The sequence below is a fragment of the Bacillus cereus group sp. BfR-BA-01408 genome, assembly GCF_022663305.1.
Taxonomy (GTDB): Bacteria; Bacillota; Bacilli; order Bacillales; family Bacillaceae_G; genus Bacillus_A; species Bacillus_A pacificus.
Map to the genome: position 1 here is coordinate 1 of NZ_JAKUFF010000028.1, position 50,766 is coordinate 50,766.

Genomic DNA, 50,766 nt, shown 5'->3' on the forward strand with positions numbered 1-50,766 from the left:
TATTTTCATACACTTCTTCAACTGTTCCAAACTGTGTTAACAATTTAATCGCCGTTTTTTCACCAACTCCTGGTACACCTGGAATATTATCTGATTGGTCTCCCATTAAGCCTTTCATATCGATAATTTGCTTTGGTGATAAGCTGTATTTCTCAAATAAAGCTTCTTTCGTATATTCATCTACTTCCGTAATCCCTTTTCTAGGAATGCATACAAGCGTGTTATCAGAAACAAGTTGAAGTAAATCTTTATCTCCTGAAATAACTTTTACACTAGCTCCTTGTTCACTCGCTTCTTTCGCTAGCGTTCCCATAATGTCATCCGCTTCATAATTTTCTAATTCATAACGCGGTACGTTGAATGCATCGAGCATCTCACGAATAAACGGGAATTGCTCTGATAACTCAGGTGGAGTCTTTTGACGTCCTCCTTTATACTCACTATATGTTTTATGACGGAATGTCGTTTTACCCGCATCAAATGCTACTAACATGTGCGTCGGTTTTTCTTCCTCTAATATTCTCATTAACATCATTGTAAAACCGTAAATTGCGTTCGTATGTATACCCTTGTCGTTATTTAAAAGCGGTAGTGCAAAGAAAGCACGATACGCGATATTATTACCATCTACTAATACGACCTTTTTTTCCAAATCAGAAACCTCCCCATACAAATTTGAAATGATTTTTTTCACAGAAAAAAACCGTTTCTTTCCTCTCTCTATATTAACATGACTAATAGAGAGAAGAAAAATAACGGTTATTTTCTTTCATATATAAAACAGACTTATATTGGCATAAAGGGAAGTGACGAGAACAGCTTAACTATTCTCGTCCAAAATTACTCCTTGGATGAAGGGGTTTTCATGTATTATATTAACAGAGCTTTATTAATATTTAATTAAGCCATTGTTAATATATTGTAAACATCCTTCATCCTATTTTTCAGTTGCTGATTTTGGTAAAACAACTGTAAATGTTGTCCCTTCCCCAACTTCACTATCCACTGTAATCGTACCGTGATGCGCCTCGACTAAATGCTTTACAATTGATAATCCAAGGCCTGTACCACCAGTATTTCTACTTCTCGCTTTATCCACTCGGTAAAAGCGTTCAAAAATACGTGGAATTTCATCTTTACTAATACCAATTCCAGTATCTGATACTTTTATATAAGCATTATATTTATCTTCTGCTAATTCTACAGAAACAACGCCTCCAGCCGGTGTATATACGATTGCGTTATTCATTAAATTGATAAAGATTTGCTGCAAACGACTTGGATCTCCAATGACAGAGACACGTTTTAGCGTATTTACTTGTAAAGAGATTTCTTTTTCTCCCGCTTTATTATCAAGCACCATATGAATATCTTCAAGAAGTCCCTTCATATCAACGGTCCCCATACTCAATTTAAATCCTTGTTGCTCAATCTTTGATAAATCTAATAAATCTTCAATTAATCCTTGCATACGTTCACTTTCTTTTAAAATAATATGCAAGAAATGCTCGCAGAATTTTTTATTATCCATAGCACCGTCTAAAAGTGTTTCTGAAAAACCTTTAATAGAAGTAATCGGCGTTTTTAGTTCATGAGAAACATTCGCTAAAAAGTCTTTTCTCATTTGTTCTAACTTTTTCAGCTCAGTAATGTCATGGAATACAAGGACAATCCCTTTCCATTCATGGTTCGTCCCGATAATCGGTGCTCCATATACTTCGAAATGCTTTCGCTCAATGCCAAGTGGCAATAACATTTGTTTGCGCACTTTCACTTCTGTCATAAAAATTTCTTCCACAAGCTCTATAATTTCCGGATGATGAAACGACTCATAATATAAACGATCTAAATATTCTTCATCTGTGACGTGGAAAGTTTCCTTATACGAACGGTTTACAAGGTTGATATAACCGCGGCTATCAATTAAAATCATTCCACTTCCCATATTTTCAATTAACGTATGCAGACGATCTTGTTGCATTTCTTGCTCAAGTGTCATCTCTTGTAAATTACGAGCTAAAATATTAATCGCTTTACTTAACATTCCCGTTTCATCCGAATGACTTTCATAAGCGCGCGCTTTATAATTCCCCTTCGCTAATTCGATGGCAACTTTCGTAACGGATTCAATCGGCCTAATATATTGCCCTGTAATTTTCATACCTAAAAATACGACGACGAGACACGCGATAACAAATCCGATAATTAATAATCCCCACGTTTTTTGATGAACGTCTTTCAAAGGCTCAATTGTGCTCTTCACCAAAATGTATCCTTGTTTCCCTGCTACATCTTGCACGAACACCGCATGGTAAAATTCGTTATTCTGATCTGTTTCTTTCGTAATGACTTTATTTCTTTGTTTCGTTGTTTCAGAAGTAAGTTCTTTCATTATCCCTTGGCTAAACGCAGACTGTTCGCCTCCGCTATATTGAACCTTCTTTTTTTCATCTACAAATGCAATAGAAGCCTGTATTTTTTCTTCTAACTTCTCAAATACATATGGATTTTTTAAAACATCATCAAAACCTTGTTCTTCTGCTAATACCGCAACATACTCTGTCTCTTTTACCATTCTCTCTTTCGCATGATCTATATAATAGTTTTCAAACACGGTCTCCAGCAATAAACCGAGTCCGACTAAAATAAAAACAATAAGAGAAACAAATGTAAAAAGAAGCCTGGAACGAAATTTATTCATCCCCTTTTGGCTCCTCTAATTTATATCCTAAACCACGTATCGTTTTAATGTACGTCGGTTTTTTCGTATTTTGTTCAATTTTATCGCGTAAATGGCTAATATGAACGTCAACAATTCGTGTATCACCAGCGAAATCATAATTCCATACAGCACTTAATAATTGATCACGCGTCAACACGCGACTCTTATTTTTCGCAAGATAAACAAGTAGTTCAAATTCTTTTGGTGTTAATTCAAGCTTTCTTCCTTGGAAATAAGCCTCATAAAACTCTGGTAAAATTTTAAGTTCAGCAATTGTAATGCTCTCTTCATCAGACGATTCTGTAACTTGCTCTTCTTGTTGTAATTTCGTGCGGCGTAAAATTGCCTTCACACGCGCAACAACTTCCCTTGGGCTAAATGGCTTCGTCATATAATCATCTGCCCCAAGTTCAAGACCTAGCACCTTATCAAATTCATCATCTTTTGCTGTTAACATTAAAATCGGCGTCATAACGCGCTGCAATCGTAATTCTTTACATACTTCCATACCATCCATTTTTGGAAGCATTAAATCTAATATAATTAAATCTGGACGTTCTGTTGTCGCTTTTTGAAGCGCCATTTCTCCATCCATCGCTGTTATCACTTCAAAACCAGCTTGTTGTAAATTAAATTCGATTAAAGTTAAGATAAACTCCTCATCATCAACTACTAAAATACGATTGTTCATTCTTTTCCTCCAAGTTATAGACTTGAAACCTTCTTCATCCTAGTATTTTCCCCGTTATTCTCATCATACTAGAAAACAAGGTCCCTCTCAATATAATTGTCTATACATGGAGCTCATTTGTACTAACACTTCGAAAATAAAACCAATTAAAACTTCATCCCCTCTCAGCGCTCCAAACTCGATAGATGAATCTACCTTTTTCAAAATGTTTTTCCGTACAAACCGTAAACTCCCTCTCCTGGGCTAAGAAAAAAGAAAGAGCATACGCTATTTTATAATCTAGCGTTTCATACCCATCAAATACTCTTCCATGCATTTCATTCGCAACCCCGTCCGCCCACACTTCAGCCTCTCTCATCGTTTCAAAGATAACCTCTTCTCTTCTCTTTTCCATCTCACCTTAAAAATCACTCCTTTCATTGACTTACATTAACAATTTATATATTGTAAATTTTAATATATAGATATAAACAATGTGGAGGTCTATTATGCGACTAGTACTACCTATTCTATCTTTACTAGTAACGTGCATTCTTACATTCAACGCCCCAAGCTGGGATACGATTAAAACAGGTTGTTCAGATTTCGCTCAAGGATTTACTGAAGGATTCTTCAATTAAAAATAGCGCTAGCTCCTTTATGAAAGGTATGCTAGCGCTATTCATATTTTCATGTTTTAAAAATTATCTAATGCTTTCTCCATAATAGAAACTGATTTGAAAGGGGGCGTTACTGTTAAGGAACCTTTTACAACCGTTTCTCCTTTTTCATCATGAGCAGATACAAGCATATCAATTGTATGTTCCTCCTCAGAAACAGCCACTACTTCAAAGTGGATTTGTAACGTTTCATAATGGTGAACATGCTTCACGAACGTAAGGTCCTTTCTCGTAATATGACTACCTGGACCTGGTAAATATTTCGTAACTGCCGTTGTAATCATTCCAGTTAGCATAATGCTTGGTACAATCGGCTTTTCATACGGAGTTTGGGATGCGTAATCATGCTGAATATATAATGGATTGGCATCATTTGTTAACCCTAAGTACAATAACAAATCTTTATCCTCAATTTTTTCAGTGATAGATAATTTCTCTCCTACTGTAATTTCATCCATTTTACGACCGATTTGAACTTTTTTCTTTAACATGTTACAACCCCCTCCGATTTTTTCACCTTATTATCCTACGAAAAGCGATACCTGATCCGAAATTTACTATGATGAGGGCAATGTATAGTATAAATCTACAGTTTCATTATAGGATATTACAAATGATAGCGTTTTCATGTTATTTCAAAAAAACATTTGTATAAATAGTAGAAAAAGATTCGGGGCCCCGAATCTTTTTCTACTTCTATTTCATTATTAAACAAGAACTTTCATAACGTTACGTACAGATTCTACAGAGCGATCTAACGCCTCTTTTTCATCTGCAAGAAGTTCTAATTCAATAATTTTTTCAATTCCGTTACCACCAAGAATTACTGGTACCCCTAAGTAAAGATCGCTATAACCATATTCACCTTCAAGGTACGCAATAGCCGGTAATACACGGCGTTGATCTTTTAAGATTGCTTCTGTCATTTCAACTAAAGAAGCAGCTGGTGCGTAATATGCACTACCGTTTCCTAATAAGCCTACAATCTCACCGCCACCTTTACGGGTACGTTCTACGATTGCTTCTAAACGCTCTTTCGGAATTAACGTTTCTAACGGAATGCCACCTGCATAAGAATAACGTACAAGAGGTACCATATCGTCACCGTGTCCACCAAGAACAAATCCTGTAATGTCTTTCACAGAAAGATTTAATTCTTGAGCGATGAATGTACGGAAACGAGCTGTATCTAATACGCCCGATTGACCGATAACACGCTCTTTCGGGAATCCCGCTTCTTTAAATACAGAATATGTCATTGCATCAACTGGATTTGTTAATACAACAATAATTGCATTTGGTGAATGTTTTGCAATGTCGCGCGTAATACTTTTCATAATTTTAGAGTTTGTTGCTACTAAGTCATCACGGCTCATACCAGGCTTACGCGCAATACCTGCTGTAATCACAACAACGTCAGAATCAGCAGTATCTGCGTAATCAGATGTTCCAATAATGTTAGCATCAAAACCTTGTACTGGGCTCGCTTCTAACATATCTAACGCTTTCCCTTTTGTTGGATTTTCCAGTTGTGGAATGTCCACTAATACAACATCTGCAAGTTCTTTTTGTGCTAATAAGAATGCTGTTGTTGCTCCTGTAAATCCTGCACCGATGACTGAAACTTTCTTGCGTTTGATTGTCATAATTTACCCCCCGCTTTAATTATGCGTTTTTGATTATCGCTACATCCATGTTTTTAATAAGTTCATTAGCGAACTCAGAACATTTCACTTCTGTTGCACCTTCCATTAAGCGTGCGAAATCATAAGTCACTACTTTTGAAGCAATTGTTTTCTCAACTGAAGCAGTTACTAATTTCGCAGCTTCGTTCCATCCTAAGTGCTCTAATAATAATACACCAGAAAGAAGAACTGAAGATGGGTTTACTTTATCTAAACCTGCATATTTTGGAGCTGTACCGTGCGTAGCTTCAAAGATAGCATGTCCAGTCACATAGTTAATGTTTGCACCAGGTGCAATACCAATTCCACCTACTTGTGCAGCAAGTGCATCAGAGATGTAGTCTCCGTTTAAGTTCATTGTTGCAACAACATCGAACTCACGTGGACGAGTTAAAATTTGTTGTAAGAAGATGTCTGCAATAGAATCTTTTACGATGATTTTTCCAGCCACTTCAGCGTCTGCCATCGCTTTATTCGCTGCATCTTTTCCATCTTTCTCAACGATACGATCATATTCAGCCCAAGTAAATACTTTGTCGCCGAATTCTTGTTCCGCTACTTCGTAACCCCAGTTTTTGAAAGCACCTTCTGTAAATTTCATAATGTTTCCTTTATGAACTAATGTAACAGAAGAGCGTTTTTCGTTAATTGCATATTGAATTGCAGCACGAACAAGACGTTTTGTCCCTTCTTCTGAGATTGGCTTAATACCAATACCAGATGTTTCTGGGAAGCGAATTTTATTCACACCCATTGCTTCTTTTAAGAAAGTAAGAACTTTTTCTGCTTCTGGAGATCCTTGCGCATATTCAATTCCAGCATAAATGTCTTCTGTATTTTCACGGAAAATAACCATATCAGTATCTTCCGGACGTTTTACAGGTGAAGGAACACCTTCAAAATAACGAACTGGACGTAGACATACATATAAATCTAATTCTTGACGAAGTGCTACGTTTAGAGAACGAATACCACCGCCAACTGGAGTTGTAAGTGGACCTTTAATTGCGATTAAATATTCACGAATTAAATTTAAAGTTTCTTCTGGTAACCACTCGCCTGTTTGGTTGAATGCTTTTTCCCCTGCAAGCACTTCTTTCCAAACGATTTTCTTCTCACCATCATAAGCTTTTTCAACTGCTGCTTCTAGTACACGAGATGCAGCTGCCCAAATATCAGGACCAATTCCATCTCCTTCAATAAATGGAATAATCGGATTGTTTGGTACATTCATAACACCATTAGTTACAGTAATTTTTTCACCTGTCGTCAATGTGATAACCCCCATGTTTGAAATTTCATATGTATGAAACTGAGGGAATAACCCCTCAGTTCAAACCGTTAGTCAAATTAAAATATTCTAATCATTACATCTTTCCGAAAAAATCAGACTTTTGAAAGCGTATTTTCACTATCAAAATAGTGTTATTCGCTTATCGTTGTGCAATCGGAACATAAACTTGATGTGTTGGTCCATTATAATCAGCACGCGGACGGATTAAACGGTTATTTTCATATTGTTCTAGAATATGAGCTAACCAGCCTGACATACGGCTAATTGCAAAAATAGGTGTAAATAAGTCATGGTCAATTCCTAAACAATGGTATACAGAAGCTGAATAGAAATCAACATTTGGTGGAAGACCTTTTTCTTTTGTTACAATGTCTTCAATTTTGATAGACATATTATACCATTTCTCTTCTCCTAAAAGCACGCATAATCTCTTAGACATTTCGCGTAAATGTTTTGCACGTGGATCACCATGCTCATATACACGGTGGCCAAAGCCCATAATTTTCACTTTATTTTGAAGAGCATTATGAATATATGATTCTACATTTTCTTCTTCGCCAATTTCAGTTAACATCTTCATTACATTTTCATTTGCCCCGCCGTGAAGAGGACCTTTTAACGCACCGATTGCTGCTGTAATACCAGAATATACATCTGAAAGTGTAGCTACACAAACGCGTGCAGTAAATGTAGAAGCGTTTAACTCATGATCTGCGTGAAGTACAAGCGCCTTATCAAAAGCTTCAATTTCAACTTCGTTTGGCTCGCGATCATTTAACATGTACAAGAAGTTTGCAGCTAATGATAAATCATTTCTAGGCTCAACAACATCTAAGCCTTTACGGATTCTTGCGTAAGCAGCAACTAAAGTCCCTACTTGAGCCTGTAATTTAACCGCTTTCAAATAATTGGACTTTTCATCCATAATTTCAGCGCTCTCATCGTATAATGATAGCATGGAAATTGCAGTTCGTAAAACAGACATCGGATGTGCGATTTTTAAATCTACTTGTTTCAAATATGCTAAAATCTCACCTGGAACTTTATAGTATTCCGATACAATCTCCTTAAATTCCGCTAGTTCTTGCTCGTTAGGAAGCTTGCGATGCCATAATAAGTACACTACTTCTTCAAATGTAGCATTCTCAGCTAAATCATCAATATTATACCCAACATAAGTTAATGTATCATCAATAATAGAGCTCACAGATGATGTTGTTGCTACTACCCCTTCTAAACCTCGAATAACAGTCATGACATTCTCTCCTTTTCCTGAAAATTCTCCCAACCTTGCTCCTTATATCTATTTGCTCCCCTTTTGAATTATGAACGCCCGTTCACTCTTTAGGCAAGCAAAATGCACGATCATGCAAATTTGTTGCGATGTTCCCCTCTTATTATCCATTGTTTACATGGAAAGCATGAGCGTGAATGTCTCCCCGAATCCTCACGCTCAAAACAACAAGTTAGTGAGGAAAATGAATTCCGAAGAGTTTTATGATAAAAACAACATAAAGCAATATCATTATAAAATTGTTTTATGTTGTTTTTATTTTATCTGGTGTAAAGTCTCTGCTGTTATGTAACTTTTCAAAGTTTCTAATCCTATTATAAACAATTATCTGACTTTTGTGAACAGAAAGAATTCAAAAATTTTATATTACTATAAAATTCTTTATTTAAACATCTGTATAATACTCATAACTGCATAGGCAATTCCAGCCCCAATTAATGGACCTACAGCGACCCCATTAAATAAAGCAACTGCTATAATTGTCCCGAAAACGAGTGCAGTTGTAATATGAGGATCTGTCGTTAATAATTGTACGCCACCTTTCGCTAACAGAGCAACTGCTACCCCTGAAGCTAAAGCAATCCATGCATAATACGATTTCGCTGCTTCCCCAAGTTGTTTAAAACCTATTTCCCCCGTTGCAATCGGTACGAGTACTGCTATTGTAATAACCGTAACACCGAGGTTAATCCCTTTCGTTTGTAGATAAGGGAAGACTTTATCTCCTAGAAACGTAAATTTCAATAGAAATAACACACCAATAGCTACAGTAAGCGATTGGTTTTTCGCAATAAGTCCTATAATAAGTAGTATGAATAAAAATAACGTTGACTGACTAATCATGTTTGCACTTCCTTTCTGAAAATAATGAACTCATTTCCAAACAAAAATACCTTTAAACCTATCGTTATACATGCTATATCGATGCCTATCCAACATGAATCACTTCATTTTTTATGCATTTTAAAATGAAAAACTGAGACTTTCACCATACAAATGTAAGCATGTATACATTTTAAAAAACGGGCGTCTCTCCTTTCTTTTCTAATTAGAAACAGGTAAAATAAAAAGAAGAGAAAATGAAGTTTTTACCATATAGTAGAAGCATCAACACCAAGCTTTCACAGTCACTCACGTACTGAAAAAGCAGGAAAAATCCATCATTCCACTATAACATAAAGTGAAACTTTAATCAGTGGGGCATTTTCCACTGATTATTAGCCTTCACCAATCGGGCTTTTACGGACAGTTTATCTCCATGTAACTCCTTTGATACAGCTGCACTTCGGGCAGGAGATTTACTGCCCGTTAAAGCGGGGTAAAGTGAAACTTTAATCAGTGGGGCACACTCGTTATAAGTTGAACGAATTAGGATAATCCAAATTGGAATGGGAGGTATACATCTTTGAATCGAAACTTACTATATATGATATTGCGACTCATATTTGTCATTGTAGCTACGGTAGCCGGGTTCTATGCATTACTATATATGTCAGGACTTATCTATCCTTTTATTATCGCTTTCGCATTTGCTTATTTGATTAATCCTGTCGTCAATTTTCTTAATCAAAAACTACAATTTCCTCGCGCACTCGCAGTACTCGTTAGCTTAATTCTCGTATTTGGAGCTATCGTCGGACTCGTTACATACCTTGTAACAGAAGCAATATCTGCTACAACATACTTACTACAACTTGTTACAGTAAAATTTCCGGATATCGTTGCATTCGCTCAGCAGTTTGCACTTAATCATATTATGCCTCTCTATGATGATTTAATTTCTAAATTTAATCATCTTGGGGAACCACAGCGCTATACGATTACACAAAACATTCAAAACTTAGGAACTGAAGCAACGACGCAAATGAAAGAACTTTTAACCGCTATTATAAGCGGGTTAACAAATTTTATTAGTGCACTACCAACTACTTTAACTGTACTTGTTTTCGTTTTATTAGCCACTTTCTTCATTAGTTACGATTGGCATCGTCTTGCTCAGAAGGTAAGAAAGTTTTTGCCCAACCGTGTTCATGGCTATGGAAAAACTATTTTTGTGGATTTAAGAAAAGCTTTATTCGGTTTTGTTAAAGCACAACTTACACTCGTATCTATGACAACTGTTATTGTATTAATCGGACTTTTAATATTACGCGTACCATACGCCATTACTATCGCGATTATTACAGGGGTTGTAGATTTACTCCCGTATTTAGGAACAGGAGCTGTCTTCGTTCCTTGGGTTATATACGTATTTTTCACTGGCGACACTGCTTTCGCCATCGGTCTTCTCATTTTATACATCGTCGTGATTGTCCAAAGACAAATTATGGAGCCAAAGGTACTTTCATCTAATATCGGCCTTGATCCATTAGCAACACTGATTGCTCTATTTGTCGGCTTTAAGCTCTTTGGCTTCTTAGGATTAATCATCGGTCCAGTCACCTTAGTACTACTTAATACATTACACAAAGCTCGTGTATTCCATGATTTGTGGAAATATATTAAAGGCTCACCTTCAAAATAATAGTTTCTAATTCATACACAACAAAAAACTTACATGTAATCAGTGGGAAATTCCCACTGATTATTCCTTGTACTTATTTTTCATACTCATTACATAAAACAAGAGAATTGCACTCAAAAAAGATAATTCTCTTGTTTTTTTGCATAAAAAAACGCATATTTCGTGGTGTTTTTACATATTTATTCTGTTATCATTATAATTATTACTTACATTTATTACTTTTTATGTAAATGAATAAATATACAAAATGGCATAAAATGAGACTTAAACTGACTGTTTGCCTATTCTTATTTAACTTTTTTCATTCCAATTCATTCTTTTTTACATACAAAAACAATCTTAAGTTCAGATTCCCACTTTAAACACACTAATTCAGAGTTAACAACTCCCCAAATCACATATCCAATCGAAAAAATACACAACAAATACAACAAAGTAAAACTTTAATCTACAAGGATCCTATCCCCATCGATTATTAACCGTCACATTCGCCGCATGTTAAAACACATCTTTCATTAACTGAACTTTAACCACCCTCTCATCCTTTTACAGACAAAAAAATAGTGCTTAGATCGCTATAATCTAAGCACTATTTCTGCACAATAATAGTTGAGTTTTTTCTAAACTTCCATTCCATCCACTTCATAACAAACGGCTTCAATACAGCCCTCGTCACAGGGACAACAAAGATGAAACCTATTATATCCGTTACATATCCAGGAAGTACTAAAAGAATACCTCCTATAAAGATAAAAATACCATCTAAGACCGCTGCTCCTGGCATTTCTCCTCTATTCAACTTAGATTGAATCTCTCCAAGCACTTTAAACCCTTGTCTTTTCGCCAAATATACACCTACAACGCCTGTAAATACGATCATAGCGAACGTAGACCACAAACCTATTACATGACTCGACCCAATTAAGACTGTAATCTCAATAGCCGGTATTAAAATAAACAAGAATAGTAACCACTTCATAGTTCTACACTCCTTTCATATCCCATCACTTTAAACACCCTCACAACGTCCATATACACCATATAAAAGCCAAACGCAATTTCCCATCAAACTTCATAATAAATAGCTTTTAAAAGCAATTTCAGACGTTTTAAGCTAATTTTACCTCATTTTTGTGTAAAAAAAAGAGAAGGACTCCGATCCTTCTCTCCGTATTACTTATAGCACTTCCGCATGTCCATTATAAACAATTCCGCGTGCTGCATCAACTGTTACTTCTTGGCCATTTTTTAAAGTTGCTGTTACGCCGTTTACACCAACGATAACAGGAATACCGATTGATACACCTACAACAGCCGCATGGCTTGTTAGACCGCCTTCTTCTACAACTAGAGCAGCAGCTTTTTCGATTGCAGGGATCATATCTTTATCAGTGCTTGTTGTAACAAGGATATCACCTTCGTTTACGTTCGCTACAGCTTCAGCAGCTGTTTTCGCTACAACTACTTTACCTTTTGCAGCTTTACGACCGATTCCTTGTCCTTTAGCAACTTCTTCACCAACAACGTGGATTTTCATTAAGTTTGTTGTACCAGTTTCAGCAACTGGAACACCAGCAGTGATTACTACAGTGTCTCCAAGTCCGATTAGACCTGCATCCATACCTGTTTGAATCGCTGTATCTAACATTTCGTCAGTAGAAGCTGCGCGCTTCTCAGCCATAAATGCTTGTACACCCCAAACAAGCGCAAGACGACGTCCTACTTGCTCGTCAGATGTTACAGCTACGATTGGAGATTTTGGACGGTATTTAGAGATCATTTTCGCAGTATATCCACTTTCTGTTGGAGCTACGATTGCAGCTACATCAAGAGCAAGTGCTGTATGCGCAACAGATTGGCTAATTGCATCTGTAATTGTTGGAGTGAACTCTTTAATACGTTTTTTGAACATATCTTCATATTGTAATGATTTTTCAACACGTACTGCAATGTTAGCCATCATTGTTACTGCTTCTACTGGGTATTGTCCAGCAGCTGTTTCACCTGAAAGCATGATTGCGTCTGTACCATCGAAGATTGCGTTAGCTACGTCACTTGCTTCCGCACGAGTTGGACGTGGGTTACGTTGCATAGAATCTAACATTTGTGTTGCAGTAATAACTGGTTTACCTAACACGTTACATTTTTTGATTAGACGTTTTTGTACTAATGGTACTTCTTCTGGTGGAATTTCTACACCCATGTCACCACGAGCTACCATTAAACCGTCAGAAACTTCTAAGATTGAATCGATATTGTCGATACCCTCTTGGTTTTCGATTTTTGGTACGATTTGGATGTATTGAGCGTTATGCTCTTCTAGTAATTCACGGATTTCTAATACGTCAGCTGCTTTACGTACGAATGAAGCTGCGATGAAATCAACTTTTTGCTCGATACCGAAGATGATATCTTTTACGTCTTTTTCAGTGATACCAGGAAGCTTAATGCTTACGTTTGGTACGTTAACACCTTTTTTATTTTTTACAGTTCCGCTGTTAAGAACTTTTGTACGGATGTTTCCGTCAGCTTTTTCGATTACTTCTAGCTCGATAAGACCATCATCGATTAGAATGCGAGAACCTGGGTTTACATCGTCATAAAGACCAGCATAAGATACAGAGAACTTCTCTGCAGTACCTAATACTTGCTCAGTAGAAATAACAACTTCTGCACCTGTTACAAGCTCAGCTTGTCCGTCTACGAAGTCGTGAGTACGGATTTCTGGACCTTTTGTATCAAGTAAGATACCAACTGTTTTACCAGTTTTCTTTGAAGCTTCACGAATGTTTTTAATACGAGCGCCGTGTTCTTCATGGCTACCATGAGAGAAGTTTAAACGAGCAACGTTCATACCTGCTTCGATTAATTGCTCTAATTTTTCAATACTTTCACTAGCAGGACCTATAGTACATACAATTTTAGTTTTACGCATATTGCACCTCCGAAAATTATGAAACCGTTCCCAAATATCCGACATTACGCCGATTAGATGGATAATTCTTTAGATAATTGATACATATCTTTATCGATTGTATGCTTTTGAGCTAACGCTTCGATAATATCATGATCAACAAGTTTGTTATCTTGAATACCTACACAACGTCCACCTTTACCAGCAATTAATAATTCAACTGCTCTTGCACCAAGACGGCTTGCTAATACACGGTCTTGTGCACTTGGTGATCCACCACGTTGTACGTGACCTAATACAGTTACGCGAGTATCAAAGTTTGTTGCTTCTTCAATGTGCTTACCGATGTCAATTGCACTTCCAACACCTTCAGCTACAACGATAATACTGTGTTTTTTACCACGTTCACTACCGCGCTTCAGACGAGCGATAACATCTTCCATGTCATACTCTTCTTCTGGAATTAAGATTGTTTCCGCACCATCAGCTAAACCAGCCCATAATGCGATATCACCAGCGTGACGTCCCATTACTTCGATAACATATGTACGTTCATGAGATGTAGCTGTGTCACGAATTTTATCAATTGCATCAATAACAGTGTTTAAAGCTGTATCGAAACCAATTGTGAAGTCTGTTCCAGGGATATCATTGTCAATTGTACCTGGTACACCAACACATGGGAATCCTTGTTCAGTTAATTTTTTAGCGCCTTGGTAAGAACCATCTCCACCAATAACAACAAGTCCTTCGATACCGTGTTTCTTTAATTGCTCGATACCTTTTAGTCGTACTTCTGGGTCTTTAAACTCAGGACATCTTGCTGTATATAATTTCGTACCACCGCGGTGGATAATATCGCCAACAGAACCTAGTTCTAATTTTTCAATGTGACCAGAAATTAATCCAGCGTATCCATGGTAAATACCATATACTTCAATATCATGGAAAATCGCTTTACGAACAACTGCACGAATGGCAGCATTCATACCAGGTGAATCTCCACCACTTGTTAATACACCAATACGTTTCATTTGTACTCACCTCATAAAGATTATTTGCCTTATAATAAAATAACACGAAAAAATATAAAAATACAATGGAGAAGATGTGTCTTTTCATAATAAAAACGTGCATTCGCGAAGTGGAACGCACGCTTTTCTTATTTTATCCAAATGGAAGCGTTTGAAAACGAAACTTGCCCAATTTTCATATATTTTTCATAACGTTTTTCGATTAATTCATCTTTCGAAATTCCGTTTAATTGTTCAAAAGTTTTCCCTAGCATTAAATCTATATTTTCTGACTGTTTCAAAATATTACGGTGTGCTCCACCCTTTGTCTCTGGAATAATTTCGTCAATTACACCTAATTCTTTCAAATCCGCTGCTGTAATTCTCATCGCCTCTGCAGCTTCCTTTGCTTTTCCTGCATCTTTCCAAAGAATTGCCGCTGCACCCTCTGGCGTAATAACAGAATAAGTGGAATTTTCTAGCATATGAATATAATCTCCTACTCCAAGACCTAGTGCACCACCACTACCACCTTCGCCGATAACGATACAAATAACAGGCACCGTTAAGCCTGCCATTTCGAATAAATTGCGGGCGATAGCTTCACTTTGACCACGTTCTTCAGCGGCTTTACCAGGATAAGCTCCTTTTGTATCAATAAAACAAATAATTGGACGGTTGAACTTTTCCGCCTGCTTCATTAAACGCAATGCTTTTCGATATCCTTCTGGGTGAGGCATCCCAAAATTACGGCGAATATTTTCTTTCGTATCTTTTCCGCGTTGATGCCCGATTACAGTTACAGGCATCCCTTTATACTTCGCAATGCCGCCGACAATCGCTGCATCATCGCCAAATAGACGATCTCCATGACATTCAAAAAAATCAGTAAATAAGTGCTCAATATAATCGAGCGTTGTCGGTCGTTCTGCATGACGAGCAATTTGAACACGGTCCCACACTTTCATATTGCCGTATATATCTTCCTCTAAATTTTCTAGCTTGTCTTCCAAAATACGAATCTCCTCACTGAAGTCCATCTGGCTGTTTTTCGTATAGTCTTTCAGTTCACGAATCTTATTTCTTAGCTCAACAACTGGTTTCTCAAATTCTAGCTCTGCCATACAGCCATTTCCCCTCCTTGATGAACTTCTAAAATCTTACGAAGCGATTCTCTCATATCATCACGATGTACCACCGCATCTAATTGACCATGTTCTAGTAAGAATTCTGCCGTTTGGAAATCTTCCGGTAGTTTCTCACGCACCGTTTGTTCAATTACACGTCTACCAGCAAATCCGATCAGCGCCCCTGGTTCTGCAAGATTATAATCACCAAGTGAAGCGAAACTCGCTGAAACCCCGCCCGTCGTTGGGTGAGTCATAACAGAAATAAATAATCCTCCTGCATTACTATGCTTTTTCAAAGCTACGCTTGTTTTTGCCATTTGCATTAAACTTAATATCCCTTCTTGCATACGGGCACCACCCGAAGCAGTAAAGATAATAAATGGAACTTGTAAGTCGTACGCCTTTTCAACCGCACGGGCAATTTTTTCTCCTACAACAGAGCCCATGCTCCCCATTCGAAAACGAGAATCCATTACTGCAACAACAACAAGCATGTCATCAATTGTTCCTTCACCAGTTACAACCGCTTCGTTCAATTCAGTCTTTTTACGATCGCTCTCTAGTTTCTCTTCATATCCTGGAAACTCGAGTGGATTTAATGAAACCATTTCTTTGTCATACTCACGGAATGACCCTTCGTCCAATATACTATCAAGACGTTCCCATGCATTCATAGGATGATGATATCCACAATTCACACATACTTTTAAATTTTTTAGAAGCTCTTTCGTATACATGATTTTTTTACATTTCGGACATTTTGTCATAACGCCGTCTGGTACATCTTTTCGTACTTGTTCTGAAGGTATTGCAGCGTACTTTTTCTTTTTCACGAATAAATCTCTTAGCACAATTTGACCCCCTTCGTTGAGAGCTAAGGTTAGCGTAAGAAGAAAATTGGGCTAACACCAAAGTTTGATGTTAGCCTTATCTTCTCAATCTGTCTAATAACCTCACTCTTTACGTTTAACTTTAACCGCTACGCGATAGAATGTTTGTCATAACGTGTCATGGTCATTTCGACAAATTTTATACATTACGAGTGAAACTGTATATTCTCTACTAATTCATCGTAAATTTTTAGTGCATCATTTTCTTGTTTTTCTTCCAAAATAGCGTAAAGCTTTCTATACATATCGATAGAATCTCCTGAAACTTTACAAGAAAGAGTTGATACGTAATCATTTACGATCATCCAAATGCGATATAGTAAATAATTATCGACTTGTTCAATAAGTGTTTTAAAGAACGTTTGGTGAAGCATTGGAACTGAGTTTTCATTTCCTTCAAGCACTTGATGTAATTTACTTAGCACTTTAGAAAACGTTTCTTTCGGTAAATTACATACAATTCGAATCATATCTTTCTCAAGCAATCGTTTTGTTTGTAATAAATCACGAATTGTTTTCTCATCTTGCAGCAAGAACGGAGCAATCAATTGTACAAGACCGTTATCGTAAAAGTTTCGAATAAACGTCCCTTCACCACGTCTTGTTTCAATTAATCCTACAAGTTCTAAAGCACGCAACGCTTCTCTTACAGAGGAACGTCCTACGTTTAAACGTGAACTTAACTCACGCTCAGACGGCAAACGATCCCCTGCTATCAATCCATCCTCTTCCATAATGGAACGGATTTTTTTTACAATTTCGAGATATACTTTTGTATTTGATGATGTCAATGGAAATTCCTCGCTTATTCTTTACCAATCAGCGCTAATTGTTTTGTTTTCTCAGCAACTTCATTTGGATCTACTTGACGGCGAGCTACTCCTGTCTCCATTGCAGCTTTCGCAACGTAAGCTGCTACTTGAGGCGCTACACGCGCGTCAAACGGTGCTGGAATGATATAGTCTGCATTTAACTCATCTTCTGCTACAAGCTCAGCAATAGCTTGTACAGCTGCCATCTTCATTTCTTCGTTAATTTGTGTCGCATGTACATCAAGTGCACCGCGGAAAATACCAGGGAACGCTAGTACATTATTTACTTGGTTTGCGAAGTCAGAACGACCTGTTCCAACAACAGCTGCGCCCGCTGCTTTTGCCAATTCTGGCATAATTTCTGGAACTGGATTCGCCATTGCAAAAATAATTGCATCGTCATTCATTGTACGAACCATCTCTTCTGTTAATGCACCTTCTGCAGATACACCAATGAATACGTCCGCACCTTGTACAACATCAGCTAAAGAACCTTCGATACGATTCTTATTTGTATATTTTGCCACTTCATCCTTCACCGGATTCATACCTGTAGGACGACCTTCATAGATCGCGCCTTTACGGTCACACATAATAATGTCGCGTACGCCATAGCGATATAAAAGTTTAATAATTGCAATACCTGCTGCACCTGCGCCATTTGCGACAACTTTAATGTCAGACATTTTCTTTCCAACTAATTTTAGCGCGTTCACAAGACCTGCTACTGTTACGATAGCTGTTCCGTGTTGATCATCATGGAAGATAGGAATATTTGTTTCTTTTTTCAAACGTTCTTCAATAATGAAGCAGTTTGGTGCTGCGATATCCTCTAAGTTAACGCCGCCAAAAGTTGGCTCCATTAATTTTACAGTTTCAACAATTTTATCTACATCGTTTGTATTTAAGGCAATTGGGAATGCATCTACACCAGCAAAGCTCTTGAATAATACAGCTTTACCTTCCATTACTGGAAGAGATGCTTCAGGTCCGATGTTACCAAGACCAAGTACAGCCGTTCCATCAGTCACAACTGCTACCATATTTCCCTTCATCGTATATTCATATACCTTACTTTTATCGTCATAAATTTCTTTACAAGGTTCTGCAACCCCTGGAGAATATGCAAGACTTAAATCTTTTGCATTTTCTACTTTTACTTTTGATACAGTTTCTAATTTTCCTTGATGCACTTTATGCATGTGAAGTGCTTCTTCACGAAGTGTTGACAAACTATCCACTCTCCTCAAATTATTCTTGCTGATATCAATTTCTCCAAGTGGTCTGACCACGAACACTACTACTATAATAATCGAAGTGTAGGGAAATTGTCCATTATATTTTCACAACCACATTTTCTTCCCCGACAATTTCACGAAGTGCTCCTAAACATTCTTCACTTGGATGAATCGATAAACTTCGAGATAATTGTACCATTTTATGTTCCTTTTCATAATAAATTAGTACTTTCGCAAAACCCGAATAGTCAAACAATATTTTAGTAACCTGATTTAAAAGCTTTTTCTCATATTGAGACGGCAATTTCACGTAAACAGACGCATCTTTTTTTCCCTCATACACATCCATTTCTTCTAACGGATATAGTCCATTTACAATCCATTGCAGCTTATGATTTCTAAGCTCAATCATGCCGTCAACTAAAACAATTGCTCCTTCTTGTAACTTATCTGAGAAATGTATATACGTCTCGGGGAAAAGAACTGCTTCCATTTCATCATTTTGATCACAAAATGTAATAAATGCCATCTTTTGCAACTTTTTCGTACGAATCACTCTCACGCTTGTTATGTACACGATAGCTCTTTGTACTTTTTTCTTATGTCGCATCGCCTGAGCGAGAGTTGGAATTTCTAATTCTTTCGCTAACTTCACATACTGCGCTGTCGGATAGCTTGATAAATAAAAACCTAGTACTTCCTTCTCTTTATTTAACTGTTCAATAAAAGAGAGCTCTTCTCCTTGTACGTATTTTGATTTTGGAACAGCATCTCCTAAATCACGTGCAAGATTGGCATACTCTAACGCTCCTTTAAGACTTTTCCATAAATTCGTTCTCGAAACACCAAAATCATCAAAACATCCAGACCAGACGAACGCCTCTAAATTTCGCTCCGTTACAAACTTTGATGGCATGCGCAGACAAAATTCAAATAAATCTTCAAACATTTTTTTCTCTCGTTCTTCAATTAATGCTGTCACTGTAGCCATTCCGATGTTTCGAATGGAAAGTAAGCTGTAACGTATCGCATTTCCTTCTATTTGGAAATTGTAACCACTTCTCTGAAGAGACGGCGGCAAAACATGAAAACCTTTTCGCTTCGTTTCACGTATATACTGCACAATCTTATCTTCATTTCCAATTGCACTCGACAATAGTGCCGTCATAAATTCCAGCGTATAATTCGCTTTTAAGTAGGCAAGTTGATATCCAATCATACTGTAGGCTACAGCGTGACTTCGGTTAAAACCGTAATTTGCAAATCTTACAATTAAATCATAAATTTTCTCTGCCGATGTCTCGTCATAACCATTTTGTAAACAACCTTGCACAAAATGCTTACGTTCCTGATCTAAAATATCACGATTTTTTTTACTCACTGCACGACGTAATAAATCTGCTTCTCCGAGCGAGAAGCCCGCCAACTTCGACGCAATTTGCATAATTTGTTCTTGATATACAATTACACCGTATGTTCTTTCTAAAATCGGTTTTAAGTCCGGATGTAAATATTCAATTTTTCTTTTTCCGTGCTTTGATTCAATAAAGGTTGGGATTTGCTCCATCGGTCCTGGTCTATATAACGAGTTAACAGCAACAATATCTTCAAATTCATTCGGCTTTAACCCGCGAAGTACATTTCGCATACCACCTGATTCAAGCTGGAATACACCTGTTGTATCCCCTCTACCTAACAATTGGAATGTCTTTTCATCTTGAAGTGGTAAATTTCTTATATCAATTTCTTTTCCTGTTTTTTGCACGATAAACTTTATAATATTTTCAAGTAACGTTAAATTACGTAATCCTAAAAAGTCCATCTTGAGCAACCCAAGTTCTTCTAATGCATCAGCTGGGTATTGCGTAACATACACATCGTTATGCCCTTCTTGAATTGCAACACTTCCGGTTAATGGCTCTTGGCTCATAATAACGCCAGCTGCATGAATAGACGTATGACGCGGTAAGCCTTCTACACGTTTTGCAATTTCAAACACACGCTCATGCAAAAGGTTTCCTTGTATAAACTCACGGAGTGATTGCGATTCCTCATATGCATCTTTTAACGTTATACCAAGCTTTGATGGGATAAGTTTTGAGAATATGTCGATATCTCGCGGCGGAAGCCCCATTACACGCGCAATATCTCTAATTGCCGCTTTCGCTGCCAGCGTCCCGAACGTTACAATTTGAGCAACACGAAGCTGACCATATTTATCTTTCACATATCGAATCATCTCATCACGTCTTATATCTGGAAAATCGATATCAATATCTGGAAGTGTCACACGTTCGGGGTTTAAAAATCTTTCAAATAATAGATCGTATTCAATTGGATCAATATCTGTAATTTCTAATACGTAAGAAACGAGTGAGCCAGCCGCCGATCCACGACCTGGTCCTGTTAAAATATGATTTTCATGCGCGTACTTCATAAAATCCCAGACAATGAGGAAATAATCACTAAACCCCATGCTAGAAATCACGTTTAATTCATGATTCAAACGCTTTATATGTACTTCTTTCGGCGTACCATAACGTTTCTGCAATCCTTCTTCACAAACGCGGCGTAAATACATATCATTCGTTTCGTTAGATGGAACAGGGAATTTCGGTAATTGATTTACATGAAACGGTATTTCTACTCTGCAACGTTCTGCAATTTCTACTGTGTTATAAATCGCTTCTTCTACGTGAGAAAATAGTGCTTCCATTTCATCTGATGATTTTAAATAATATTGATCTGTTTTCAGCCTCGGTCTATCTGGATCTGTCATTTTCGTTCCACTTTCAACAGATAATAAGCATTCATGAACAAGTGCGTCACTTTGATTGATGTAGCGTACATCATTTGTTGCGACGACTGGAATATTTATCTTACTTATAAATGCAGGTAATTTCTCTTGCAGAAGCAGTTCATCTTGAATCGCATGATGCTGTAAACTCATATAAAAATTGCCGAACATATTTTGATACATACGAGCTACTTCTTCGGCTTGACTCTCTTTGTCTTCTAATAATAATTGTTCGATTTCCCCATCTTTACCTGGTGAAATAGCAATTAATCCTTTCGCATAATGTGCAAGCCATTTCTTAGGAATACCTTCTTTTGACTTCGTCATAATGCTACTAGAGATCTTTAATAAATTTTGATAACCTATTTCATTTTCAGCAAGTAAGACAAGCGGATAAGACTTTTCTTCTTCTTCACTAAAAATAGAAGCTGTTAAGCCGATAATAGGATGTATACCATGTTTCTTACATGCTTTATAAAACGGAATAACGCCATACATCACATTTTCATCCGTAATAGCAAGTGATGAATAACCGAGCTCTTTCGCCCTAACTACAAGTTCATCAATTTTACAAGCACTTTTTAATAAACTAAAAACGGTTTGACATTGTAAATGCACAAACTTCACTGTTGTACCCTCTCTTTACCTATTTGACTACTTTTATTATAGGTGAAGAGGAAAGAGGAAATCAAAACATACTTCTTATACTTTGTCCATATATATGAAGAAGAAAGGGGAATGACGATGGATGTAAGAGAACACACTTTTTTCTCTCTGCTTATTATTAGTTATTTTATTGCCTTTGGGGTTATACTTGGTGGTTCATTAATTGGTGGATTTGGTGCATTTCTTATCGGAAAACCAACTCTCACTTACATTAATCAATTCGCCCAAAATTTAAGAATTTGGGCACTCGTTGCAGCGATTGGCGGAACATTTGATACGTTTTATAGTTTTGAAAGAAGTTTCTTTGGCGGGGATATGAAAGATATCGTAAAACAAATTCTCCTTATTTTTTTCGCAACAGGTGGTATGCAAACTGGTCTTATTATTATTAAATGGCTAACGCAGGAGCATGTATGAGAGTACCAAGTGCCAATACAGCGAAAAGATGGTACTTAGTTTTAGCTGGCGCTGCTGTTGGAGGTGTGTTGAGCTGGTTTATTTTTTTGTACATATACGGTGTTTTTCAAGAAGAACAAGCTAGTAAAATAGCAGAACAAAGAGAAATTATAGAAAAACAAGAAGCAAAGCTCCACGTCCTTCTCGAAGATCAAGAAAAATTGAATACTGAAAATAAACGGCTCTTAACCATTCAAGAGATTAAAATAAAACTTATAAATCGAGAAAAATACGATTTAGACAATCTTACACTCGAAAATATGACTACATCTATCCATAATGACCTCCAGCATCTTTTAACGAAAAACATACAAAGTATCGCAAAAAATAAAGACCTACTCAAAAAAGTAATCGAAAACAAGACGTACAAACATTACGATCGGCTATACCGTTTTAAAGTCGATACAATATCTTTTGATACCGTGCTTGAAATTAGCATTACGATAGAGAAAGAAAAATAAAGTGAAACTTTAATCAGTGGGGGTTTTCTTCATCCCCCACTGATTATTAGTTGAACCAATCGGGCTTTTATGGGCAGTTGATCCTCACCTAACTTCTTTGCTTTCGCTGAAATTTGAGGTGGGGGTCTTACTGCCCATTAAAGCGGGATAAAGAAGGAGGGCTTTAGCGCCACTCCTTCTTTTCGTTCTAACATATAATTTCTTATTTACAAATCTCACGTAAATCAGCAAATAGACGATCCGCTTCTTCCCAAGAAGATGCTTTTGCACCAGAAGCCATCGGATGTCCTCCACCGTTATATTGCATTGCTAATTTATTTATAACTGGTCCTTTTGAACGAAGGCGAACACGAATCACATCGTCTTCCTCTAAAAATAGAACCCATGCCTTTAATCCATCAATATTACCAAGTGCTCCAACAACGCCAGATGCCTCAGAAGGAAGTACATCAAACTTTTCTAATACTTCTTTCGTTAATTTAATGTAAGCTGCTCCTTCTTCTACCATCGTAAAGTTTTGTAAAATATAACCGTTTAAACGAGCGATTTTTTCTTTTGTTTTATACATTTCATTGTATAAATCTGTGAATTTCACATCCATATCAACAAGCTCACTTACGTAACGAAGTGTTTTCGCTGTTGTATTCGGGAATAAGAAACGACCTGTATCCCCAACAATACCTGCTAAAATAAGACGAGCTGCTTCTTTTGTTATTTGTAATCCTTTATCTTTTCCATAATTATAAAACTCATAAATCATTTCGCTTGTAGAACTTGCTGTCGTATCTACCCACGTAATGTCTCCGTATGGATCTTCATTTGGATGATGATCAATTTTGATTAACATCTTCCCTTTTGTATAGCGTTGATCGTCAACACGTTCTTGATTTGCTGTATCACAAACGATAACAAGCGCATTTTCGTATACACTATCTTCAATATCATCCATTACTCGTAAATATGCTAATGACGGTTCATTGTACCCAACCGTATAAATATTTTTCTCTGGAAACGATTCTTGTAGAATTGTACTAAGACCGCCTTGTGAACCTAACGCATCTGGATCCGGACGCACATGGCGATGAATAATAATTGTATCAAACTCTTTCATTGCTCCTAAAATTTGCTCATGCATATGTATAATCTCCTTTTTATTCAACTTCTTCACTTCAACGTGCAGTAAAAGCCCAATAAATGTAGGCTAATCATTAGCGCGCGGAAACATCCCCACACTAATGAAAGTCTCACTTTATCCTCCATTATAACGGAAAGTATTTCATACATGCGAACAATTGCTTTATAATAAAAGTTAGAAAGTTTAGATATTTTTTTCTCCACTATTATTTTTCATAAAACGATGGGAGTGTGCATGATGCCAGTATTAGTCTTCTGTATTATCGTCTCATTTATGTTGTATCTCTTCTACAAAACAAAATACTTTCGTACAAACCGCCCAATGGAGAAAGGTTGGCTCTCAGGAAAATCCGCAATGGCACTCGGTTCATTCGTCTTATTCTTCGGGATAAACCAATTCTTTTTAGAACTTTCAACCGCTCGTATTATCGTTGGTGTTTTATTTGTTCTATTTGGTAGTGCAAGTGTATTTAATGGATTTCGCCAATATAAACACTTCTTACCATTAGCAGTTGAAGAAGCCGAAGTCTATGAAACAACGTAAAAAAGCATCAACATTGTGATGCTTTTTTACGTCCTCTAACTTTTAAAATCATATATGCAACAAACGCAGAAGGGATATTGAATGGGTTGCCTTGCACATGAAGGTGTAATTGTTCTTCCCCAAAAGACATTTTTTCATATAGCTCTCGCTGAGATAATCCTGTTTTTTTCTTTTTTTCATGTAAACCTTGTAAGTATAAATATTGAATTGGTATCATTATAAGAAAGTAAAATAGTGCGATACTACCAAAAAAGAGTACTGTTGATGACATAATGCATACCACCTTCCTAAAATCCATTTTCTTACAATATAATCATAACATAATATACAACCTAAATGAATTACTATTCTGTCTTTTCTTTATATAACTGTTTCTCCACATAACTCTTTTTCAGCATACTGAACATATCGCCGAATAAAAGCGCCAGGATCTTTTCTAATAGGTTCAATATCAAGCCTTAATGGTATTTTTCCAGCCATATAAAAGATTCTTGAAGCAGTTCCAAGTCGAATGGCTAGTTCTGAAATATGTTCCCCATATCCCATCATAAAATTCACCCATGCATCTTCTAACTGTCCCGAAGCAATTAAATGCAATCTCGGAACACCAATATCAAACTCTTTATACCCAAATCCACATTCATCAAAATCGAGTAAATACCAATCCTCTTTGTCTACAAGAATATTTCCAAAATGCATATCTCCGTGAACAAATTGTTTTTCTCTCAATTGAATTGAGTTTGTGAGTTCTTGTATTCTTTCTGCAATTCTCAAGCATTTATTTTTATCCTCATAAGATAAAAAAGAAGTATTTAATAAACATTGTAAAGGCTCATGAATCATCTTTTTTTCGCTATATATAGGTCTTTCATAACCTCTCCAAGTTTGCGGCACAATTTTAAGCACTCCATTTGTTTTTTCATGAAACATTCGCATGAATGATCCAAGCTTTTCATAATCTTTATCCTTTGGTTCTATAATTTCACTTCCGTTTATAAACCTAAAGACAACAAAATACTGAATACTTCTCTCATCTTTCATAACAGATGTGATCCAATCACCATCTTTATTTACAACTACTTCTGGTACTAACATTGGTTTTTGTATCGCTATTAACCAATGTATTTCAGCTTCTATTTGCTCGGCTGTATAACGACCTTCTCTATACTGCCTCACTACAAATTTATTTTTGTCCGATTCAAATATATATGTTTGATTTTCTCCCCCATGCAATAATGAAACTTTCGTAAAACTATTTAAATTATATTGCTTACATAACCATTTTTTAGTGTGAAAATCCATTCCTATCCCCCTAGTTCGTATAGTGAAGCATAGTAATAATTAATAGCTTAAACTTTCTTATCGAGTAATCACCAATTTTCTATCCGTACCGATACATATCCTGCTATTTTTTTACTTCTCTACCCGAGCCCTTACGTAGCTTAAATAATAAATTCAAAACAAAATAAAACAAAATAAAGTTAAAGAAAAAGCCTAAGGGATGAAACGAAATTTCCCATCCGCCATAATAAACAAATGTTTCAGCTGGTACACCAAAGTATAGAAAATCGCCCTTATTTTCTCCAGCTGTAGAGATAAAGGAACAAACAATAGCGAAAATCAAACTTACTACATACAATTTCTTTTTCTTTGTATCCATTCTTCTATGTGTTAACACATGAAAAGTTATTGCAAATACTGCCCCTAAAAAGAGAATTATTACTCCCATTCGACACCCCCACAATTATTGTTCAAGCACCTTCAAGTGATTGCATGCCCATACTTATAAATATGAAACAGAACTTGGTAGATTCAGTTGCTAACTAAATTTAAAAACTCCCTATTGTAGCGTTCTAAAAAAAAATGGAACAAACCAAAGCGGCTTGCTCCATCTTTTTATTTATCAATTAACTGCACCATAAGTAACGCTTTTCCAACAACATTACCTTCATGATGTACTTCTACATCAACCTTACCAAATTTACGTCCAATTTCTAATACTTTCGGATGAACGGATACAACATTGTCAATTTGAACTGGTTTTACGAAATAAATTGTTAAGTTCTCAACAATTAAATCACTCTTCTTTTGCGCACGAATAACGCGATTCGTTGCTTCCGTCACAATCGTTGCGAATACACCGTAAGATAGCGTTCCGATTGAATTCGTCATTTGCGGTGTCACTGAAAATTGGTATAAGTGTTCATTTTTCGCTTCTTTCGGCGTCATAAATTGATTCGTTACAATATCATCGATTGTTTCGCCGACTTGCGGTTGACGCTGAATCATTTGCAACGCCTGAAGTACATCTTGACGGCTAATAATACCTTGCAACTTATTTCCTTCATCAACAACAGGAAGTAACTCAATACCTTCCCATACCATCATACGCGCCGCAGCTGCGACAGACATTTTTCCATTTACCGTAATCGGATGCTTTGTCATCACTTTATCAATTGGTGTTTCTTTCGCTACACCGATCATATCTTTTGAAGTTACAATACCTAATACCTTTTTATTTTCATCAACAATCGGATATCTTCCGTGCATCGTCTCTTCGTTATACGCATGCCATTGCTGCACTGTATCATCTGGCTTTAAATATAACGTTTCTTCAATTGGCGTTAAAATATCTTCAACGAGTACAATTTCTTTCTTAATAAGCTGATCGTAAATCGCACGGTTAATTAATGTTGCAACTGTAAATGTATCGTAACTACTTGAAATAATCGGCAGTTTTAATTCATCTGCTAATTTCTTCACATGATCTTCCGTATCAAATCCGCCCGTAATTAACACCGCAGCTCCAGTTTCTAACGCTAGTTGATGTGCGTTCGTACGATTACCGACAATAAGTAAGTTTCCAGCTTCTGTATAGCGCATCATCGCTTCTAATTTCATTGCTCCGATTACGAATTTATTTAACGTTTTATGTAGTCCTTCTCTGCCTCCAAGTACTTGACCATCGACAATGTTAACGACTTCTGCATATGTCAGCTTTTCAATATTTTCTTTCTTCTTTTGTTCAATTCGAATTGTTCCGACACGTTCAATCGTACTAACATACCCTTTATTTTCTGCATCTTTAATTGCACGATAAGCTGTACCTTCACTTACACTCAAATCTTTTGCAATTTGCCTTACAGAAATTTTATGCCCTACTGGCAGGCTATTAATATGTTCTAAAATTTGGTTATGCTTGGTAGCCAAATGGTTTCACCATACTTTCTTTTCCCTAAATTCTTCATGTGTTGTATTTTCAGTATACTATATTTTCAAAACTGTTACACTCTCTCTTTATATATCTGTACTATTTTTTTTATAACAAAATACGCCTTACATTACACCACCGCTTCCATTACAACAATGTAATGGTATTGTCATCTCGTTCGATAGTTTGTCCAGCCGCTTCCATATACAATGAAGACAAGAAATAAAACAAAGGAGCGGATACATGATGAAAAAATTATTAGAAGTTGTAGGTGCTGTATTTTTAGCTTTCGTAGACGGGAAAAAAGTTGCAATGGAATTGAATGAAACACCTGAACAGCCACTTCCAAAAAGAAAAGAATCATCAAAACAAGTACAACCTTTACAAGCTGTTCTACACACGTAAAAAACCCTTCACTTGTCTTTTCAAATGAAGGGTTTCTTTTCTATAGTGTAATACTTTCTCCAGCTTCTAATACTTTCCCTGTACAATTTTGTAGCTTTTCTACAAATTGATATGGATCTTGTTCAATTACTGGGAACGTATTGTAATGCATAGGTACAACAGTTTTCGCCTGAACCCATTTTGCTGCTAAAACAGCATCTTCTGGTCCCATTGTGAAATTATCACCAATTGGTAAAAATGCTACATCAATGTTATTTAATTCCCCAATTAATTTCATATCAGAGAATAGAGCGGTATCCCCTGCATGGTACAAAGTCTTCTCTTCTGCTGTAAATAAAATACCCGCTGGCATACCTGTATATGTAATCGTCTTATTTTCTTCATCAATATAACTAGAGCCGTGGAATGCTTGTGTAAACTTCACTTTTCCGAAGTCAAATTCATGTGAACCACCAATATGCATCGGATGTGTTTTTACACCTTGCCAACTTAAAAATGTCGCTAGTTCAAATGGTGCCACTACAACTGCATTATTTTTCTTCGCAAGCTCTACTGTATCTCCAACATGATCACCATGTCCATGCGATAAAAGAATCGCATCTACTTTTACATCTTCAGCCTTTAAATCTGTTTTCGGATTTCCTGTTAAAAACGGATCAATTAAAATTACTTTTCCATTCGTTTCAATCTTTACAACTGAATGCCCATGATAAGATACTTTCATTATTACATTCCTCCCCTTATTACATTCTCACTTTTTATTCTACATGATTTTTCAATTCCCTGTCTTTTCTAACATCGATTTACTTGTCATAACGCTTTCTTCCGAGTTAAAGTTATATTTGTAATTAAATATCTCGGGGGTGCCAATCGATGAATGCTAGATTAGAAAATTTAATGCAATGGCTAAAAGAAAAAAACGTTGAAGCTGCGTTCTTAACTTCTACACCGAACGTCTTCTACATGACAAACTTCCACTGTGAACCACACGAAAGACTTCTTGGTATGTTTGTATTCCAAGAGAAAGAACCTATTTTAATTTGCCCTAAAATGGAAGAAGGCCAAGCACGTAACGCTGGCTGGGCACATGAAATTATCGGTTTTACTGATACTGACAGACCATGGGATATGATTGCAAAAGCAATTAAAGACCGCGGTATCAATGCAAATGCAGTTGCAATTGAAAAAGAACATTTAAACGTAGAGCGCTACGAAGAATTAACAAAACTATTCCCAAATGCAGCTTTCACGTCAGCTGAGGAAAAAGTTCGTGAACTTCGTTTAATTAAAGACGAAAAAGAACTTTCTATTTTACGCGAAGCAGCTAAAATGGCAGACTATGCTGTTGAAGTTGGTGTAAATGCAATTAAAGAAGATCGTAGCGAACTAGAAGTATTAGCAATTATTGAACACGAATTAAAAACAGAAGGCATACATAAAATGTCATTTGATACGATGGTATTAGCAGGTGCAAACTCTGCCCTTCCACACGGTATTCCAGGTGCAAACAAAATGAAACGCGGCGATTTCGTACTATTTGATTTAGGCGTAATCATTGATGGTTATTGCTCTGACATTACACGTACAGTAGCATTCGGTGACATTTCTGAAGAACAAACTCGCATTTATAACACTGTACTTGCTGGACAACTACAAGCAGTTGAAGCATGTAAACCAGGTGTTACACTTGGCGCAATCGACAACGCTGCTCGTTCTGTTATCGCAGATGCAGGTTACGGCGACTTCTTCCCGCACCGCCTTGGTCACGGACTTGGAATTAGCGTGCACGAATACCCAGATGTAAAAGCTGGTAACGAATCTCCATTAAAAGAAGGTATGGTCTTCACAATCGAGCCAGGTATTTACGTACCAAACGTAGGTGGCGTTCGTATTGAAGATGATATTTACATCACAAAAGACGGATCAGAAATTTTAACGAAATTCCCGAAAGAATTACAATTTGTAAAATAACAAAAAGGCAGCTTGAGTGCTGCCTTTTTCTATTTCCGCTTTAAAACCATCTTCTCCTCATACTTATCATCCCATTTAATCACAATCTCTATCGGTTCATCTTTAGATAGAGGCGCGCAACTTACACAAGAAGACTTCATTTCAATCCTTGCTCCTTTATGAACTTCTGACGTTTGTGTCATTGTACGAAACGTTTCACTAATAGAAATCTCCAAATTTTTGAATTCTGTATTCCCATCCCCGCCCTTATACTGAAACGTAAACATTCCATCTTCACTGTCATCCTTAATATATCCTTTATATTGCCCCGTCCAACTTTTGCTCTCGCTTGAAAAAGTAACATACCAAATCGAACAACTCCCTAAAAAGAAAATACTAATGAAAAAGAATAATGCTCTCTTCATCATGCCCCTCCATTCAAAAGCACTTATTTATTGTCTATTCCTTCCTCTTATTATACTATTAAAATACAGAATTTTCTAAAATAGGAGGTTTATATGTTACAACAACAGTTAGAAGAACTTCGTAATAATAATTACATCATAGATAACACACTTCATATTGATTCTTTAAGTTCCAGCATGCTTGAGCATATCGGTGTTACTGATAGCTATTTAAGAGACAAACTTATTTACTCTACTTTTTATCATCTCATCAAGAAGGACTACCTTTCACACACACAATTACAAAAACTATTATTAGAAAGCATCGGTGAAAAATTTTTATTGTATAAGATTTATTCAAATGACGAAGATGCTGTATTTACCCGTTCATTTACAACATTATTAATCGCGCTCATTATTGATGCCGATACAAATCATAATTTCTTATCACAGAATGATATTTTAAATGTAAAAGATCAATTAATTCTATATATGAACAATGAACATGATTTCCGGGGATATGTGCAAGACCACGGCTGGGCACATAGTATCGCTCATGCTTCCGATACATTGGAAGCGCTTGTTCGTAGTCCTAAATTGGAAACTTTATATTACGAGGAAATATTACAAACTTTATTAAACAAAGTTTGTGTCCATTCCATCTATTACAAATATGAAGAAGATGAACGTATTGTTTATCCAATTGTCGCAATGCTGCAAAATGGCTTAAAAGAAGAAGTACTCCTATTAGCCCTTCATGAATTAGTAGCTCAATTACCCGTCAAAAAACAAACATTACATATTGAATCATACGAGTTTCTATACGGAAATATAAAATCTTTCTTACGCAGCTTATTTTTCAGACTGCGCAAGCTTTCTATATGTGAAGAAACTGAATGTGAAGTTGAAAAATTGCTACAAGAACTTCCAAAATATTATTAAAAAAAGAAGGCCACTTAAAAAGTGCCTTCTTCTATTTCACTAATATTTAATTGAAATTTCACGATCCAAACTGAGAAAAGGTGGACAAGAAGCGCAAACGCCATACATGCTCCGCTTAAAAAAGTTAGTATAGGATGCGAATACACGTGCCCTAATCCATAAGATATTGCCACGAAAAACATTGTTATGTAAATATAAATTGCTCCATGTATTTGCCTCATATAAACCTCCTTTTCACATAGTATACCATAAATTTTCTGATTATTCACATTAATAGACTGTAATTAATATTTCTCAACTGTTACACCTCTAACAGCAGCCTTAATATATGGTGCTCCTTGTAAACTTTGTAAATCCTCTGTTTTTCCTGTTACAACTACACCTTATATTGGCAGGTCTTTTGGTTTTCTGTTTTTTATTTCTTTATAGTTTGTCCTAAAAGATTCTCAATATCCCACTTTTATTTTCACTTAAAGATATCCAAATACAGCTTTCTAAATGTTTATTATAATAAAAAGCACATCTATTTTGATGTGCTCTACGCATATACTTTAGTAACATATGAATCATTTTTTGAAACAAAAACTCCCACTCATCTCTCCCCACACTATAGTTATGACTTAGTCGCCATAATAATTGAACGAGGATAAAACCCCAGCTTTTCATAAAACAATACAGCTTCATTCCCGTACACTACTGTTAATTCAATTTCATCTATCTTCTTCGCTTTAAACCATTTCACTGCACTATTCATTAATTTCAAACCAAATCCGTTTCTTCGGTATTTTTCATCAACGAATAAAACTTCAATCTTCCCACTTGCTCTTTTACTATACGCTATACAAAATCCTAATATATCATCTGTTTCCGACTCAACTAATAATTCAATTCTATATTCTCTGTACTTTGAATTTTGTTTATAATTTTCAATACGTTCCTCAAATGTCATTCTTGGATAATCACCAGAAAAATATTTTGATTTACTGTTATGATATTCATGCAATTTATTTAAAGGTTCTCTTACTATTTCTATTTCATCGAGAGTGATATATTTATTATTAATTCTCATCATACAGCATCTCCAATAATATATATTCCAACCAAAAAGATGACCATGTTACGGTTACAAAATACCAATCTATTATTTCATCGCTTCCTTCACAACTTCTTGAATCATAACGACTTCTGTTTTCATATCAACAGCGGGTGCTTCTTCATCAATACATTCATACCAAAATTCCAAATGCTTTTTATCAATTTCATGATGAGAATTTTCGACAAGAGCCCCGCCTTCTCCTTGCACAGAATACCAATATAAGTACTCTTCTCCATCTCTTATTTCCCGGAAAATTGTCTCAACGTACATCTTTTCGTCGTTTAATGTCAAAAGTACTTCTTTCATATTGTCATTAAGAAGCTGCATCCATTCATCTACACGATGACTTTTACCAGGCTTTACTTTAAATCTCGTTAATTCCACATTCATTTTTATTCCCCCGTTTTCTTCCGTACAAATAATCTATATTCTATTGGATTATGAAAACTTAATTTGCTAGCTAATTTTCGCGAAGAAATATTGTCTACATAACAATCCCAGCACGGTGTAATATCATTTTGCATGCAATGTTCAATGAACCGTGTTGCAACAGCTTGGGCTAATCCTTTCCCTTGATATGCTTTATGCGTCACAATATCAATTTCAGCGAATCCATTCCCACTAAATATTGAAACACATTCCGCTACAATCATTCCCTCTTGTTCTATACAAAATCCAAAACCACCGTTTAAAAATGTTTCTTTTGATCCCCAATATTCTTTGTAATACTCCTCTGTAAATTCACTGCTTCGTTCTATATCTCTTCTATCAATACGCTTCACTTCATATGTATTTTTGTTACAATCTCGTTTTCTCCCTTCAAAGGTTACACTTTGAAATTTCATTCGCGGAATGTTTCGAAGTACATGACTAAAACGCTCTTCTATCATCATTTCCCACTCGTCACTCGAAGTAAACAATGTAAATCTCTTCTCTGTTTTTTCAATAGACGTTTTTATATACGAAAATAAATCTTCGTTATAATTTTGATCATCCGTATGACCAAATACATAATAAATGCCATTCGCTGTACGAATTAGTCCTGCTGTTAACTTCTCGTTTACAAAAACCTCACCATCTATCATTTGATCACATACCGCATAAGCAAACGTCGTCGTTTTTGTATGACTTTCTAAAATCGGAAGGATTTTTCTATACTCGGCTACAGATAATTTTTTCATAATTGCTCCACTTTAATCGTATCCGCCTCTATATTTTCAAAACAAAGATTTACCGTTCTCTTTAATGCTCTCGTTCTATGAATCGTACATGCCGGAATTAAAATAGAATCATTCGGCTTTAATACCGCTGTTTCTCCATCTTCAAAATCAATAAGTAATTCTCCCTCTAACACAATAAATAATTCATCCGAATTAGAATGATAGTGCCAATCATATTCACCAGTAAATACAGCGATTCGTAAGCAATGACTATTCACATTTGAAACGACGAAGTTTTTATGTTGATCTTGAATGTCTTTTGTTAATTCTAATAAATTCACAGTCTCCATATTTCGTCCCACCCTTTCATTAATCGTTCTTCTGAAAAAACTAATTTAATCTCCACCACCTCCGCAATCTCCTCCGCCATCACTTGAGCTACTACAATCACTGCTACTGTAGTCACCGAATCCACTTGATGAATTTGAGGCGTATGAAGATTTTTTGCTCATTTTTCTTTGCTTATCTTTCTTACTTTCATGACTAGGCCATACTTTATTAAATAATATAAAGAATAAGATTCCTTCTACCATAACAAGTGTAACGCCAAAAATACCTTCAATAAAATTAGGGGTGATCCCCAAACTTTTAACCATTCCGCATAAAAACACACAAAAAATTACGTACAAGAACATACAAATATACCGAAATGTTTTCTCTATCATAATGACTATTTTTTTAGAAAGAGGTATGTTCTGTTCCTGTTTTTTCTTTATATACTTTTGTCTCTTTGCTTGCTTTTTCCTCCTCTTTTTGCTTCCCACCCAATCCCCTCTTTTGACTTTCATTTTTCATTTAATTCCAAATTATCACAAAAAATAACATTATAACAAGCTATATTTCACGTAAAGTTTTATTTACTTTTTGTAAAGTTTTATTTACTTATTACCTAAAAATGGATATAATAAATGTAACAAATTTACAAAAAGGAGACTTTGTATATTTGATTAAAAATAAGGTAAAACAATTCCGCGTCGTTAGAGACATCACCCAAGAACAATTAGCTTCCTCTGTTCAAATCACTAGACAATCCCTCATCGCTATCGAAAAAAACAAATACAACCCAAGTTTAGAATTAGCATTGAAATTATGTGAGTTTTTCAACTGTAAAGTAGAAGATTTATTTCAATTAGATAAAACTGGGGAGGAAAAAGAATGAAAAATACTTTTAATCAAAAGTTCATTTCGCATCTTACCATTTTGCTGTTAGGTTCAGCTCTTCTTTATTTCAATAGTAATGACGAAGAAAAGATTAGTTCTGTCCTTTTATTCGCTGGCGTATACATACTCTTCTCTTTGATACTATTCGTAGTGAAACGAATATTCTTTAAGACAAAAAAGACCGATGCAGAGAAATATCCATTACCTGAGATGGATGAAAGAATCGAAAAGATGAGTTTAAAACTTATGGCACAAATTTTCGGTCTCTCTCATTTAGTCGGATCTGCGATACTATTTATTTTATATATCACTGACAAAAACTCGATGATACGAGTTGAGTATGCCTTATATTACTTGTTCGGCATTCTTTTCTTTACAATGATGTTCGGATTGAAAATTGTAAAGAAACTAGACAATTAATCTAAACAAAAAGCCCCTCCTTGCGTAAGGAGGGGCTTACATGTATTTCTATTATGATAAAGCAGGAGCTTTTTCAAGTAGCTCTTTCGCATCAGCGTATTGTAAGCCGTGAGCTTCTGCAACTGCTTCGAATGTTACATATCCATCTAATGTGTTAATACCTTTTAATAATGCAGTGTTGCCTAGGCAAGCTTCTTTGTAGCCTTTGTTCGCAATTTGTACTGCATATGGTACTGTTACGTTTGTTAATGCAAGAGTTGATGTACGTGGAACCGCACCTGGCATATTAGCAACTGCATAATGAACAACGCCATGTTTTTCGTAAGTCGGGTTGTCATGAGTTGTAATACGGTCAGTTGTTTCAAAAATACCACCTTGGTCAATCGCGATATCTACAACGACAGAACCTGGCTCCATTGATTGAATCATTTCTTCTGTTACAAGTTTTGGCGCTTTTGCACCTGGGATTAATACTGCACCAATAACAAGGTCAGATTCTTTTACAGCTTCTGCGATGTTGTATGGATTAGACATTAACGTTTTTACTTGGTTACCGAAAATGTCATCTAATTGACGAAGACGTTCTGCACTTAAGTCGATGATTGTTACATCTGCACCTAAACCTACTGCAATCTTCGCTGCGTTTGTACCAGCTTGACCACCGCCGATAATTGTTACTTTGCCGCGTTTTACCCCTGGAACGCCTGCAAGTAAAATACCTTTACCGCCCTTATTTTTCTCAAGGAATTGTGCACCGATTTGTGCAGACATACGACCTGCTACTTCACTCATAGGTGCAAGTAATGGTAATGAACGATTGTCTAGTTGTACTGTTTCGTATGCAATTGATACAACTTTATTATCAATTAATGCTTTCGTTAATTCTGGTTCTGGAGCTAAGTGTAAGTATGTGAATAAAATTAAACCTTCGCGGAAATAGCCGTATTCACTTGCAACTGGCTCTTTTACCTTCATAACCATATCTTGATTCCATGCTTCTTCAGCAGTTTCAACAAGTTTTGCACCAGCTTGTACGTATTCTTCATCCGTAAAGCCAGATCCTAAACCTGCTCCTTTTTGAACAAAAACTTCATGACCATTTTGTACTAAATGTACTGCTCCCGCTGGCGTCATTGCCACGCGATTTTCATTGTTTTTAATTTCTGTTGGAATACCGATACGCATGATTAGTTCCCCCTTGAGTTATGAAATGACCCCTGAATCATTTTTTAAAGCGCTTTCTACGCTCTTATATTTTAACATAATATCTCAATATTTGACAAAAAATAATACAAGTTTTCCGATAGATTTAATCTTACATGAAAGGACAGTATTATCCGCACCTCTTTGCATACAGGATAAACTGTCCAATTATTCGAAACTTCACTTTATTTTTCTCTATCGATGTCTATGAATAACATCTACTGCACCCGTTACTTCAATAATTGTGCCAGTAATCATATCGGAATCGTCTTCACATAAAAACGAAATCGTTCTTGCGATATCTTCGCCTGTTCCAGATCTACCAATTGGTGTGTTACGTTCTTTCAACTGACGTGCTTCTTGAATTGTCGCTTCTTTCATTTCACCAATAATATCACCAGGACATACCATATTTGCAGTAATTCCATATTCTGCTTCTTCGTAAGCAACTGTTTTCGTTAATGAAACAAGTCCTACTTTCGCTGCGGCAAAAGCTGAACGATAAATCCATCCCGGTGCGCTATCTGCCCCTTGGAATCCGTAATTAATAATACGGCCAAAGTTCTGTTTTCTCATAACTGGAACGACAAGTTTCAACAAATGAAATACCGCTGTTAAATTACCCTGAATCATTTCATTCCATTCATCTTCTTCATAATCGACTAACTTTTTTCGTTCAAATACATATGGACCAGCATTATTAATTAAGAAATCAATTTTGCCAAAACGGCTTATCGCTTCTTCTACTATTTTATGTAAATCTTCCTTTTTCGTGACATCCGCTTGCACGAATTGTAGACGCTCTTCCATATTTTTATATGTTTCTTTCATCTTTTCCATAGCCGTGATATCGCTATGATATGTTACTGTTACTGAATAGCCTTTAGCCAATAATTTTTCTGTTACTTGCTTTCCTAAACCTTTCGTACCGGCTGTAATGAGCGCGTGTCTCACAAAACGGCCCCCTTTTAAATTGCTATAGTTCATATGTAACAAGTTCTCGCACCAATTACAACTAAAATGAATCAAAACAGAGTTTTCGAAATTCTGTAACGTTTCCGACAAGCACATTACCAAAATTTGCTTTATAATAAAGTTGTAAACGGTAATAAAAATGATTGGGAGGAATTTACTATGAATAATACATATACAAATATTTTAATCGCGGTGGATGGTTCTAAAGAAGCAGAAAAAGCCTTTAAAAAAGCAATTCAAGTCGCAAAACGCAACAATGCAACATTAACTATTGCTCATATCGTTGATGTAAAAGCATACTCAGCAGTAGAAGCTTATAGCCGTGCAATTGCTGAACGTGCAAATCTATTTGCAGAAGACTTATTAGAAGACTACAAAAAAACTGCGCTTGAAGCTGGCCTTGAAAAAATTGAAACTGTATTAGAATTTGGTAATCCTAAATCAAAAATTTCAAAAGAAATCGCTCCAAATCATAAAGTAGATTTAATTATGTGTGGTGCAACTGGTTTAAATGCTGTTGAGCGTTTCCTAATTGGTAGCGTCTCTGAACATATTATTCGCTATGCGAAATGCGATGTCCTTGTTGTTCGTGGTGATGAGGAGCAAGGTGAGCTTTAATTTATAAAAATAAATAGGGTAGATAAGAGGCTTCCTCTTATCTACCCTATTTTCATTTACACTTTAAGAATTCTGTAATCTGGATTATGCTGTTCCCAGCCTCCTTGTGTATTTACACTCGTATCGCCATCACCATCTACCCATATTGTTCTCCCGTCAGGTAAAACTCTTTCATGTGGTGTTACATGATGAGTATTCGGGTTTTCCTCCGTCGCATATTCTACATCAGTTGCTTCTGGAGCTGATGCTTGTGCTACACTATCGCCTTCTACTCCGTCGGCGATTCCATCCACACCATCAATTATATCAATAACTCCAACTGAGAAGACGCCTACAGCTGCAACCTTCGCTAATTCTTTTCCTGCTTCTATCGCTTTATCAGTATCTCCCTCCCGTATCGCTTGCACCGTTTCAACTCCCTTTTCTGAAACATGTACAATACCTTTCCCAATTGTCGTTGCCGTATCTTGAACCGTTCCCAGTATTTCTTTGTATCCTCGCTTCGCTTGCTGTTTATCATCTGTAATGAGACCGCCTATAGCATCATACGTCCCATCAGCAAGATTCCCAACGATTTCTCCAGTTTTAACCGTAGCTTTATTAACCCCTTTTCCAACATCCTTTATGAAATTACTGTTCGTAACTTCGCCTACTACTTCTATCGCACCGCCCACTACTTCAGCTGCAGCTTTAGACACTGCTCCAGTTACTGATTTTATTAAACCCATACCGCATCCCCTTTTTTTAAATAAATCATTATATAATATTATTACAATTATAATTATATAGCTGTAGTCTATATAACTACAACTTATTTCACATACTTCACTATAAATACAAGACAAACTAGCAAAACAATAGCTACTGCCAACACATAAGGCGGAAGAAACTTCAAAGACCACAATGCCATCATAATCGTAGCTACTGTTAAATAAGATTGCCTTGCATCTTCTGTCATTTTTTTACGAAGGCAGAATACATACAAATAACCAATTGGCGGCGTAATAAAGCAAAGAACATATATGATTTTAGATTTCAAATACCATTTTTGTTCCCCTAGTTTCTTTATATCTTCTTCTATTCTCTTATGCTCTTGTTCTCTCGCTTCTTCTACAAGCGGATCTTCCTCTTCTCCTCGCTTTTCTTTCATATAAGGAAGAAAGTGCATGAAAAAATAGTATGCAAATACGAACGCTCCAAATTCAATATTTAATCTTTCTAATGGGATATTCTCACTAAAAAAAGCAGCAACAATCGCTAAAGAAAAACAATACGTCGTCATCCAAAATGAACGTTTTCTCTTTTTTCGTTCTATCTCTTTTTTATCATGTACATGTTTTCTTTTCGAAAGCCATATCGAAATACAGCAATCTACTACAAATAGAATACAGATAAATATCCCAACGTGTACTGTCTCTACATCCTCAAATGAAAAGATATTTGGGAATGCACTGTGTAATACAATTAATGTGTACAAAATTAAACCTATAAAATAAATACGTCTCATTTTCCATCCCTTTCTTATTTCCTAACATTACGTTAACATACATTTTTTAGAAATAGACGGACAAAATATATATGTTTAAAAAAGGAGGATGCTATATGGATGATTCTGAACGTATTATTTTAGATGTGAATGGAAAAGAAATCGAAATGTTAGATACGATTCGTACTCATTTTAAAGAGAAACATGGTGTGGAACTAAGTAACGGTGCATTGCTTAGAGATTTGATGGATATTGAGTATATTCGAATTACGGAAGATCGGCATAAGTATGATTAAAAGAAAAACGACTGCAGGCGAATGCCATCAGTCGTTTTTCTTTCTTTATTTAAGCTCTTGATGCTTCCCCCCCATACCACCTGGCTCATTGCTATCTTGGTGTACGGTTACTTTATTGGTTTTCGCATCTTTCGAAACTCTATATGTATATGCTTCGTTTGGTTCATCTTTAAACTGTACATTCATACCGTAAGAACCGATTTTACTATAAAAGGCCGGTTTTATGTACGAAATATCACTTTCTTTATATCCTTTTTCTTGCAAGTGCCACATCGTTGCAATAATCGCTTCCTCTCGCTTTACTTGTTCACCAACAAAGATATATTTGTCTAAGAGAAACACTTTAACATTTGCACTTAAGCTAATTAACAGTAAAACGATAAATATTATTTTTTTCATAGACTTCCCCTAAATTGTTATTTTTTACTATATCATAACTTAAATACTAGTAAAAAAGAAAGTACGCCAGACTTTAACAGACTGGCGTACTTTTTAACTCAATTCTTAATAACTTCTTTCGTTAATCCCTTCGCCTTCTCCAAAGCTTTTTCAATTTGCTCAAATCCAGTCCCACCAGCACTGTTACGACGCTTTACAGCCGCATATGGTGACAGCACTTCATACAAATCTTCTTCAAATAACGAGCTCATTTCTTTATACGTTGCAAGTGGTACATCTACTAAATAAATTCCTTTTTGTGTGCAGTGCAGCACTAGCTTTCCAACAATTTCATGAGCTTGACGGAACGGTAGTCCTTTGTTTGCTAAGTAGTCGGCAATTTCTGTTGCGTTAGAGAAATCTTGCGTTACAGCTTGCCCCATTTTTTCTTTGTTTACAGTCATCGTCTCTAACATGCCTGCCATAATATGAAGGCATCCTTCTACTGTTTTTACTGTATCAAACATTCCTTCTTTATCTTCTTGCAAGTCTTTATTGTAAGCGAGCGGTAATCCTTTCATTACTGTAAGTAAACTAAATAAATTACCGTATACTCTGCCTGTTTTACCACGGATTAGTTCCGCCATATCTGGATTTTTCTTTTGCGGCATAATGCTGCTTCCCGTTGCGTATTGATCGCTCATTTCAATAAATTGAAACTCTTGGCTACTCCATAAAATAAGTTCTTCGCAAAAGCGTGATAAGTGCATCATAAGCATAGAGGAGTTACTTAGGAACTCCAGTATGAAATCACGATCGCTTACTGCATCTAAACTATTTTCATACATTCCATTAAATCCAAGAAGCTCCGCACTATATTCTCGGTCAATTGGGAATGTCGTTCCTGCTAACGCTCCTGCTCCTAATGGGGAAATGTTAATACGCTTTAATGAATCTTCATAACGATTCACATCACGCTCTAACATCCAAAAATAAGCGAGAATATGATGCGCAAATGAAATTGGCTGGGCACGCTGCAAGTGCGTATAACCAGGCATAATTGTTTCAATATTATTTTCTGCTTGATGAACAAGAACAGTTTGCAATTGTTTTGTAGCTTTTATAATATGTTCTACTTTTTCTTTTAAATATAAATGCATATCTGTCGCTACTTGATCGTTACGACTTCGGCCAGTATGAAGTTTCCCGCCTACTTCACCGATTTTTTCAATTAACATCTTTTCGATATTTAAATGAATGTCTTCCGCTTCAACGGAAAAATGCAATTTATTTTGTTTCGCTTCTTCTAATAAATATTGAAGACCTATCTTTATTTTCTCTGCTTCTTCTTTCGTAACGATGCCTTGCTTTGCTAGCATCGTTACGTGTGCAATACTTCCGTTTATATCTTGATTTACTAATTGTTGATCGAAGGAGATGGATGCTCCGAACTCTTCAACCCATGCTTCCGCTTCTTCTGTAAAACGTCCGCCCCAAAGTTTGCTCACGCTTCCACCTTCTTTTGATTCACTTGGCTGTATACTTTCGTCGGTAAACCGAATAATGAAATGAATCCAACTGCTGCATCATGATTAAATTCATCCTGAGCAGTATACGTTGCTAATTTTTCATCGTATAAAGAGTACTCAGATTTACGTCCTTCTACAATCGCATGTCCTTTAAATAATTTCACACGCACCATGCCTGTTACATTCTTTTGCGTTTCTTGTAAGAAAGCATTCAGCGCTTGTTTTAAAGGCGAGAACCATAAACCGTTATAAATAAGTTCTGTTATTTTCTGCTCAATCATCGGTTTAAAGTGAGCTACTTCTTTTACGAGTGTTAAATCTTCCAGTTCCTTGTGCGCCGTAATTAATGTCATCGCTGCTGGGCATTCGTATACTTCACGCGATTTAATACCAACAAGGCGATTTTCTACGTGATCGATACGTCCAACGCCATGTTTTCCAGCAAGTGCATTTAACGTTTTAATAAGTTCTGAAAGTGGGTATGCAGTACCATTTAAAGTTGTCGGTACGCCTGCTTCAAAACCGATTTCTACAAACTCTGGTTTATTCGGTGTATCTTCTAATGCTAATGTCATCTCATATGCATCTTCTGGCGGCGCTGCCCATGGATCTTCTAAAATGCCACATTCATTACTGCGTCCCCATAAATTTTGATCGATTGAAAAAGGGCTGTCTAAATTAATCGGAATTGGTACATCGTTTTCTTTTGCATAGGCAATTTCTTCTTCACGTGACCATTTCCATTCACGTACAGGCGCAATCACTTCTAAGTAAGGATTTAACGCTTGAATAGAAACTTCAAAACGAACTTGATCATTCCCTTTCCCTGTACATCCGTGTGCCACTGCAGTCGCACCTTCTTGTTCTGCAATTTCCACTAATTTCTTCGCGATAAGTGGGCGTGATAGCGCCGAAACGAGAGGATATTTCCCTTCGTATAACGTGTGCGCTTGCATCGCCATCAATGCATATTCGTTTGCAAATTCTTCTTGAACATCAATCATATATGATTTAATTGCACCTACTGAAAGTGCCTTTTCTTTCACAAATGCTAAGTCTTTACCTTCCCCTAAGTCTAAACAAAGCGCGATAATATCATAATTCTTCTCTTGTAACCATTTAATTGCAACGGAAGTATCAAGACCTCCGGAATATGCTAATACAACTTTTTTCTTCTCCATTTTGCATCCCCCTAAAGAATAAATATTCATTTTATTTTATAATAATTCACACTTTAACACCTTTTACAAAATGTATCAAGAGTCATTTTCAAATTTTTTCAAACAATTTCGTCGAACTTCTTTCTGTTTTTTTGTACAATATAAGCAGGAAAACGGGGGTGAACTTATGGAAAAGTATTTCTTATACGATAATCATCTCGGAATTGAAATTCCGCATTTACAAGAAGACTGGGAAGATATCCCCGAAAAAGTGCAACATGCGATTTTATTAAAATGGGAACAAGTTCGCGGAAAGATTCCTGATCGTATAAAAGAACTCGAACATTATATTAATGCAAAACAGCATCATTTAAATAACGAAGAAGACTTCGAAATTTCTTGCAAACTGAATTCAGAAATTGCCGATCTCGCTTCCATCATTAATGACCTTTGGCTTTGGTATCGACTCACTCAAAATGTATCTGAGGGGAAAGCACACCAATAAAAAAAGCATGCCCCTCAATTACTTTGGGTCATGCTTTTTTGTCGTAACACGATTTACAATATATTTCTTGTGCTGTTTTTGCCAAACACACATCAAATGGACCAACTAATATACTTCTTTCTTTCGGCAACTTTACAAAAGCAACAAGCTCTTCTTCATATTGAATCTTTTTCTGACATGAAACACATGTTAACTCTTTTCTTTTAAACATGTCTTTTAGCATATTTTCACTCCCCTCTTCATCTATCTATATTAATATACTCTCATAATAGTTAAAACTTGTAAAAAAATGACACATTATAAAGTAAATGATTCATATACTATGTACAAAAGGAGGCCTTACACTTATGCGCGCTTTCGTTATTATCGCTTTAACTTTTTTAAGTGTGATTAGCTGGGATGCGTTTTTTAAAGATAAAATTGATGATAAAAATACAACTGAATAGAAACTCTTCTTTTCTTACTTATTGGACAAACTAAAAAAAACTGTCCAATTCTCCAAAATAACTTAGGCTTTTCTACAAAAATATTTAAACATAACAATTTTTGTAGATTTCCTCCGTTTATTGTCGGTTTCCATCCGCATACATTTTTTGAAAGTATGATATAATAATATAAATCTTGAAGGAAGGGATTTTGATATCATGATCGCTCGAAGGAGCATGTGGCATCGTATTGACGAATCATACACGTAGCGTATTTTCCAGCTCAGATACTTTAGTCTAGCGAAAAAAATACGAGAGTGGGGAAATTATGATTGCCCGAAGGATAATTTGGCAAAAAAAAGACTCTTCTTACACATAGCGTTTTGTTTAGGGCTTAATTGTTACTAGCTAAACAAAACAAAGAAGAGCAGGATTGCTAAATGAAGAATCCTACTCCACGTTTTGTTTAGTCGTTTTAAGACTTAAACTAAAACGAAAGTAGGGAGAATTGATGGACGAGAGGATTATTCGTTATTTCTTCAGCGACATATAGCGTAGTTAGTTTTTTCGTAAACTAACTGAAGCTACATGTGAGCTCGTAGTTAGTTTACAACACAAAAAAGGACTACTAACTACGGAAAGAAGGAATAACGATGAGGAACATCCAAAGTCGACAAATTATTAAAGAAGTTTTTATGGTTTTAATCGGTTCATTTATTTTAGCAGCAGCGCTATATCACATTCACTTCCAAAACCACTTAACAGAAGGTGGCTTTGTAGGTATCGCACTATTCATCCAAAATTTTTATGATATTTCACCATCTATTTCAACTGTAATGATGGATATCCCAATTATTTTACTATGCGCTTCATTGTTAGGTAGAAAAATGGTTGGCTATTCATTCTTAGGTTCAATTTCATTCGGAGTATTTTATTCTCTTATGGAAAATTATTCTCCATTTACGGTCGATTTATCAAACAATTTATTTATAGCTGCAGTAGTTGGCGGTGCGTTAGCTGGTATTGGACTCGGTTTTATATTGCGATTTGGCGGTGCAACCGGTGGAGACGACATTTTAACAATTGTATTAAGTAAAAAAACGCGTTTTACAATTGGGCAAATTTTCTTCGTCTTTGACGCGATTGTTCTTGCGCTTTCATTATATTATTTAAATTGGACAGAAATTGCTTTTACTATTCTTTCAATTGCCGTACAGGCAAAAACATTGGATTTAATTTATTATCCAAAAACAGAAAAAGCAGAAGAAAAGCAGCCAGTATCTATTCCAATGTCCAAAAAGCATGCAACAAATTAAAAAAAGCGAAAGGCTTCGGCCTCTCGCTTTTTTTATGCTCTTTTTTCCTTCTCGACTATGTGGCGCATTTGATAAAATCTATTTGCAAATTCAGTAACGTTTCTTGTTAAACGATAATTCACTGTAGACCCGATTGCCATTCCAATTACCGGAATACCTTGGAATAATTTACGACGAAGAGCATAAATCGAAAATGTTTTCAAAATTTGTTTTAAAATAATTTCAGTAGAAGCTGGTTGTAACACCGCTTCATCTCCTTCGTAGAAGAAGGAATCTTCTTGTTCTAGCTCTTGCAGTAAATTGTACCATGCGTATTGCTGAAGTCTTCCTGGTAGTAATGACGCATGAAATACTTTTAACGCAAGCATCATTTCATACGGCTTGTTCACATCATGCCCAAATGACGTTGCAATAAGTTGGACAGCCTTCACATTTAACGCAATCATAACCGGAAAATCAGCTGTTAATAATAATAAACCTCCAGCACCCGTTGCTCCGCCTTGTACGAATGAATATAGGCGATGGCGTGCTGTTTGCTGCTCTGCTATGTATGTTAATTGGTCAATAGATAATGCTTTTAAATCCTCTAGTTGCTCAATCGATTCATCAAATAATCTCGATGTTCCTAAAATACGATTACGCGCATCTAACTGTGATTGTGAACTTTGAATCAATGCATGCAAATGAAAGAGCCATCCATCTGCTTTCGTAAAGAAATCTTTTCGTTTTTTCTCAGGTAGTTTCGCAATTGTAGTATGTACCCATTTATCAAACAGTTTTTGAAAATCAGTCGCTTCTTGCTCAACTAATTGCGATTCCCATTCTTTTATATTGTCTAAAATGGCTTGTTCTCGCTTCGATCGCATCGTAACAACCACCTCGTTCGATTTTTTTCTATTGTAACATATTTCTGCTTATTCTTTGCAAATATGCTTGTCTATCTTTATTCACATACCATTTTTAGTGACATAAAATATTAACAAAAAGGATGAGATAAATCACATGAATCTATCCGATATAAAAAAAGAATATCATGCAGTATTCAGTTTAGGACAAAACTGCTGGCCTGCTTGGGCGTTATATCAATTCAAATTATCACCATTTTTTGGCGTTATTGATTTTATGCTAAGCCCATCATTAGAAAAAGTGAATATATTATTACAAAATCGATTTGACCGTTTTTTACAGTTAGAAAACTTATCCTTCATCTCATTTTGGGATGATGGTGCGAAATTAAGACTACGGGACAATCTATATGAAATCGACTCCTGCCACGACTTTAAAACAGATGTAAACACACCAACTTCTTGGCCTTCTTATACAGAAATCAAGCTAAATTATGAGCATCGTATTACTCGTTTTCTAAATACAATTGAAACGGCACAATCCATATTGTTTATTCGAACTGGAGGAACATACGAAGAAGCACGTTCCTTGGAACACATTTTATCTCAAATCGTTACACATACATTCTCTGTCCTACTACTCATTCCTGAAGATGTACCAACTGTTACGGAAGAAGATTGGGGATTGCAAAATATTTGCGTTATAAAATGTCCTGTTATGGATGTATTTCAGTACAATGAAGCATTTTGGAATGACTTATTTAATGGCATCGTAATTCGACCACATTCTTAAATACACGACACTTTTATTACGCAATACATTATAATCATCCTTATACAAAATAAAGTGAAACTTTAATCAGTGGGGGTTTTGTTCATCCCCCACTGATTATTAGTTGAACCAATCGGACTTTTACGGACAGTTGATCCCCCACCTAACTTCTTTGCTTCCGCTGAATTTTGAGGTGGGGGTCTTACTGCCCGTTAAAGCGGGATAAATAAGGAGTGATTGTATATGTATCCACGTGCAAAAGCTTTCGGTCTTGCTATACATGACAGTCGCCTTCTTGTACAAGAATATCATACAGGCGATGAAACATATTACCGGCCTCTTGGCGGTTCAATTGAACTTGGTGAAAAATCAGCACATACCGTTATTCGTGAATTTCAAGAAGAGCTTCATACAGAAGTGGAAATCACCGATTATTTAGGTTGCTTAGAAAATATCTTTCATCTTGATGGAGAAATTGCTCATGAAATCATTCAACTATATTCTTTACGCTTATTAGACACATCACTATATGGAATGGAAAAAGTGAAGATACAAGATGAGCAAACAGTGTCATATGCGAAATGGATTCCCATTACAGCATTCATTCAGGAGAAAAAAGCACTATATCCAGATGGAATTTTAAACTATATTCAAAAGAAAAAAGACGAAATCCTATAGGATCTCGTCTTTCTTTTCATATATTAACCAATGTTTCCAAGACGTAGTACGTCACGAGCGATCATAACTTCTTCGTCAGTTGGAATTACAATAATTTTTACTGGAGAATGTGGGAAGTTGATGAATGCTTCCTCACCGAATACGTTATTGCGTTTTGCATCGAAGTATACGCCCATGTATTCAAGGCCTTCTAATACGCGTTCACGAATAATCGCACTGTTTTCACCTACACCAGCTGTGAAGATGATTGCGTCTACACCTTTCATACGAGCAGTGTAAGAACCGATGTATTTGTGGATACGGCTTACGAATACATCAAGTGCTACTTTCGCACGGTGATCGCCTTCTTCTTCTTTCGCAATGATGTCACGTAGGTCACTAGAGTAACCAGTAAGACCTAACATACCACTCTTCTTGTTCAATACGTTAACTACTTCTTCTACTGTTTGGCCTGTTTTTTCCATGATGTATGGAATTAACGCAGGGTCAATGTTACCAGAACGTGTACCCATTGTTACACCAGCAAGTGGAGTGAAGCCCATAGAAGTATCGATAGATTTACCGCCTTCTACTGCTGCGATACTTGCACCGTTACCTAAATGACAAGAAAGTAAGCTTAAGCTTTCAAGTGGACGACCTAATAGCTCAGCTGCACGCTCAGTTACATATTTATGAGAAGTTCCGTGGAAACCGTATTTACGGATACCGAATTTTTCATAGTACTCATATGGTAAGCTGTATAGGAATGCAGATTCCGGCATTGTTTGGTGGAACGCTGTATCGAATACTGCTACTGCTGGTACGTTTGGTAATACTTCTTGGAATGCTTTAATACCAACAACGTTTGCTGGGTTGTGAAGTGGTGCTAAATCGCTTAATTCTTCGATATCAGCTAATACTTCATCAGTAATTAGAACAGAGTCAGCAAATTTTTCGCCGCCGTGAACAACACGGTGACCGATACCGCCAATCTCGTCTAGAGATTTAACGATTCCGTTTTCAGTTAATTTTTTAAGAAGCATATTAACTGCTACTGCGTGATCTGGAATGTTTGTAATTTCTTTTTGTTTTTCGCCATCTACAGTAATAGTGAAGATACTATCTTCTAAACCGATACGTTCTACTAAACCTTTTGTTAATACTGTTTCACTTGGCATTTCAAATAATTGGAATTTTAAGGAAGAGCTTCCTGCGTTAATCGCGATGATTTTTGACATCTAGTCTTTCGCCCCTTTTTCTCTTGGTAGTTGTGTGGATGTTTCCACAAACCGCTCGATTTTATCTGATCAAATTTACTAAATATGAAAACGTTTCATCATTAGCAAATTTTATACTCACGATTTTAATTTAAACATCGTACGACATATATTTCAAGTGAAAAAATTGTAACACCAAGAAAAAAAATATATTACAGATTTCAAAAAAATTCAGTTAAATCTTGTATATATTTAAAAATATGACATATCATATAAAACTGTACTACATGAATTACTAACCCTGTTACATATACCTGGCCTTATTTATGCGTTGCAAACCAAGTATTTAATTGGTCCATAATGTCCTCCATCGCCTTCATGTTGGAGAATTTAGGTAACTCCACTAATAACGCCTGTTTTGGCATCGTTACACTAGGGCCTTTCTTTTGGAGAACAAATATACTTTTTGCATTTTTCTCGTTTTTAAACATGGAAACAGGTAGCTGTAATAACCCCTGAATAAAGCATGTTTCTTTAATAAATGCATGCAATTTCGGTGCTTGATCACTTTCAAAAATGAAGTTCGGTACTAGGAAGAATAAGTATCCGCCTTCTTTCGTATGCTTCACACTTTGTTCAATAAATAGGTGGTGGGCATATGACATTCCTTCATCTGCTTTTAACTTATATTCACTTGCACCGATTTCATTTGGATAGTAACCAACCGGTAAGTCTGAAACGACTGCATCAACTGGATCGATATAAAGCGGTGCTAGTCCATCTTGATGGAAGAATTCGATTGCATGCTTTTGTAAATTCGCATTTACTAAAGCAAGTTTAATTAGCACTTCGTCCACTTCTACACCAAATCCACTCATCGTAATGTTTTCTTGAGCACTATTGAAAACTGTCGTCATCAAGTTACCCGTTCCAATTGCAGGGTCTAACACAGTAATTTCATTTTGACCCTTCATAAATTTATGGAATAAGTAGCTCATGAACATACCAACTGCATCAGGCGTCATTTCGTGATTCGCTTGTACGCCTTCTTTCATTCCTTTTAAGATGGCTAACTGAAATGCTTTACGAATTTCTTCACCTTTATATGTTTCTTCATTAAACGTACTATATTCACGATTCAGCCTTTCAATTGCTGATTCTGATAATTCCTCTTGTAAAATCGCTCCTTCAAACAAGTTATCCCCTGTTTCTACAAGCGCCTCTAAATATGTTACATCTAATTCTTTACGTAAAACTACCGCAGAAGAATCAAAAATAGAAAATAAAGTTTCTACTGTCTGACTCACGTACATTCCTCCTTCTCTCTTTTACACATAACTTATATCATACCATAATCTGATTTTTTCCCAAAAGAAAAAGCGACCTCTTTTTTAGAGCTCCCTTTTTAGTGATGTATGATGTAACGTCTTCTCTCGTATATCGATTCCATATAGCAATATATGAGAGAAGACGACCTCTTTCAAAGAGGTCATCTTCCTTCACATTATTTTGCAGCTTTTGCTGCTTCTAATGCTGCTTCATAGTTTGGATGGCTTGTACCTTCGCTTACGTATTCTACGTAAACTACTTTGTCGTTGCTATCTACTACGAATACTGCACGAGCAAGTAAACGAAGCTCTTTCATTACTAA

Annotated in this window: 57 protein-coding genes and 2 pseudogenes; 16 read left to right on the plus strand and 43 right to left on the minus strand. The window is 36.2% G+C overall.

The genetic code is table 11. From position 1 onward, the window contains the following. The 4 genes from MR083_RS13670 to MR083_RS13685 form a co-directional block, all read right to left on the minus strand. The coding region (locus MR083_RS13670) for a 5'-3' exonuclease (protein WP_277931448.1) at positions 1–652 on the minus strand (652 nt) is incomplete at its 3' end. 285 nt (positions 653–937) lie between these two features. Continuing rightward, positions 938–2,701 carry a sensory box histidine kinase PhoR gene (gene phoR, locus MR083_RS13675; protein ID WP_242269472.1) on the minus strand — a complete coding sequence of 588 codons (1,764 nt, stop codon included), beginning with the start codon at positions 2,699–2,701 and terminating at the stop codon, positions 938–940. Then, positions 2,694–3,413, minus strand: coding sequence for a two-component system response regulator PhoP (gene phoP / locus MR083_RS13680; protein ID WP_001065225.1), 720 nt, complete (start codon positions 3,411–3,413; stop codon positions 2,694–2,696). Before phoP ends, phoR begins: the two co-directional genes overlap by 8 nt. 154 nt (positions 3,414–3,567) lie before the next feature. Beyond that, positions 3,568–3,807, minus strand: coding sequence for a hypothetical protein (locus MR083_RS13685; protein WP_000415561.1), 240 nt, complete (start codon positions 3,805–3,807; stop codon positions 3,568–3,570). A 94-nt stretch (positions 3,808–3,901) separates the two neighbouring features. Here MR083_RS13685 and MR083_RS27825 point away from each other — a divergent pair, with 94 nt between their 5' ends. Beyond that, the gene (locus MR083_RS27825) at positions 3,902–4,033 is read left to right on the plus strand and encodes a hypothetical protein (RefSeq protein ID WP_001241582.1); all 132 of its coding nucleotides are present in this window, start codon (positions 3,902–3,904) and stop codon (positions 4,031–4,033) included. Between the two features lie 56 nt (positions 4,034–4,089). Here MR083_RS27825 and MR083_RS13690 read toward each other — a convergent pair whose 3' ends face one another. The 5 genes from MR083_RS13690 to MR083_RS13710 form a co-directional block, all read right to left on the minus strand. Beyond that, positions 4,090–4,563 (minus strand): MaoC family dehydratase, encoded by a 474-nt coding sequence (locus tag MR083_RS13690; RefSeq protein WP_000914180.1) that lies wholly within the window; start codon positions 4,561–4,563, stop codon positions 4,090–4,092. 216 nt (positions 4,564–4,779) lie between these two features. Beyond that, positions 4,780–5,718 carry a malate dehydrogenase gene (gene mdh / locus MR083_RS13695; RefSeq protein WP_000153232.1) on the minus strand — a complete coding sequence of 313 codons (939 nt, stop codon included), beginning with the start codon at positions 5,716–5,718 and terminating at the stop codon, positions 4,780–4,782. A gap of 19 nt (positions 5,719–5,737) precedes the next feature. Further along, positions 5,738–7,030 carry an NADP-dependent isocitrate dehydrogenase gene (icd, locus tag MR083_RS13700; protein ID WP_000206903.1) on the minus strand — a complete coding sequence of 431 codons (1,293 nt, stop codon included), beginning with the start codon at positions 7,028–7,030 and terminating at the stop codon, positions 5,738–5,740. Positions 7,031–7,190: 160 nt separating this feature from the next. Then, positions 7,191–8,339, minus strand: a complete 1,149-nt coding sequence (gene citZ, locus MR083_RS13705) for a citrate synthase (RefSeq protein ID WP_000503657.1) — start codon at positions 8,337–8,339, stop codon at positions 7,191–7,193. A 387-nt stretch (positions 8,340–8,726) separates the two neighbouring features. Continuing rightward, positions 8,727–9,188: a DUF441 domain-containing protein gene (locus tag MR083_RS13710; protein WP_000625507.1), complete on the minus strand. Its 462-nt coding sequence runs from the start codon at positions 9,186–9,188 to the stop codon at positions 8,727–8,729. A gap of 562 nt (positions 9,189–9,750) precedes the next feature. Between MR083_RS13710 and ytvI the strand changes: the two genes are divergently transcribed. Continuing rightward, positions 9,751–10,869, plus strand: a complete 1,119-nt coding sequence (gene ytvI, locus MR083_RS13715) for a sporulation integral membrane protein YtvI (protein ID WP_001081377.1) — start codon at positions 9,751–9,753, stop codon at positions 10,867–10,869. A gap of 589 nt (positions 10,870–11,458) precedes the next feature. Here the strand turns inward: ytvI and MR083_RS13720 are convergent. The 8 genes from MR083_RS13720 to dnaE all read right to left on the minus strand — a co-directional run bounded on the left by MR083_RS13720 (position 11,459) and on the right by dnaE (position 22,290). After that, the gene (locus tag MR083_RS13720) at positions 11,459–11,848 is read right to left on the minus strand and encodes an FxsA family protein (RefSeq protein WP_000871623.1); all 390 of its coding nucleotides are present in this window, start codon (positions 11,846–11,848) and stop codon (positions 11,459–11,461) included. A 198-nt stretch (positions 11,849–12,046) separates the two neighbouring features. Beyond that, on the minus strand, positions 12,047–13,804 hold the full coding sequence (gene pyk, locus MR083_RS13725) for a pyruvate kinase (RefSeq protein ID WP_001232661.1): 1,758 nt from the start codon (positions 13,802–13,804) through the stop codon (positions 12,047–12,049). Positions 13,805–13,857: 53 nt separating this feature from the next. Beyond that, positions 13,858–14,817 carry a 6-phosphofructokinase gene (gene pfkA / locus MR083_RS13730; protein ID WP_000821163.1) on the minus strand — a complete coding sequence of 320 codons (960 nt, stop codon included), beginning with the start codon at positions 14,815–14,817 and terminating at the stop codon, positions 13,858–13,860. A gap of 128 nt (positions 14,818–14,945) precedes the next feature. Next, the gene (gene accA, locus MR083_RS13735; protein WP_000818797.1) at positions 14,946–15,920 is read right to left on the minus strand and encodes an acetyl-CoA carboxylase carboxyl transferase subunit alpha; all 975 of its coding nucleotides are present in this window, start codon (positions 15,918–15,920) and stop codon (positions 14,946–14,948) included. Then, positions 15,908–16,777 (minus strand): acetyl-CoA carboxylase, carboxyltransferase subunit beta, encoded by an 870-nt coding sequence (gene accD / locus MR083_RS13740; protein WP_000942865.1) that lies wholly within the window; start codon positions 16,775–16,777, stop codon positions 15,908–15,910. The genes accA and accD overlap by 13 nt, the downstream gene beginning before the upstream one ends. Before the next feature lie 185 nt (positions 16,778–16,962). After that, positions 16,963–17,607: a FadR/GntR family transcriptional regulator gene (locus MR083_RS13745; protein ID WP_049112441.1), complete on the minus strand. Its 645-nt coding sequence runs from the start codon at positions 17,605–17,607 to the stop codon at positions 16,963–16,965. A gap of 14 nt (positions 17,608–17,621) precedes the next feature. Then, complete coding sequence (gene ystJ, locus MR083_RS13750; protein ID WP_011199012.1) at positions 17,622–18,830, minus strand: NADP-dependent malic enzyme; 1,209 nt, start codon at positions 18,828–18,830, stop codon at positions 17,622–17,624. Positions 18,831–18,963: 133 nt separating this feature from the next. Further along, positions 18,964–22,290 (minus strand): DNA polymerase III subunit alpha, encoded by a 3,327-nt coding sequence (gene dnaE / locus MR083_RS13755; RefSeq protein WP_000673748.1) that lies wholly within the window; start codon positions 22,288–22,290, stop codon positions 18,964–18,966. A 42-nt stretch (positions 22,291–22,332) separates the two neighbouring features. On the opposite strand from dnaE, the gene MR083_RS13760 reads away from it, so the two are divergent. Both MR083_RS13760 and ytrI read left to right on the plus strand, forming a co-directional pair. Continuing rightward, positions 22,333–22,746, plus strand: coding sequence for a YtrH family sporulation protein (locus MR083_RS13760; protein ID WP_001998397.1), 414 nt, complete (start codon positions 22,333–22,335; stop codon positions 22,744–22,746). Continuing rightward, positions 22,743–23,246, plus strand: a complete 504-nt coding sequence (ytrI, locus tag MR083_RS13765) for a sporulation membrane protein YtrI (RefSeq protein ID WP_001265736.1) — start codon at positions 22,743–22,745, stop codon at positions 23,244–23,246. Before MR083_RS13760 ends, ytrI begins: the two co-directional genes overlap by 4 nt. 202 nt (positions 23,247–23,448) lie before the next feature. On the opposite strand, the gene MR083_RS13770 is transcribed toward ytrI, so the two are convergent. Next, the gene (locus MR083_RS13770) at positions 23,449–24,381 is read right to left on the minus strand and encodes a DHH family phosphoesterase (protein WP_000545154.1); all 933 of its coding nucleotides are present in this window, start codon (positions 24,379–24,381) and stop codon (positions 23,449–23,451) included. Between the two features lie 237 nt (positions 24,382–24,618). Here MR083_RS13770 and MR083_RS13775 point away from each other — a divergent pair, with 237 nt between their 5' ends. Beyond that, complete coding sequence (locus MR083_RS13775; RefSeq protein WP_001144773.1) at positions 24,619–24,924, plus strand: YtpI family protein; 306 nt, start codon at positions 24,619–24,621, stop codon at positions 24,922–24,924. Between the two features lie 7 nt (positions 24,925–24,931). On the opposite strand, the gene MR083_RS13780 is transcribed toward MR083_RS13775, so the two are convergent. The 4 genes from MR083_RS13780 to MR083_RS13795 form a co-directional block, all read right to left on the minus strand. Continuing rightward, on the minus strand, positions 24,932–25,195 hold the full coding sequence (locus tag MR083_RS13780; RefSeq protein WP_049111430.1) for a DUF3949 domain-containing protein: 264 nt from the start codon (positions 25,193–25,195) through the stop codon (positions 24,932–24,934). An 89-nt stretch (positions 25,196–25,284) separates the two neighbouring features. After that, positions 25,285–26,226: a phosphotransferase enzyme family protein gene (locus tag MR083_RS13785; protein ID WP_242269473.1), complete on the minus strand. Its 942-nt coding sequence runs from the start codon at positions 26,224–26,226 to the stop codon at positions 25,285–25,287. Positions 26,227–26,329: 103 nt separating this feature from the next. After that, a complete protein-coding gene (locus MR083_RS13790; protein WP_242269474.1) occupies positions 26,330–26,653 on the minus strand; it encodes a hypothetical protein in 324 nt (107 codons plus the stop codon). A 167-nt stretch (positions 26,654–26,820) separates the two neighbouring features. Next, the gene (locus MR083_RS13795) at positions 26,821–28,134 is read right to left on the minus strand and encodes a CBS domain-containing protein (protein ID WP_000201583.1); all 1,314 of its coding nucleotides are present in this window, start codon (positions 28,132–28,134) and stop codon (positions 26,821–26,823) included. Between the two features lie 244 nt (positions 28,135–28,378). On the opposite strand from MR083_RS13795, the gene MR083_RS13800 reads away from it, so the two are divergent. Next, positions 28,379–28,540 (plus strand): hypothetical protein, encoded by a 162-nt coding sequence (locus MR083_RS13800; RefSeq protein ID WP_000976302.1) that lies wholly within the window; start codon positions 28,379–28,381, stop codon positions 28,538–28,540. A 40-nt stretch (positions 28,541–28,580) separates the two neighbouring features. On the opposite strand, the gene MR083_RS13805 is transcribed toward MR083_RS13800, so the two are convergent. Continuing rightward, the gene (locus MR083_RS13805) at positions 28,581–29,264 is read right to left on the minus strand and encodes a metal-dependent hydrolase (protein WP_000868938.1); all 684 of its coding nucleotides are present in this window, start codon (positions 29,262–29,264) and stop codon (positions 28,581–28,583) included. A gap of 149 nt (positions 29,265–29,413) precedes the next feature. Here MR083_RS13805 and pepQ point away from each other — a divergent pair, with 149 nt between their 5' ends. Further along, entirely contained in the window at positions 29,414–30,511 is a 1,098-nt protein-coding gene (gene pepQ / locus MR083_RS13810; RefSeq protein WP_000994041.1) for a Xaa-Pro dipeptidase, read from the plus strand. Positions 30,512–30,540: 29 nt separating this feature from the next. On the opposite strand, the gene MR083_RS13815 is transcribed toward pepQ, so the two are convergent. Continuing rightward, positions 30,541–30,915 carry a hypothetical protein gene (locus MR083_RS13815; protein WP_000816732.1) on the minus strand — a complete coding sequence of 125 codons (375 nt, stop codon included), beginning with the start codon at positions 30,913–30,915 and terminating at the stop codon, positions 30,541–30,543. A gap of 93 nt (positions 30,916–31,008) precedes the next feature. Here MR083_RS13815 and MR083_RS13820 point away from each other — a divergent pair, with 93 nt between their 5' ends. Further along, a complete protein-coding gene (locus MR083_RS13820; protein ID WP_242269475.1) occupies positions 31,009–31,836 on the plus strand; it encodes a DUF2785 domain-containing protein in 828 nt (275 codons plus the stop codon). Between the two features lie 14 nt (positions 31,837–31,850). On the opposite strand, the gene MR083_RS13825 is transcribed toward MR083_RS13820, so the two are convergent. The 7 genes and pseudogenes from MR083_RS13825 to MR083_RS13855 form a co-directional block, all read right to left on the minus strand. Beyond that, positions 31,851–32,057: a hypothetical protein gene (locus tag MR083_RS13825; RefSeq protein ID WP_001248905.1), complete on the minus strand. Its 207-nt coding sequence runs from the start codon at positions 32,055–32,057 to the stop codon at positions 31,851–31,853. Positions 32,058–32,120: 63 nt separating this feature from the next. Next, positions 32,121–32,313, minus strand: a pseudogene (locus tag MR083_RS13830) (anti sigma factor C-terminal domain-containing protein); the annotation flags it as partial. 136 nt (positions 32,314–32,449) lie between these two features. Continuing rightward, complete coding sequence (locus MR083_RS13835) at positions 32,450–32,905, minus strand: GNAT family N-acetyltransferase (RefSeq protein WP_242269482.1); 456 nt, start codon at positions 32,903–32,905, stop codon at positions 32,450–32,452. Between the two features lie 72 nt (positions 32,906–32,977). After that, positions 32,978–33,322, minus strand: a complete 345-nt coding sequence (locus MR083_RS13840) for a DUF6176 family protein (RefSeq protein WP_242269476.1) — start codon at positions 33,320–33,322, stop codon at positions 32,978–32,980. A gap of 2 nt (positions 33,323–33,324) precedes the next feature. Beyond that, positions 33,325–34,113 (minus strand): GNAT family N-acetyltransferase, encoded by a 789-nt coding sequence (locus MR083_RS13845; protein ID WP_000736737.1) that lies wholly within the window; start codon positions 34,111–34,113, stop codon positions 33,325–33,327. Further along, a complete protein-coding gene (locus MR083_RS13850) occupies positions 34,110–34,442 on the minus strand; it encodes a cupin domain-containing protein (protein ID WP_000450952.1) in 333 nt (110 codons plus the stop codon). Before MR083_RS13850 ends, MR083_RS13845 begins: the two co-directional genes overlap by 4 nt. 45 nt (positions 34,443–34,487) lie before the next feature. After that, positions 34,488–34,916, minus strand: coding sequence for a hypothetical protein (locus MR083_RS13855; protein ID WP_242269477.1), 429 nt, complete (start codon positions 34,914–34,916; stop codon positions 34,488–34,490). 131 nt (positions 34,917–35,047) lie between these two features. Here MR083_RS13855 and MR083_RS13860 point away from each other — a divergent pair, with 131 nt between their 5' ends. Together MR083_RS13860 and MR083_RS13865 are read left to right on the plus strand one after the other, a co-directional pair. Then, entirely contained in the window at positions 35,048–35,311 is a 264-nt protein-coding gene (locus MR083_RS13860) for a helix-turn-helix transcriptional regulator (RefSeq protein WP_002003636.1), read from the plus strand. Next, positions 35,308–35,733 (plus strand): hypothetical protein, encoded by a 426-nt coding sequence (locus MR083_RS13865; RefSeq protein ID WP_074567714.1) that lies wholly within the window; start codon positions 35,308–35,310, stop codon positions 35,731–35,733. Before MR083_RS13860 ends, MR083_RS13865 begins: the two co-directional genes overlap by 4 nt. A gap of 51 nt (positions 35,734–35,784) precedes the next feature. On the opposite strand, the gene ald is transcribed toward MR083_RS13865, so the two are convergent. After that, the gene (gene ald / locus MR083_RS13870) at positions 35,785–36,918 is read right to left on the minus strand and encodes an alanine dehydrogenase (RefSeq protein WP_016718657.1); all 1,134 of its coding nucleotides are present in this window, start codon (positions 36,916–36,918) and stop codon (positions 35,785–35,787) included. A gap of 213 nt (positions 36,919–37,131) precedes the next feature. Then, positions 37,132–37,923: an SDR family oxidoreductase gene (locus tag MR083_RS13875; RefSeq protein ID WP_061183835.1), complete on the minus strand. Its 792-nt coding sequence runs from the start codon at positions 37,921–37,923 to the stop codon at positions 37,132–37,134. Between the two features lie 147 nt (positions 37,924–38,070). Between MR083_RS13875 and MR083_RS13880 the strand changes: the two genes are divergently transcribed. Then, positions 38,071–38,529: a universal stress protein gene (locus MR083_RS13880; RefSeq protein WP_001066673.1), complete on the plus strand. Its 459-nt coding sequence runs from the start codon at positions 38,071–38,073 to the stop codon at positions 38,527–38,529. A 56-nt stretch (positions 38,530–38,585) separates the two neighbouring features. Here MR083_RS13880 and MR083_RS13885 read toward each other — a convergent pair whose 3' ends face one another. Further along, on the minus strand, positions 38,586–39,257 hold the full coding sequence (locus tag MR083_RS13885) for a hypothetical protein (protein WP_062821904.1): 672 nt from the start codon (positions 39,255–39,257) through the stop codon (positions 38,586–38,588). An 83-nt stretch (positions 39,258–39,340) separates the two neighbouring features. Further along, a complete protein-coding gene (locus MR083_RS13890; RefSeq protein ID WP_242269478.1) occupies positions 39,341–40,036 on the minus strand; it encodes a hypothetical protein in 696 nt (231 codons plus the stop codon). A gap of 95 nt (positions 40,037–40,131) precedes the next feature. On the opposite strand from MR083_RS13890, the gene MR083_RS13895 reads away from it, so the two are divergent. Next, the gene (locus tag MR083_RS13895; protein ID WP_000342760.1) at positions 40,132–40,311 is read left to right on the plus strand and encodes a hypothetical protein; all 180 of its coding nucleotides are present in this window, start codon (positions 40,132–40,134) and stop codon (positions 40,309–40,311) included. A gap of 45 nt (positions 40,312–40,356) precedes the next feature. Here MR083_RS13895 and MR083_RS13900 read toward each other — a convergent pair whose 3' ends face one another. From MR083_RS13900 to MR083_RS13910, 3 genes are all read right to left on the minus strand, one after another. After that, a complete protein-coding gene (locus tag MR083_RS13900; RefSeq protein WP_242269479.1) occupies positions 40,357–40,710 on the minus strand; it encodes a DUF3139 domain-containing protein in 354 nt (117 codons plus the stop codon). Positions 40,711–40,808: 98 nt separating this feature from the next. Continuing rightward, on the minus strand, positions 40,809–42,197 hold the full coding sequence (argH, locus tag MR083_RS13905; RefSeq protein WP_000041259.1) for an argininosuccinate lyase: 1,389 nt from the start codon (positions 42,195–42,197) through the stop codon (positions 40,809–40,811). Beyond that, positions 42,194–43,399: an argininosuccinate synthase gene (locus tag MR083_RS13910; protein ID WP_000412314.1), complete on the minus strand. Its 1,206-nt coding sequence runs from the start codon at positions 43,397–43,399 to the stop codon at positions 42,194–42,196. The genes argH and MR083_RS13910 overlap by 4 nt, the downstream gene beginning before the upstream one ends. A gap of 166 nt (positions 43,400–43,565) precedes the next feature. Between MR083_RS13910 and MR083_RS13915 the strand changes: the two genes are divergently transcribed. Continuing rightward, the gene (locus tag MR083_RS13915; protein ID WP_061183834.1) at positions 43,566–43,883 is read left to right on the plus strand and encodes a hypothetical protein; all 318 of its coding nucleotides are present in this window, start codon (positions 43,566–43,568) and stop codon (positions 43,881–43,883) included. A gap of 28 nt (positions 43,884–43,911) precedes the next feature. Here MR083_RS13915 and MR083_RS13920 read toward each other — a convergent pair whose 3' ends face one another. Next, on the minus strand, positions 43,912–44,106 hold the full coding sequence (locus tag MR083_RS13920; protein WP_000910292.1) for a hypothetical protein: 195 nt from the start codon (positions 44,104–44,106) through the stop codon (positions 43,912–43,914). A gap of 855 nt (positions 44,107–44,961) precedes the next feature. Here MR083_RS13920 and MR083_RS13925 point away from each other — a divergent pair. After that, entirely contained in the window at positions 44,962–45,624 is a 663-nt protein-coding gene (locus MR083_RS13925; protein ID WP_001244531.1) for a YitT family protein, read from the plus strand. A gap of 32 nt (positions 45,625–45,656) precedes the next feature. Here the strand turns inward: MR083_RS13925 and MR083_RS13930 are convergent, their stop codons facing one another. Further along, positions 45,657–46,490, minus strand: a complete 834-nt coding sequence (locus MR083_RS13930; RefSeq protein WP_242269480.1) for an EcsC family protein — start codon at positions 46,488–46,490, stop codon at positions 45,657–45,659. Between the two features lie 136 nt (positions 46,491–46,626). Here MR083_RS13930 and MR083_RS13935 point away from each other — a divergent pair, with 136 nt between their 5' ends. Both MR083_RS13935 and MR083_RS13940 read left to right on the plus strand, forming a co-directional pair. Beyond that, the gene (locus MR083_RS13935) at positions 46,627–47,262 is read left to right on the plus strand and encodes a DUF1796 family putative cysteine peptidase (RefSeq protein ID WP_242269481.1); all 636 of its coding nucleotides are present in this window, start codon (positions 46,627–46,629) and stop codon (positions 47,260–47,262) included. A 222-nt stretch (positions 47,263–47,484) separates the two neighbouring features. Continuing rightward, complete coding sequence (locus tag MR083_RS13940) at positions 47,485–47,919, plus strand: NUDIX hydrolase (protein ID WP_000283477.1); 435 nt, start codon at positions 47,485–47,487, stop codon at positions 47,917–47,919. A gap of 23 nt (positions 47,920–47,942) precedes the next feature. On the opposite strand, the gene ackA is transcribed toward MR083_RS13940, so the two are convergent. From ackA to MR083_RS13955, 3 genes and pseudogenes are all read right to left on the minus strand, one after another. Continuing rightward, positions 47,943–49,136, minus strand: coding sequence for an acetate kinase (gene ackA, locus MR083_RS13945; RefSeq protein ID WP_000034576.1), 1,194 nt, complete (start codon positions 49,134–49,136; stop codon positions 47,943–47,945). 299 nt (positions 49,137–49,435) lie between these two features. Continuing rightward, entirely contained in the window at positions 49,436–50,422 is a 987-nt protein-coding gene (locus MR083_RS13950; RefSeq protein ID WP_000084356.1) for a class I SAM-dependent methyltransferase, read from the minus strand. 197 nt (positions 50,423–50,619) lie between these two features. Continuing rightward, positions 50,620–50,766: pseudogene (locus tag MR083_RS13955) on the minus strand (thiol peroxidase); the annotation flags it as partial.

Excerpts from the sequence above, each read along its gene's own strand:
- phoR (WP_242269472.1), bottom strand. The coding sequence starts at position 2,701 with ATGAATAAATTTCGTTCCAGGCTTCTTTTTACATTTGTTTCTCTTATT.
- phoP (WP_001065225.1), bottom strand. The coding sequence starts at position 3,413 with ATGAACAATCGTATTTTAGTAGTTGATGATGAGGAGTTTATCTTAACT.
- MR083_RS13685 (WP_000415561.1), bottom strand. The coding sequence starts at position 3,807 with ATGGAAAAGAGAAGAGAAGAGGTTATCTTTGAAACGATGAGAGAGGCT.
- MR083_RS27825 (WP_001241582.1), top strand. The coding sequence starts at position 3,902 with ATGCGACTAGTACTACCTATTCTATCTTTACTAGTAACGTGCATTCTT.
- MR083_RS13690 (WP_000914180.1), bottom strand. The coding sequence starts at position 4,563 with ATGTTAAAGAAAAAAGTTCAAATCGGTCGTAAAATGGATGAAATTACA.
- mdh (WP_000153232.1), bottom strand. The coding sequence starts at position 5,718 with ATGACAATCAAACGCAAGAAAGTTTCAGTCATCGGTGCAGGATTTACA.
- MR083_RS13710 (WP_000625507.1), bottom strand. The coding sequence starts at position 9,188 with ATGATTAGTCAGTCAACGTTATTTTTATTCATACTACTTATTATAGGA.
- MR083_RS13720 (WP_000871623.1), bottom strand. The coding sequence starts at position 11,848 with ATGAAGTGGTTACTATTCTTGTTTATTTTAATACCGGCTATTGAGATT.
- pyk (WP_001232661.1), bottom strand. The coding sequence starts at position 13,804 with ATGCGTAAAACTAAAATTGTATGTACTATAGGTCCTGCTAGTGAAAGT.
- pfkA (WP_000821163.1), bottom strand. The coding sequence starts at position 14,817 with ATGAAACGTATTGGTGTATTAACAAGTGGTGGAGATTCACCTGGTATG.
- accA (WP_000818797.1), bottom strand. The coding sequence starts at position 15,920 with ATGGCAGAGCTAGAATTTGAGAAACCAGTTGTTGAGCTAAGAAATAAG.
- ystJ (WP_011199012.1), bottom strand. The coding sequence starts at position 18,830 with ATGCATAAAGTGCATCAAGGAAAATTAGAAACTGTATCAAAAGTAAAA.
- ytrI (WP_001265736.1), top strand. The coding sequence starts at position 22,743 with ATGAGAGTACCAAGTGCCAATACAGCGAAAAGATGGTACTTAGTTTTA.
- MR083_RS13770 (WP_000545154.1), bottom strand. The coding sequence starts at position 24,381 with ATGCATGAGCAAATTTTAGGAGCAATGAAAGAGTTTGATACAATTATT.
- MR083_RS13775 (WP_001144773.1), top strand. The coding sequence starts at position 24,619 with ATGCCAGTATTAGTCTTCTGTATTATCGTCTCATTTATGTTGTATCTC.
- MR083_RS13780 (WP_049111430.1), bottom strand. The coding sequence starts at position 25,195 with ATGTCATCAACAGTACTCTTTTTTGGTAGTATCGCACTATTTTACTTT.
- MR083_RS13785 (WP_242269473.1), bottom strand. The coding sequence starts at position 26,226 with ATGGATTTTCACACTAAAAAATGGTTATGTAAGCAATATAATTTAAAT.
- MR083_RS13790 (WP_242269474.1), bottom strand. The coding sequence starts at position 26,653 with ATGGGAGTAATAATTCTCTTTTTAGGGGCAGTATTTGCAATAACTTTT.
- MR083_RS13800 (WP_000976302.1), top strand. The coding sequence starts at position 28,379 with ATGATGAAAAAATTATTAGAAGTTGTAGGTGCTGTATTTTTAGCTTTC.
- MR083_RS13805 (WP_000868938.1), bottom strand. The coding sequence starts at position 29,264 with ATGAAAGTATCTTATCATGGGCATTCAGTTGTAAAGATTGAAACGAAT.
- pepQ (WP_000994041.1), top strand. The coding sequence starts at position 29,414 with ATGAATGCTAGATTAGAAAATTTAATGCAATGGCTAAAAGAAAAAAAC.
- MR083_RS13815 (WP_000816732.1), bottom strand. The coding sequence starts at position 30,915 with ATGAAGAGAGCATTATTCTTTTTCATTAGTATTTTCTTTTTAGGGAGT.
- MR083_RS13820 (WP_242269475.1), top strand. The coding sequence starts at position 31,009 with ATGTTACAACAACAGTTAGAAGAACTTCGTAATAATAATTACATCATA.
- MR083_RS13825 (WP_001248905.1), bottom strand. The coding sequence starts at position 32,057 with ATGAGGCAAATACATGGAGCAATTTATATTTACATAACAATGTTTTTC.
- MR083_RS13835 (WP_242269482.1), bottom strand. The coding sequence starts at position 32,905 with ATGAGAATTAATAATAAATATATCACTCTCGATGAAATAGAAATAGTA.
- MR083_RS13840 (WP_242269476.1), bottom strand. The coding sequence starts at position 33,322 with ATGAATGTGGAATTAACGAGATTTAAAGTAAAGCCTGGTAAAAGTCAT.
- MR083_RS13845 (WP_000736737.1), bottom strand. The coding sequence starts at position 34,113 with ATGAAAAAATTATCTGTAGCCGAGTATAGAAAAATCCTTCCGATTTTA.
- MR083_RS13850 (WP_000450952.1), bottom strand. The coding sequence starts at position 34,442 with ATGGAGACTGTGAATTTATTAGAATTAACAAAAGACATTCAAGATCAA.
- MR083_RS13860 (WP_002003636.1), top strand. The coding sequence starts at position 35,048 with ATGGATATAATAAATGTAACAAATTTACAAAAAGGAGACTTTGTATAT.
- MR083_RS13865 (WP_074567714.1), top strand. The coding sequence starts at position 35,308 with ATGAAAAATACTTTTAATCAAAAGTTCATTTCGCATCTTACCATTTTG.
- ald (WP_016718657.1), bottom strand. The coding sequence starts at position 36,918 with ATGCGTATCGGTATTCCAACAGAAATTAAAAACAATGAAAATCGCGTG.
- MR083_RS13875 (WP_061183835.1), bottom strand. The coding sequence starts at position 37,923 with ATGAACTATAGCAATTTAAAAGGGGGCCGTTTTGTGAGACACGCGCTC.
- MR083_RS13880 (WP_001066673.1), top strand. The coding sequence starts at position 38,071 with ATGAATAATACATATACAAATATTTTAATCGCGGTGGATGGTTCTAAA.
- MR083_RS13885 (WP_062821904.1), bottom strand. The coding sequence starts at position 39,257 with ATGGGTTTAATAAAATCAGTAACTGGAGCAGTGTCTAAAGCTGCAGCT.
- MR083_RS13890 (WP_242269478.1), bottom strand. The coding sequence starts at position 40,036 with ATGAGACGTATTTATTTTATAGGTTTAATTTTGTACACATTAATTGTA.
- MR083_RS13895 (WP_000342760.1), top strand. The coding sequence starts at position 40,132 with ATGGATGATTCTGAACGTATTATTTTAGATGTGAATGGAAAAGAAATC.
- MR083_RS13900 (WP_242269479.1), bottom strand. The coding sequence starts at position 40,710 with ATGAAAAAAATAATATTTATCGTTTTACTGTTAATTAGCTTAAGTGCA.
- MR083_RS13910 (WP_000412314.1), bottom strand. The coding sequence starts at position 43,399 with ATGGAGAAGAAAAAAGTTGTATTAGCATATTCCGGAGGTCTTGATACT.
- MR083_RS13915 (WP_061183834.1), top strand. The coding sequence starts at position 43,566 with ATGGAAAAGTATTTCTTATACGATAATCATCTCGGAATTGAAATTCCG.
- MR083_RS13920 (WP_000910292.1), bottom strand. The coding sequence starts at position 44,106 with ATGCTAAAAGACATGTTTAAAAGAAAAGAGTTAACATGTGTTTCATGT.
- MR083_RS13925 (WP_001244531.1), top strand. The coding sequence starts at position 44,962 with ATGAGGAACATCCAAAGTCGACAAATTATTAAAGAAGTTTTTATGGTT.
- MR083_RS13930 (WP_242269480.1), bottom strand. The coding sequence starts at position 46,490 with ATGCGATCGAAGCGAGAACAAGCCATTTTAGACAATATAAAAGAATGG.
- MR083_RS13935 (WP_242269481.1), top strand. The coding sequence starts at position 46,627 with ATGAATCTATCCGATATAAAAAAAGAATATCATGCAGTATTCAGTTTA.
- MR083_RS13940 (WP_000283477.1), top strand. The coding sequence starts at position 47,485 with ATGTATCCACGTGCAAAAGCTTTCGGTCTTGCTATACATGACAGTCGC.
- ackA (WP_000034576.1), bottom strand. The coding sequence starts at position 49,136 with ATGTCAAAAATCATCGCGATTAACGCAGGAAGCTCTTCCTTAAAATTC.